50 protein-coding genes are annotated in these 52,046 nt (G+C 58.7%); 24 read left to right on the plus strand and 26 right to left on the minus strand.

The features are described 5' to 3' along the window. Positions 1-123: 123 nt before the first annotated feature. Positions 124-795: a Crp/Fnr family transcriptional regulator gene (locus PH547_RS14960; protein WP_260305042.1), complete on the plus strand. Its 672-nt coding sequence runs from the start codon at positions 124-126 to the stop codon at positions 793-795. 279 nt (positions 796-1,074) lie between these two features. Then, positions 1,075-1,842: a response regulator transcription factor gene (locus tag PH547_RS14965; protein ID WP_104826635.1), complete on the plus strand. Its 768-nt coding sequence runs from the start codon at positions 1,075-1,077 to the stop codon at positions 1,840-1,842. A gap of 63 nt (positions 1,843-1,905) precedes the next feature. Here the strand turns inward: PH547_RS14965 and PH547_RS14970 are convergent, their stop codons facing one another. Further along, on the minus strand, positions 1,906-2,832 hold the full coding sequence (locus PH547_RS14970; protein WP_260305041.1) for a GntR family transcriptional regulator: 927 nt from the start codon (positions 2,830-2,832) through the stop codon (positions 1,906-1,908). Between the two features lie 252 nt (positions 2,833-3,084). Between PH547_RS14970 and PH547_RS14975 the strand changes: the two genes are divergently transcribed. From PH547_RS14975 to PH547_RS14995, 5 genes are all read left to right on the plus strand, one after another. After that, on the plus strand, positions 3,085-4,590 hold the full coding sequence (locus PH547_RS14975) for a UxaA family hydrolase (RefSeq protein WP_260305040.1): 1,506 nt from the start codon (positions 3,085-3,087) through the stop codon (positions 4,588-4,590). Positions 4,591-4,623: 33 nt separating this feature from the next. Then, positions 4,624-5,643 carry an aldo/keto reductase gene (locus PH547_RS14980; RefSeq protein ID WP_285168715.1) on the plus strand — a complete coding sequence of 340 codons (1,020 nt, stop codon included), beginning with the start codon at positions 4,624-4,626 and terminating at the stop codon, positions 5,641-5,643. A gap of 214 nt (positions 5,644-5,857) precedes the next feature. Then, positions 5,858-6,847 carry an ABC transporter substrate-binding protein gene (locus PH547_RS14985; RefSeq protein WP_104826631.1) on the plus strand — a complete coding sequence of 330 codons (990 nt, stop codon included), beginning with the start codon at positions 5,858-5,860 and terminating at the stop codon, positions 6,845-6,847. A 102-nt stretch (positions 6,848-6,949) separates the two neighbouring features. After that, positions 6,950-8,500, plus strand: a complete 1,551-nt coding sequence (locus PH547_RS14990) for a sugar ABC transporter ATP-binding protein (RefSeq protein ID WP_260305038.1) — start codon at positions 6,950-6,952, stop codon at positions 8,498-8,500. 39 nt (positions 8,501-8,539) lie between these two features. Then, complete coding sequence (locus tag PH547_RS14995) at positions 8,540-9,511, plus strand: ABC transporter permease (protein ID WP_104826629.1); 972 nt, start codon at positions 8,540-8,542, stop codon at positions 9,509-9,511. A 212-nt stretch (positions 9,512-9,723) separates the two neighbouring features. Here PH547_RS14995 and PH547_RS15000 read toward each other — a convergent pair whose 3' ends face one another. The 4 genes from PH547_RS15000 to PH547_RS15015 all read right to left on the minus strand — a co-directional run bounded on the left by PH547_RS15000 (position 9,724) and on the right by PH547_RS15015 (position 14,060). Then, on the minus strand, positions 9,724-10,725 hold the full coding sequence (locus PH547_RS15000; RefSeq protein WP_260305037.1) for an acyltransferase family protein: 1,002 nt from the start codon (positions 10,723-10,725) through the stop codon (positions 9,724-9,726). Continuing rightward, entirely contained in the window at positions 10,722-12,014 is a 1,293-nt protein-coding gene (locus tag PH547_RS15005) for an O-antigen ligase family protein (RefSeq protein WP_260305036.1), read from the minus strand. The genes PH547_RS15000 and PH547_RS15005 overlap by 4 nt, the downstream gene beginning before the upstream one ends. Positions 12,015-12,023: 9 nt before the next feature. Next, on the minus strand, positions 12,024-13,298 hold the full coding sequence (locus PH547_RS15010) for a polysaccharide biosynthesis/export family protein (protein WP_445945031.1): 1,275 nt from the start codon (positions 13,296-13,298) through the stop codon (positions 12,024-12,026). A gap of 81 nt (positions 13,299-13,379) precedes the next feature. Beyond that, the gene (locus PH547_RS15015; protein ID WP_260305035.1) at positions 13,380-14,060 is read right to left on the minus strand and encodes a sugar transferase; all 681 of its coding nucleotides are present in this window, start codon (positions 14,058-14,060) and stop codon (positions 13,380-13,382) included. Between the two features lie 749 nt (positions 14,061-14,809). On the opposite strand from PH547_RS15015, the gene PH547_RS15020 reads away from it, so the two are divergent. Both PH547_RS15020 and PH547_RS15025 read left to right on the plus strand, forming a co-directional pair. Then, complete coding sequence (locus PH547_RS15020; protein WP_260305034.1) at positions 14,810-15,100, plus strand: exopolysaccharide production repressor protein; 291 nt, start codon at positions 14,810-14,812, stop codon at positions 15,098-15,100. 87 nt (positions 15,101-15,187) lie between these two features. Beyond that, positions 15,188-16,198 carry a glycosyltransferase family 2 protein gene (locus PH547_RS15025; protein ID WP_285168716.1) on the plus strand — a complete coding sequence of 337 codons (1,011 nt, stop codon included), beginning with the start codon at positions 15,188-15,190 and terminating at the stop codon, positions 16,196-16,198. Between the two features lie 12 nt (positions 16,199-16,210). Here PH547_RS15025 and PH547_RS15030 read toward each other — a convergent pair whose 3' ends face one another. Both PH547_RS15030 and PH547_RS15035 read right to left on the minus strand, forming a co-directional pair. After that, complete coding sequence (locus PH547_RS15030; RefSeq protein ID WP_260305032.1) at positions 16,211-17,155, minus strand: polysaccharide pyruvyl transferase family protein; 945 nt, start codon at positions 17,153-17,155, stop codon at positions 16,211-16,213. An 88-nt stretch (positions 17,156-17,243) separates the two neighbouring features. Then, complete coding sequence (locus tag PH547_RS15035) at positions 17,244-18,203, minus strand: glycosyltransferase family 2 protein (RefSeq protein ID WP_285168733.1); 960 nt, start codon at positions 18,201-18,203, stop codon at positions 17,244-17,246. 655 nt (positions 18,204-18,858) lie between these two features. Here PH547_RS15035 and PH547_RS15040 point away from each other — a divergent pair. The 8 genes from PH547_RS15040 (at position 18,859) to PH547_RS15075 (ending at position 28,416) form a co-directional block, all read left to right on the plus strand. Further along, positions 18,859-19,971: an acyltransferase family protein gene (locus tag PH547_RS15040; protein WP_260305031.1), complete on the plus strand. Its 1,113-nt coding sequence runs from the start codon at positions 18,859-18,861 to the stop codon at positions 19,969-19,971. A 9-nt stretch (positions 19,972-19,980) separates the two neighbouring features. Further along, a complete protein-coding gene (gene exoK, locus PH547_RS15045) occupies positions 19,981-20,784 on the plus strand; it encodes an endo-1,3-1,4-beta-glycanase ExoK (RefSeq protein ID WP_260305030.1) in 804 nt (267 codons plus the stop codon). A 107-nt stretch (positions 20,785-20,891) separates the two neighbouring features. Continuing rightward, positions 20,892-22,100 carry a glycosyl transferase family 1 gene (locus tag PH547_RS15050; protein ID WP_260305029.1) on the plus strand — a complete coding sequence of 403 codons (1,209 nt, stop codon included), beginning with the start codon at positions 20,892-20,894 and terminating at the stop codon, positions 22,098-22,100. Further along, complete coding sequence (locus tag PH547_RS15055) at positions 22,097-23,095, plus strand: glycosyltransferase family 2 protein (protein ID WP_260305028.1); 999 nt, start codon at positions 22,097-22,099, stop codon at positions 23,093-23,095. Before PH547_RS15050 ends, PH547_RS15055 begins: the two co-directional genes overlap by 4 nt. Next, positions 23,092-24,033, plus strand: coding sequence for a glycosyltransferase family 2 protein (locus PH547_RS15060; RefSeq protein ID WP_260305027.1), 942 nt, complete (start codon positions 23,092-23,094; stop codon positions 24,031-24,033). The genes PH547_RS15055 and PH547_RS15060 overlap by 4 nt, the downstream gene beginning before the upstream one ends. After that, positions 24,030-25,082, plus strand: coding sequence for a glycosyltransferase family 2 protein (locus tag PH547_RS15065; RefSeq protein WP_285168717.1), 1,053 nt, complete (start codon positions 24,030-24,032; stop codon positions 25,080-25,082). The genes PH547_RS15060 and PH547_RS15065 overlap by 4 nt, the downstream gene beginning before the upstream one ends. A gap of 4 nt (positions 25,083-25,086) precedes the next feature. Then, positions 25,087-25,992, plus strand: a complete 906-nt coding sequence (locus tag PH547_RS15070) for a UTP--glucose-1-phosphate uridylyltransferase (RefSeq protein ID WP_260305025.1) — start codon at positions 25,087-25,089, stop codon at positions 25,990-25,992. Between the two features lie 84 nt (positions 25,993-26,076). Next, positions 26,077-28,416 (plus strand): polysaccharide biosynthesis tyrosine autokinase, encoded by a 2,340-nt coding sequence (locus PH547_RS15075; protein WP_260305024.1) that lies wholly within the window; start codon positions 26,077-26,079, stop codon positions 28,414-28,416. A 100-nt stretch (positions 28,417-28,516) separates the two neighbouring features. Here PH547_RS15075 and PH547_RS15080 read toward each other — a convergent pair whose 3' ends face one another. The 4 genes from PH547_RS15080 to PH547_RS15095 all read right to left on the minus strand — a co-directional run bounded on the left by PH547_RS15080 (position 28,517) and on the right by PH547_RS15095 (position 31,660). Then, positions 28,517-29,404 carry a DMT family transporter gene (locus tag PH547_RS15080; protein WP_285168719.1) on the minus strand — a complete coding sequence of 296 codons (888 nt, stop codon included), beginning with the start codon at positions 29,402-29,404 and terminating at the stop codon, positions 28,517-28,519. Between the two features lie 129 nt (positions 29,405-29,533). After that, a complete protein-coding gene (locus PH547_RS15085) occupies positions 29,534-30,091 on the minus strand; it encodes an NADPH-dependent FMN reductase (protein WP_260305022.1) in 558 nt (185 codons plus the stop codon). A gap of 109 nt (positions 30,092-30,200) precedes the next feature. Beyond that, positions 30,201-30,515, minus strand: a complete 315-nt coding sequence (locus PH547_RS15090; protein WP_104826613.1) for a MocE family 2Fe-2S type ferredoxin — start codon at positions 30,513-30,515, stop codon at positions 30,201-30,203. Positions 30,516-30,574: 59 nt separating this feature from the next. Further along, on the minus strand, positions 30,575-31,660 hold the full coding sequence (locus PH547_RS15095; RefSeq protein ID WP_285168720.1) for a fatty acid desaturase family protein: 1,086 nt from the start codon (positions 31,658-31,660) through the stop codon (positions 30,575-30,577). 485 nt (positions 31,661-32,145) lie between these two features. Here PH547_RS15095 and PH547_RS15100 point away from each other — a divergent pair, with 485 nt between their 5' ends. The 3 genes from PH547_RS15100 to PH547_RS15110 all read left to right on the plus strand — a co-directional run bounded on the left by PH547_RS15100 (position 32,146) and on the right by PH547_RS15110 (position 33,766). Further along, the gene (locus tag PH547_RS15100) at positions 32,146-32,667 is read left to right on the plus strand and encodes a DUF4142 domain-containing protein (protein WP_104826611.1); all 522 of its coding nucleotides are present in this window, start codon (positions 32,146-32,148) and stop codon (positions 32,665-32,667) included. Between the two features lie 61 nt (positions 32,668-32,728). Beyond that, on the plus strand, positions 32,729-33,004 hold the full coding sequence (locus PH547_RS15105) for a cupredoxin domain-containing protein (RefSeq protein ID WP_457901159.1): 276 nt from the start codon (positions 32,729-32,731) through the stop codon (positions 33,002-33,004). An 18-nt stretch (positions 33,005-33,022) separates the two neighbouring features. Then, complete coding sequence (locus tag PH547_RS15110) at positions 33,023-33,766, plus strand: RNA polymerase sigma factor (protein ID WP_104826609.1); 744 nt, start codon at positions 33,023-33,025, stop codon at positions 33,764-33,766. A gap of 11 nt (positions 33,767-33,777) precedes the next feature. Here the strand turns inward: PH547_RS15110 and PH547_RS15115 are convergent, their stop codons facing one another. The 6 genes from PH547_RS15115 to PH547_RS15140 all read right to left on the minus strand — a co-directional run bounded on the left by PH547_RS15115 (position 33,778) and on the right by PH547_RS15140 (position 40,060). Next, the gene (locus PH547_RS15115; protein ID WP_104826608.1) at positions 33,778-34,053 is read right to left on the minus strand and encodes a DUF6522 family protein; all 276 of its coding nucleotides are present in this window, start codon (positions 34,051-34,053) and stop codon (positions 33,778-33,780) included. Between the two features lie 104 nt (positions 34,054-34,157). After that, on the minus strand, positions 34,158-35,267 hold the full coding sequence (locus tag PH547_RS15120; protein ID WP_285168721.1) for an acyltransferase family protein: 1,110 nt from the start codon (positions 35,265-35,267) through the stop codon (positions 34,158-34,160). A gap of 6 nt (positions 35,268-35,273) precedes the next feature. Continuing rightward, entirely contained in the window at positions 35,274-36,101 is an 828-nt protein-coding gene (locus tag PH547_RS15125; RefSeq protein ID WP_285168722.1) for a galactosyl transferase, read from the minus strand. Between the two features lie 95 nt (positions 36,102-36,196). After that, positions 36,197-37,702 (minus strand): lipopolysaccharide biosynthesis protein, encoded by a 1,506-nt coding sequence (locus PH547_RS15130; RefSeq protein ID WP_260305014.1) that lies wholly within the window; start codon positions 37,700-37,702, stop codon positions 36,197-36,199. A 281-nt stretch (positions 37,703-37,983) separates the two neighbouring features. Further along, complete coding sequence (locus PH547_RS15135; RefSeq protein WP_285168723.1) at positions 37,984-39,105, minus strand: HPP family protein; 1,122 nt, start codon at positions 39,103-39,105, stop codon at positions 37,984-37,986. A gap of 49 nt (positions 39,106-39,154) precedes the next feature. Continuing rightward, positions 39,155-40,060 carry a LysR substrate-binding domain-containing protein gene (locus PH547_RS15140; protein WP_260305012.1) on the minus strand — a complete coding sequence of 302 codons (906 nt, stop codon included), beginning with the start codon at positions 40,058-40,060 and terminating at the stop codon, positions 39,155-39,157. Between the two features lie 114 nt (positions 40,061-40,174). Between PH547_RS15140 and PH547_RS15145 the strand changes: the two genes are divergently transcribed. From PH547_RS15145 to PH547_RS15155, 3 genes are all read left to right on the plus strand, one after another. Then, a complete protein-coding gene (locus PH547_RS15145; protein WP_260305011.1) occupies positions 40,175-40,858 on the plus strand; it encodes a 5-formyltetrahydrofolate cyclo-ligase in 684 nt (227 codons plus the stop codon). A gap of 175 nt (positions 40,859-41,033) precedes the next feature. Beyond that, the gene (locus tag PH547_RS15150; RefSeq protein WP_260305010.1) at positions 41,034-41,348 is read left to right on the plus strand and encodes a hypothetical protein; all 315 of its coding nucleotides are present in this window, start codon (positions 41,034-41,036) and stop codon (positions 41,346-41,348) included. Positions 41,349-41,435: 87 nt separating this feature from the next. Continuing rightward, on the plus strand, positions 41,436-41,648 hold the full coding sequence (locus PH547_RS15155) for a hypervirulence associated TUDOR domain-containing protein (protein ID WP_260305009.1): 213 nt from the start codon (positions 41,436-41,438) through the stop codon (positions 41,646-41,648). A 138-nt stretch (positions 41,649-41,786) separates the two neighbouring features. Here the strand turns inward: PH547_RS15155 and PH547_RS15160 are convergent, their stop codons facing one another. Beyond that, the gene (locus PH547_RS15160; protein ID WP_260305008.1) at positions 41,787-42,422 is read right to left on the minus strand and encodes an outer membrane protein; all 636 of its coding nucleotides are present in this window, start codon (positions 42,420-42,422) and stop codon (positions 41,787-41,789) included. A 414-nt stretch (positions 42,423-42,836) separates the two neighbouring features. Here PH547_RS15160 and PH547_RS15165 point away from each other — a divergent pair, with 414 nt between their 5' ends. Beyond that, entirely contained in the window at positions 42,837-44,381 is a 1,545-nt protein-coding gene (locus PH547_RS15165; RefSeq protein ID WP_260305007.1) for an FAD-dependent monooxygenase, read from the plus strand. A 29-nt stretch (positions 44,382-44,410) separates the two neighbouring features. On the opposite strand, the gene PH547_RS15170 is transcribed toward PH547_RS15165, so the two are convergent. The 8 genes from PH547_RS15170 to PH547_RS15205 all read right to left on the minus strand — a co-directional run. Next, positions 44,411-45,427 carry a GlxA family transcriptional regulator gene (locus PH547_RS15170; protein ID WP_260305006.1) on the minus strand — a complete coding sequence of 339 codons (1,017 nt, stop codon included), beginning with the start codon at positions 45,425-45,427 and terminating at the stop codon, positions 44,411-44,413. 43 nt (positions 45,428-45,470) lie between these two features. Then, entirely contained in the window at positions 45,471-46,469 is a 999-nt protein-coding gene (locus PH547_RS15175) for a 4-hydroxyproline epimerase (RefSeq protein ID WP_260305005.1), read from the minus strand. A 17-nt stretch (positions 46,470-46,486) separates the two neighbouring features. Beyond that, positions 46,487-47,338: an ABC transporter permease gene (locus tag PH547_RS15180; RefSeq protein ID WP_260305004.1), complete on the minus strand. Its 852-nt coding sequence runs from the start codon at positions 47,336-47,338 to the stop codon at positions 46,487-46,489. Next, positions 47,335-48,183 carry an ABC transporter permease gene (locus PH547_RS15185; RefSeq protein WP_260305003.1) on the minus strand — a complete coding sequence of 283 codons (849 nt, stop codon included), beginning with the start codon at positions 48,181-48,183 and terminating at the stop codon, positions 47,335-47,337. The genes PH547_RS15180 and PH547_RS15185 overlap by 4 nt, the downstream gene beginning before the upstream one ends. A gap of 22 nt (positions 48,184-48,205) precedes the next feature. Beyond that, positions 48,206-49,294, minus strand: a complete 1,089-nt coding sequence (locus PH547_RS15190; RefSeq protein ID WP_260305002.1) for a quaternary amine ABC transporter ATP-binding protein — start codon at positions 49,292-49,294, stop codon at positions 48,206-48,208. An 86-nt stretch (positions 49,295-49,380) separates the two neighbouring features. Next, positions 49,381-50,232, minus strand: a complete 852-nt coding sequence (locus tag PH547_RS15195; protein WP_104826589.1) for a glycine betaine ABC transporter substrate-binding protein — start codon at positions 50,230-50,232, stop codon at positions 49,381-49,383. 79 nt (positions 50,233-50,311) lie between these two features. Then, the gene (locus PH547_RS15200) at positions 50,312-51,655 is read right to left on the minus strand and encodes an NAD(P)/FAD-dependent oxidoreductase (RefSeq protein ID WP_260305001.1); all 1,344 of its coding nucleotides are present in this window, start codon (positions 51,653-51,655) and stop codon (positions 50,312-50,314) included. After that, positions 51,652-52,046: aldehyde dehydrogenase family protein (locus tag PH547_RS15205; protein WP_285168724.1), on the minus strand; the 395-nt coding region annotated here is incomplete at its 5' end. The genes PH547_RS15205 and PH547_RS15200, both read right to left, overlap by 4 nt.

Raw genomic sequence — 52,046 nt, forward strand, 5'->3', positions numbered from 1 at the left:
TACTTGCCATACGTAACGTGATATACCTTCAAGGGACAGGTTATTGAGAACCTTCCCGATATGGTATTTGGTTCGGGGGCACGTATGACAACGCAGGTTTCCATAGGGCGTCTACAACAGGCCGTGAGTCCTGATCTATATCGTCAGAAATCAGAACTGACGGGCGGCATTCCGCGCACATATGCTCCCGGTGAAACCATCTACGATTATGACGACGATACGCCGCGTCTTCTTTTTCTCGTCAGCGGATGGGCGGTTTCCAGCAAGATGCTGCCAAACGGCACGCGCATCGTCATCGAGTTTGCGCTCCGTGGTGACATGATCTCCACTCCTTCGGTAGAACTGGCGCGCGAGACGGTACAGGCTCTCTCCAAAGTCACCGTCATGGAATTCCCGGATTTCACCTCCCATACAACCCTGGACGTTTCTTCGCGACTCTATCGCATCGTACTCACCGAGATGATGCGGCGGCAGGCGCGCATGTCCGAGCGGCTCGCCAATATCGGCCGCCGTGACGCTCTGGAGCGCACTGGCCACCTGCTGCTCGAGCTGGCGACCCGGCTTGGTCCGTCGCGGCTAAAGCCGAACTTCGATGGTTTCGAATGCCCGCTGACGCAAGCCGATATCGGCGATGCCGTCGGCCTGTCGACGGTACATATCAACCGCGTCCTCAGGGATATGAGGTTGGGCGGACTTTTGTCGTTCCGCAATGGCATCGTCGAATTTCTCGACCGCCACAAGCTCGCGGAACTCGTCGATTTCGACGAATCCTATTTCACGCCGCATATGATTTAAAGTCCGGCGCGAGCGCGCTCGCGTTATTTCAAGTCGATAACAATCGTGAGGCGAATATTTTTAGACTTTATTAACATATGTTAATGTCCGACTAAATAGAATCAGCGATTATCCTTCTTGTGATCAGGTAAGTTACATTTCAAGGACAGGAGGAATGCTATGAGTCAACACGAAATTTATCGGTTTGGTTCGGTATATCTATTCAGTTACTTTGAAATAATACCTACTCATATGGATTCTGAAGAATAGAGGCCAAGTGTGGAGTAAGGAGTAACGGCCATGGACAGGCAGTCTTTAGCGAATGAGAAATTTGGGACAGAAACAGCAACCCGTCTTATTTCAGTCCGCGCGTCGGATTCATTGCGGGCTTTCACCGCGGCAGGCGCGGTAAGCACCGACGAATGCGAGGACTATCTTCTCCTAATCGATGCCCGAGCTTTGGACAGGGAATGCCTGTCCCGGAGCCTGACGGAATATGACGAAAGCATGAATATCGTCACCGTCGGATCATTCGAGGAATGGCAGAAGCGCCGTATGCAGAGCGAACCGTCCGCAATTCTTTTCATGATCGGCGGACGCAAGGTTTCGGATGCAGACGTCTGCGATAAGATCTCCGCCCTTGCGGAGAGGTTCAAGGCAAGCCCCGTTATTGTCGGGGCTGAGAGCGACGAACTTGCGCAACTTCTCAAAGCGCTGGAATGCGGCGCTCGCGGTTACATCCCGACCAGCGTCGGAATCAATGTCGCCGCCGAAGCCGTAGCGCTCGCCCGTGCAGGCGGCGTGTTCGTGCCGGCCAGCAGCATTCTCGCTGCCAAGGAGGTCATCGCCTCTGTAACCAGCGGAACACGCTGCGCCGACAGTCTGTTTACGCCGCGTGAAGTCGTCGTCGCCGAAGCTCTTCGGCGCGGCAAGGCCAACAAGATCATCGCCTATGAAATGGACCTTTGCGAAAGCACGGTCAAAGTACATATCCGCAATATCATGAAGAAACTGAATGCGACGAACCGGACGGAAGTCGCCTACAAGATCAGGGAATTCGTGAGATAGTATCAGCTTCGTGCCAACAAGCTTCGCCGGTGCCGTTTAAACGCGGCGCTGGCGAAATACTTTTTAACCTCGAATATTCGGAACGCTTGAACCTGCAGCCTCGCTTGCATTCTGCGGAATGGATTGCAGCAGCGTCTGTCGCGCCGAGGCAAGATGGGTACGGCAAGCCCTGTCGATCCGCTCCGGATCGCGGGATTGCAACGCCTCGATATAATCGAGATGTTCGGTGATGGCGCGCGCATTGCGCTCTCGGGCGAAGGCCTTGTTCCACTGATAGTGATAGTGAAAAACGATGGCGATCGCGTCGTAGAAATCGGCGATGAAGCGGTTGTTCGAGGCGCGATGGATGAGAAGGTGAAAGCGCTCGTCGAGCTGCGAGAAATCGCGATAACGCGCCTCGAAATCCTCTTGCAAGTCATAGTGTTCCTGCTTGATGGCCGCCAGAGCGGCCCAGGCCGGATGCCCTGCCGGCAGGCGCCCGAACTCGGCAGCCGAATGCAGCTCGAACATTTCGCGCACCTCGGCAAGCTCCAGAGCGAATTCGCTGGTAAACCCCTTCAAGATCCAATGACTGTTCGGCCGCTTTTCGATCAGACCGAAGCGGCTGAAGCGGATGAGGAATTCGCGCACGACAGACGTTCCCGTGCCGATTTCGCGCGCCAGTTCCAATTCGTTGATCTGCATTCCGGGCTGCGCTTCGTCGGAGAGGATGCGCAGCATGAAGCTGCGTTCGATGATGTCGTGCAGCGAATTGGTCTCTTCTTCCGGAAAGAAATCGGCTTCGGTCGGCTGACGCAGCACGGTTTTTTGCCGCTTGTTCCAGCGGATGATGCCAGCGTCACTTAGACGCAGCAGAATGGCGCGCGCCGTGCTGCGGCTAATGCCAAGTTCGGCAGCGATTTCAGGCTCGGTCGGCAAGGCGGCGTCCAGCTTCAGTCCGGCGACATAGCGATTATACGCATCCTTGAAGAGCGTGTTTTGTCTCGCCATTTTCCCCCTCTTTTATAGTCGGCGGCCCCACGTCGACGACGATGTCAGACCCATGCTCGAGTGGCAGTCAAATTCGGGAATGCCGCCGGATGCGCCGCGATTGTGTCCTCTCCTGTCGCGCCCGACCTCCTCCCAGGTTGGTGAGCGATTTCCTCGTTGACACCAAAATGTTTATTGTAGATAAAAAACAAAATCAATCGGCAATGGTCCCCAAGCCAATGCCGAAAAACAAGATTGTTCAGGGAGAGGACATTGAACAGCCAACCTTGGATCCTTCTGTCGGAAGGCGACAATGTTGCGGTGGCGACGGCGGCGATTGCGGCTGGCGCTACGGTCGCCAATGGGATTTTGACACGCGACAAGATCGATCCCGGCCATAAGTTCGCCATTCAAGACATCGCCATCGGCATGCCCGTCGTGAAATACGGCCAGGCAATTGGCCGCACGACGGCCGAGGTCAAGGCTGGCGATCATGTCCATAGCCATAACCTGCACTTCGAAAATGATCGCCTTGCGGCGACCGCCAATGCGGCGCCGGAAGCAGCAACTGAGGCCGACAAGGCTCGGACGTTCATGGGCTTTCGCCGTGCCGACGGCCGGGCGGCAACGCGCAACTATATCGGCATCATTGCCAGCGTGAACTGTTCCACAACGGTTTGCCGCGCCATTTCAGAAGAGGCAAACCGGACACTCCTGCCCCATTATGACGGCATCGATGGTTTCGTGCCGATCGTCCACGACCAGGGTTGTGGCATGAGTTCGACCGGCGACGGCATGCAGACGCTGCATCGCACGCTTGCCGGCTACACCCGTCATGTGAATTTCGGCGGCGTGCTGATGATCGGCCTCGGCTGCGAGGTCAACCAGCTCACGCTTTATGGCCAGAGCGGCGCTGGCGCCAGCAAGCGGCATTTCAACATTCAGGATGCCGGCGGCTCGCGCCGCGCCGTGGCGCTTGCCATGGGTGTCCTGAAGGAGATCGCTGAGGAAGTCGGTCAGGCTCGCCGCGAGCCCATCTCGATCAGCGAGATCATCGTCGGCCTGCAATGCGGCGGCTCCGATGGTTTCTCTGGCATCACCGCCAATCCGGCGCTGGGTGCCGCGGCCGATTTGCTGGCGGCTGCGGGCGGCACGGCAATCCTGTCGGAGACCTCGGAAATCTACGGTGCGGAGCATTTGCTGCGCAGCCGCGCGGTCAGCGACGCGGTCGCCGCCAAACTCGATGCGAAAATCGACTGGTGGGAAAAATATGTCGCCATGCACGGCGCCTCGCTCGACAACAACCCCTCACCCGGCAACAAGCGCGGCGGGCTTACGACCATTCTGGAAAAGTCGCTCGGCGCTGTCGCCAAAGGCGGGCGCTCGCCGCTAACCGCCGTCTACAGCTACGCCGAACGGGTAACGGACCACGGGCTCGTCTTTATGGACACGCCCGGTTATGATCCAGTTTCGGCAACCGGCCAGGTGGCAGGCGGAGCGAATATGATCGCCTTCACGACAGGTCGCGGCAGTTGTTTTGGCTCTCGCCCAGCGCCTTCGTTCAAGCTGTCGAGCAATTCGGCGCTTTACCGATCTATGGAAGAGGACATGGATATCGATTGCGGTACCATAGCCACTGGCGAGGCGACGATATCGGGCAAAGGCCGCGAGATCTTCGAACTGATCATCGAGATTGCGTCGGGCAAGAAGACGAAAAGCGAAACCTTCGGCTATGGCGACAACGAGTTCGTTCCCTGGCACCTCGGAGCGACGCTTTAAATAGGTAATGCATGCCATCACAAGGGAGAGGTGATGAAGAGGAGAAGAATCGGCAGGACAAGCCTGGAGGTCACCGAATTCAGTTTCGGGGCCGCAGCGCTCGGCGGTCTTTACCGCACCTGCCCACGTGACCAGGCCATGAACACCCTGCAGGCGGCGTGGGATAGCGGTATCCGCTATTTCGATGTTGCGCCTTGGTACGGCTTCGGTCTCGGTGAACGCCGCGTCGGCGATTTCCTGCGCGACCAGCCGGAAGACAGCTATGTCCTTTCGACCAAGGTCGGACGGCTGATGCGGCCGGTTGCGAGCGACAAGGTGCCGAACTATGGCTATGTCGACCCCCTGCCCTTCGATGCGGATTACGATTATTCCTATGACGGTATCATGCGGTCGGTCGACTTCAGCTATGCCCGCCTCGGCCTCAACCGCATCGACATTCTCTACGTCCACGATATTGGCGGCTACACCCACGGCAAGGCGCTGAATGAACATCACCTCGGCCAGCTCCTGGGCTCTGGGCTGAAGGCATTGGAGGAGCTGAAGTCCTCGGGCGCGATCAAGGCTTATGGCCTCGGCGTCAATGAGGTACCGATCTGCCTCGACGTCATGCGTGAGGCGGACATCGACTGTATCCTGCTCGCTGGCCGCTATACCCTACTCGACCGTTCGGCGGTGGCTGAGCTGCTGCCGCTCTGCGAGAGGAAAGGCACGTCGCTTGTGGTTGGCGGCGTCTTCAATTCCGGCATTCTTGCGACCGGCCCCGTGCCCGGCGCGCATTTCGATTATCTTCCGGCGACAACGGACGTTTTGGCCCAGGTCAAGGCGATGGAAGATATCGCCCAGCGCCATGGCCTGCCGCTTGCCGCACCGGCAATCCAGTTTCCGCTTCGCCATCCGTCCGTGGCTTCGGTGCTGATCGGCACAGCGAAACCGGAAAGTCTCATCCGCAATATGCAGCTCGTGGCGCCTGAGCTTCCGGCCAGCCTCTATGCGGAATTCGAAGGATTGACCCTGGTCGCGCCACCCTTGGGAGACGAAGCTGTCCGGGTTTGAAAAAGAATAAGGAGCTATCGGGCCGCCGCGAGAGGCGGCTCCGAGGAGGAGGAAAGCCTGTTTTGGCGTGGATGGTACCGCGTGGTCCCGAAAAATATGAGGATTGCGCAACAAACATCTCCGCGATGCGTGAGCCCGTCAGGGCTCACGATACCGAGCCGCAAGCGTTCAACGGCCGGTGTGCAGGAGCAGAGCGCGTTGAGAGGAGAAATCAATGAACATCGCCAAATCCCTTCTGTCCCGCCGCACTTTTGCCGGTCTTGCCGGCGCGGCGATCATTGCCGTCGCCATGCCGGTGCAATCCTTTGCGGCCGATGTGACCATCCCGATCATCGTCAAGGATACGACATCCTTCTACTGGCAGATCGTTCTTGCCGGCGCTCGCCAGGCGGGCAAGGATCTTGGCGTCAAGGTGCCGGAACTCGGCGCCCAGTCGGAATCCGACATCAACGGTCAGATCAGCATTCTCGAAAACGCCGTTGCCGGCAAACCGGCCGCCGTCGTGATCGCGCCAACCGAACGCAAAGCACTCGGCAAGCCGGTGGATGAGGCCGCGAAGTCCGTGCCAGTGGTCGGTATCGACTCGGCGGCCGATTCCAAAGCCTTCGTATCCTTCCTGACCACCGACAATACGGCCGGCGGACGCATCGCCGCTGACGGTCTTGCCGCAGCGATCAAGGGTATGACCGGCAAGGAAGAAGGCGAAGTCGCCATCATCACCAGCTTGCCGGGTGTCGGCTCACTCGATCAGCGCCGCCAGGGCTTTCTGGACGAGATCAAGAGCAAGTATCCTGGCCTGAAGGTCGTCGCCGATAAATATGCCGACGGTCAGGCCACGACCGGCCTCAACATCATGACCGACCTGATCACGGCCAATCCGAAGCTTGTCGGCGTCTTCGCCTCGAACCTGATCATGGCGCAGGGCGTCGGCCAAGCGATTGCCGAAAACAAGCTCGGCGACAAGATCAAGGTCATCGGCTTCGACAATGACGACAAGACGGTCGGCTTCCTGAAGTCCGGCGTTCTCGCCGGCCTCGTCGTCCAGGACCCCTATCGCATGGGTTATGACGGTATCAAGACGGCGCTCGCCGCCTCCAAGAAGGAAAAGGTCGAGGCTAATGTCGACACCGGCGCAAACCTCGTGACCAAGGCGAATATGAGCGATCCAAAGATCGACGCCCTGATCAATCCGAAGGTCAAGTAACGAGCTGAGGGCCGCGCCTGGGAGGCCGGGCGCGGCCTGTTTTCATTCCAGCTTCGTTTGCGGAGACGAACGGAGCGAGTGATCGGTTAAGGGAGGAGAGCCATGACGAACCTCGAAGAGATCAGTCATCGACACGATGACAATATCCGGACGGAAGCAAACCGCGTTCCGGCGGGTTCGCCCATCCTCGAACTCAGGGGGCTGCAGAAGCGCTATGGCTATGTCGAGGCGCTGAAGCCCGCGACGATCACCTTTCTGGCGGGCGAAATCCACGCCATCGTCGGTGAAAACGGCGCCGGCAAGTCGACACTTATCAAACTCCTGACCGGTGTCATCACCAGGACGGCGGGTGAAATATTCTGGTGCGGTCATCCGGTCGGACTTTCCAATCCGAACGAGGCGATCGCCCGCGGCATCAATGCCGTGCATCAGGAGGTGGTGCTCTGCCCCCATCTGACCGTCGCGGCCAATCTTTTTCTCGGCGACGAGGTCAATCGCTTGGGGCTGATGCGCAAGAAGCAGATGGAGAAGCTGGCGCAGACCGTGCTTGACGATCTTGGCTTTGGCCTGCCGGCAGCCGCGCTGCTAAGCTCGCTCACCATCGGCCAGCAGCAGCTCGTAGCCACCGCCCGCGCCGCAATGCGCGGTACCCAATTCCTGATCTTCGACGAGCCGACGGCTTACCTCACCCGAAAAGAATCCGCGCAGCTCTTCAAGCTGATCCGCCGCCTGCAGGCCGAGGGCGTCACCATTGTCTATATCAGCCACCGCATGGAAGAGGTCTTCGAATTGGCAGACCGTGTCTCGGTCCTGCGTGACGGCACCCATGTCGGCACGCGCGCGGTCGGCGAGACCAACGAGGACGAATTGATCAAGCTGATGATCAACCGCTCGATCGAGCAGATCTATCATAAGGAAGAGATTCCGATCGGCGAGACCATCCTGGAAACCCGCGGTCTCTCCGGCCCCGGCTTTGAAAATGTCTCCCTGAGCGTCCGGGCCGGCGAGATCGTCGGGCTCTATGGCTTGATCGGCGCCGGCCGCAGCGAATTCGCGCTTGGGCTTTACGGCCGTCAGCCACTGTCTGCGGGCGAGATCTACTGGCAGGGCCGGAAGGTCGATATTCGCAGCGAGCGGGATGCCATGGACCTCGGCATTGCGCTCGCGCCGGAAAGCCGCCGCGATCAGGGGCTTTGCCTCAACCTGCCGATCGGACTCAACATCAACCTGCCGGTGTTTAAGCGACTGAGCCAGGGGCCAATCATCAACAATAGCAGCGAAGCGGCCAATGCCGATCGGCAGATACGCGATCTCAGCATCAAGACGCCGAGCCGGCGGGTTCTCGTTTCGGCCATGTCCGGCGGCAACCAGCAGAAGGTCGTCATTGGCAAGTGGCTCAGCCACGGCGCCAAGCTCTTCATTTTCGATGAGCCGACCGTGGGCGTCGATGTCGGCACCAAGGCGGAGATCTACCGGTTGTTCGCCAAGCTCTTGCGGGGTGGCGCGGGCATCATCGTCATCTCGTCCTACCTACCGGAAGTCTACGAGCTCGCCGACCAGCTCCACGTCTTCCGCCGCGGCCAGCTCGTCGCCAGCCATGATTTTCACGCTGCCACGCATGAGGAAGTCCTCGGCGAGGCAATCGGCGTCTGAACGACACATAAGATAAGGATAGAAAGAGGGAGAACAACAATGGCCGCAAATACTACAGAAGGCCCCACCGTCGCACCGCGGCGCAAGATGAATATCCTCTTCAGCTTGACGCTGATCCTTCTTCTACTTGCTCTTTGGGTCGTCCTGGGCTTTTGGACAGACAAATTCTGGACGCCGCTCAACATCACCAACCTGATGCGTCAGGGCTCGATGACGGCGATCCTGGCCCTCGGCCAGACCTTCGTCATCATCACGGCGGGCATCGACCTATCCGTCGGCGCCATTGTCGGCTTCTGCACCGTTATCATCGCCTGGCTGCTGCAGGCCGGATTTCCGGTTTCCGCCGCCATTCTCATTACGCTGGCTTTCGGCGTGCTGATCGGCGCATTCCACGCCTTCGGCATCGTGCGCATGGGCCTGCCGCCGTTCATCATCACGCTGGCGACATTGACGTCCCTGCGCGGCATCGGCCTGCTCATCACCAACGGCTCGACGATCAATATCGTCAACGACGATTTCACCAATTTCGCCGTCGCGGATTTCTTGGGGATTCCGAGCCTGTTCTGGATGGTGATCCTCGTGGCGATACCGGCTTTCATCTTCCTGCATCTCAGCCGCTGGGGCCGCTATCTCTTCGCCGTCGGTTCGAACCGCGAAGCCGCGCGTCTCTCCGGCGTCAACGTCACCTGGATGATCTACCTCGCCTATATTCTGTCAGGCACCTGCGCCGCTTTCGTCGGTGTCCTGCTCGCCTCGCGCATCGCCATCGGCAATGCGACGCAGGCGGATGGCTGGGAATTGCAGGCAATCGCCTCTTCGGTCATCGGCGGCACCAGCCTTTTCGGCGCCGTCGGCTCCGTCTACGGCCCACTGATCGGCGCCTTCATCCTCGCCACCATCAACAACGGCGCCAACCTGCTGAACCTGAATTCCTTCTGGCAGCGCATCATCACCGGCGTGCTGATTATCGTGATCGTCTATTTCGATCAGTTGCGGCGGCGGCGTCTCTAGGGACCATCGAAATCGAATGATGATGTCGGCGGGCCGAAATGGCTCGCCGATTTGCATGGCATCGTATGACCGACCGTTCCGAAGGAACAATGACTGGCCTCACCCGGGCGAGCAACGGATGGGCTGCAGCCTCTTCGGCCCCGCGACATCTAAGGATCTGCACCGCCAGCGAATGACATCCGGCATCAGATCGCAACCAAGGCTTGATGATGTCACGCCGGCGATGGGCGTGACCTTTGCCAGCTCAAGTTCCTCAACAGGTTGCGGAGCGGCTTTTCGACCGCTTCGTAGGCGCAGATGCCGAGTAAGGTACCCGAGATGACGCCGAGGAACGTCGCGACGTCGTAGGGCATCTGCGTGGACGCAACCATTTTGATGACCACCGAGATCGCCAGCGTGTGCCAGAGATAGATCGAATAGGAGCTGTTGCCGAGATAGGTGAGCAGCGGAATATTTGGCAGCTTACCGCTTCTCTCTAGCGATACCACGCCAAGCACGAGCGCCACGGCGAGCGGTGCGCAGGTCACTTCATTGAAGTCGAGGCCGATAAGCTCGATGGCGGCAAAACCCGACAAGGCGGCGATCGCCAAGGCAAGGCCAAGGCCGGCGCCGGGTGTTCTCCCCGCTAGCCACAGCCGCCCAAGGACTGCACCGGCGACGAACTCCAGGATGATTGGCTGCGTATAGGTGATAAACAGGGAGGATTGCGGATTGAAAATGTTGCCGGCGAGGAAGATGGCGAGGAAGATGGCGGCCATGCTGGCAAGCTGCAGACGGCGCGGCAACAGCAAGGTCGCGGCGAAGATGACGTAGAAGAACATCTCGAAATTCAACGTCCATCCCTGCACGAGAACCGGCCAGATCTCTCCATTGCTCGGCGAGCGCACGGGGATGAAGAACAGCGAGCCTAAGACATGCCCGGCCGTCAGCTTCATATTCGGAAACAGGCCGGCAAGCCCACCCGCGATCATGATGCTGGTGACGATCCAGTAAGACGGGGCGATGCGCTGCAAGCGATCGAGCAGGAAACGCAATGGCGTCACCGGCCGGCGCTCGCTCATCGTCCACATGATGAAACCGCTGATGACGAAAAAGACGTCGACGCCAGCCGCTCCAATGCGGAAATGGCTGCCGGTGCGCTCTGCGGCGTGGAACAGGACCACGGCGAGAGCGGCAAAGCCGCGCAGATATTGAATGCCGTAGAGGGTCTTCATCTGCTGATCCGCGGCTCCCAATTCATCGATGGCGTAAACTCCATCCGATCGTCGGGAATGAGCGGGGCGGCCTTCGGCGCCCGCGTCTTCATCGTCAGCTTGCCCGCGGTGAAGTAAAACAGGAATGAGCCGACATGGTATGGATTGAGAATGTCGATCTCGACGAAGGCGCGGATCAGAAGCAGCGTCGCAACGCCGAGCAGAACATAGGATTCATCATTTCTGATGTCGCTCAGGAACCGCTTGATATGGCCGATGACGGCGGTGAGCAGGATCGCGATGAGCAGGCAGACGCCGATCAGGCCGGTCTCTACGGTCGTTTCGATGAAGGTGTTGTGGAAATGGAAGCCAGCGCGAGAGGCGATGTAGAATTCGTCCCACAAGCGCTCCGGCTCTGAAAAGCCCTGTACCCAATAGGCTTGGTAGCCGACGCCGAAGAAGGGATGCTGCCAGATTGCTTCGATGCCCTGTTGCCACAAATAGGTGCGACCCGTCAGCGTCGAGTCCTTGCCGAAGGCACCGAGGACGAGGTCAACGCCACCGAAATTGACACCGGCTACAGCGACCGCCAAACCGGTTACGGCCAAAACGACAAAGAGCCTCTTCCGCTGCCGAGGCGACAGGAACAGGATGCCCCGCATGCCGATACTGAGCACGACGACCAAGCCTGTGGTCAAAACCGAGGTCGCCGATTGCGAGGCGAGCAGGCAATAGGCGGACAGCAGGCCGGCAATGCCACCGCCCAGCAGCCAGATGCGGCGCTCGCCGAGGATGAAGACGGCGGCGAAGGCGAAATAAATGCCGAGCGAGGCGTAGAAGCCGAGCTGGTTCTTCGAGTCGAAGGCGCCGACGAAGCTGTAGGTGCCGTCGAGCGGGTCATAGGCGTAATAGCCGAAGAGGATCGAATAGAGCAGCACGAGGCCCACGCCGGCAATCCCGCCGCGTGTGAGAGTGCGAATATCCAGCGTGCGCATGGCGATCAATGCGCAGATGATGTGCGTCATGTACTGGATCGCAGCGCGTGCCGTAATGGATGGCACGGCAGACCAGAAGATCGACAGGCAGGTAAACACGCCGAAGGCGAAGAGCCAGAGCTGCTTTTGATAGTTGCCGAGCGTGCTGCGATAGCCGATCAGGACCAGCGGAAACCAAAGGCCATAATAGGCAAGAATGGAGGCCTGCCCGAAGCGGGAGGAATAAGCGAAGACGAAGAAAGAGAGCGCAACCGCCACCATACCGTAGGTGGCGTTGCTCCCTGGACGAATAAAGGTCGATTTCGCGATCTGCATCGACCCTCCTTAACGCATGGCAAGACCGGCGCTAACCTTGATGAGGTCGCCAGGCAGGACCTGGGTGTTCTCATCAGCCGGAATTTCCTTCGGCTGCCCGTTATCATCCCGCACGATGGCATAGACGATATTGACGCTATGCCCGTTGGCATCGAGATTGCTGGCATCGGCCGATTGCGCGACCGCTTCCTGCATCAATGCCTGGCTGGTGGAGAGCTTGAGTTGCAGTGTTTCCAATTGGGTATCGGTGTCCTGCAAATCCTGCGCGAGCGAATTTTGCCAGTCGTTGCGCAGCGTATTTTCATCCTGGTCGGCCTTGCTGATGCTCTGCTTGGCATTCAGCGATGCCGTGTCGGTATCCAGCAGGTTGGTCTCCACGTCGGAGGCGCGCTGTTCGGCCGAAATCCTGCGGGAGGCAAGTTCCAACCCTCTTTCGGCCAGACTTTCGACCTTGTCGCGGTCCGCCTTGGCCAGGTCAAGCTGGCGGCTTAGCGTATCGGTCTTCTTCCCCAGCGCCTCGACTTCGCTTTGCAGCAGCACCTTCAAATCAGCCAGCGCCTGCAACTGCGTCTTCATGCGCTCGCCGCGTGTTTTCATGAGAGCTTCTTCGCTGGCGAGCAGGTCGGCCGATTGTGGTAATTTCTGCAGCTCCGGCGGAACATCGATCTGATCTTTGCCGGCGACTTCTGCCAGCAGACGCGCCTTGCGGATCAACAGGCGTCCACGCTCGGCCATGAGGACGACGGCATCGCCCTTGGCATTGATGTAGTCCCGGGCAAAGCGCTGGCCGGCATCAGCGCGGTGCAGGCCGCCGCCAAGACTGACCGCCTTAAGGACAGTGAGGTTGGGCACGAAAGGATATTGGCCCGGATTCTGAACCTCGCCGGTGAGATAGATGGGCCGGAACTGCGAAAGCTCTACGGAAGCCGAGGGGCGATCGCGCAGGCCGAATTGTTTTTGCAGCCCGACGCCGATCGCTTCGGCGATTTCGTCCGTCGTCTTGCCGCTGGCCGGCATATCACCGATGAAGGGGATGGAAACCGAGCCGGAGGGGCCGACGGTGTAATCACCCGATATCATCGACCAATCGCGGACCGAGCCCTCCGCCGTCTGCCATTCGGCAACACGAATGTGCAGCTTGTCCATGACTCCCAGGTGATATCCGGGAAGATTATCGGCACTGGCATTACCCGACAGCATGCAGAGGCTGAGAAGCATAAGAGCTGTGCAACGAAAAGGTGTAGCCGTGCCAACGGACTTACCAGGAGACTGAATTTCAATCATGCAGGATCTTTCCTGTTATTGGATGCAGCCCGCACTTGCGGGAAAACCGCAGGCGCTTCCCTGCGGTATCTGCGTTCGCCATCAGTAGCTGCCACGCGATAGGCAGACCGCGGGAATGGTTTTGGCGATGATGACCACGTCGCTGCTCAGAGACCAGTTCTTGACGTAGTGGGTGTCGAAGGCAACACGGCTGGCATAGGACACGTCGTTACGACCGCTCACCTGCCAGAGGCCTGTCAGGCCCGGGCGGGATTGGAGGTAGTAGATCGCTGCGTGTTCGTAGAGCTCCAGTTCGTCTTCGACGACAGGACGCGGGCCGACGACGCTCATTTCACCGCGAATGATATTGATAAGCTGCGGCAGCTCGTCGAGGCTGAGTTTGCGAAGCACCGCGCCGACAAGGGTGACGCGGGGGTCGTCCTGCAGTTTGCGTGTTGCACGCCATTCTTCCATTGCTCTGGGATTGGCCTGCAGATAGGCCTTCAGAACCTTGTCGCCATCGACGACCATGGTACGGAACTTCAGGCAACGGAAGGTCTTGCCGTTGTGTCCGATGCGGCGATGTCCGTAAAAAACGGGACCCCGATCCGAAAGCTTTACCAGGAGCATAAGCATAAGGAAGATGGGGCTGATGAAAATCAGCGCCGTTAATGCAGTGGTGACGTCGAACGTCCTCTTCAAGAATCCACCTGTTGGCGGAAAGACGTCACGTTCCGGAGCGCTGAAAAAAGCCGATGTGGCCGATCTCGTCGCAGACTTCATAGAGATGACTCCATTCATGTTGGCGAATTGGTCGGAAATGTCTCGGTCGCCTAGTTAGGGCTATGCAGTGAGGAGTGTAGGTGGCGATTATGATTTTTTAAGCCAAATTTTTGTGGCAACGCGGAATCGGGGTCGGGTTTTACCCCCGATGCATTAGATTTCTTAAGTTTAGACATTCCTTATATAATATTTATACTAAAGAATGTATTGTATAGACGGCTAAAAAATGCGCATCTTACGTTACGGATGGCGATGGGAGAGAATGTTAACGGCTATAGCGCGGATTTGTTCATCCGGTCTTGTTGGAATAGGCTTTGCTCACTCTTGAGCGTTCATGCGCAATCTTGATTTTTCACCGAAAATATTGCGTTGCAACACCATATTGCGGCGCACATATTGCCGGTCGCGACGGCCGAACTTTGTAATAAAAGTTGATTGAATTGATTAAATTCTGGCTCGGCCGCGTCCGATCACTAAGGTCATTAAAATTGTATATATTTACAAACTGGACAACTTTAATAAGAAATATGGAGAAAGAGAAAACATATGGGCTGCAATTGCACGTATTATGGAGGAGTAGTTTTAACAGGTGATGCGCTAAAGTCGTATTCGTTCAAAATCGTAAACGGACCGCAGTCATTTAGTTGAATCTAAAAGATTCATTAAATATATTTGGCTTGTGGGTCTTATTAAGGGAGGCAAGGCCTTGATCGCTCTTTTCCTGATGACTGTGTGCGCGAGGTAACGCCATGTATGCGCCACGCGTTTTCATCAGCATGCTCGGCGCCCTGGCGGTATTTGCCATCGCGACCTACTTCCTGACGCATTCTTTTTCGACCACGTTGGTCGAAACGGTAATTTGCGCCGTGCTACTGCAGATCGGTTACTTTATTGGCATCCTCTTCCTCGTATGGAAGGAGCGGACTGCGCGACAGGCATTGCTGCGTCAAAACACGGCTGCCACATCGTTGCGTGATGACGAAAAGGTCACCGGCCTACACGCTTCAAATCTCAATCGCTCCGAACGCTTCAACCCCTGAGGTCGCCGCCAGCGCATCTTTTGACGGTGACGTGCTTGCCTATGGCTGATGTCGTCCTAAGTCTCCCGCGGAATAATGGAGGCTGATGTGACTGACAGTGCCGAAAACAATGTCTGTGTAATTATTGCCGCGAAGAATGCCAGCGACACCATTGGCCTTGCCGTCGCTTCTGCACTTCGCGAGCCCGAAGTGGCAGAAGTCGTTGTTATCGACGATGGCTCGATAGATGGCACCGCCGCCTCCGCCGGCCTCGCTGACGACGGCAGCGGGCGTCTGATCATCCATGAATTCGAGAAAAATCGCGGCCCAGCGGCAGCACGCAACCATGCGATCGAGGTTTCGCGCGCTCCCCTGATCAGCATCCTCGATGCCGACGATTTCTTTTTTCCAGGGCGGTTCAAGCCGTTGCTCGCAAACGACGATTGGGATTTCGTCGCCGACAACATCGCTTTCGTCAATGCCGATACGGTTCCCGATGCGATTACAATGCTCGATCATTTCGATCCGAAGCCGCGTTTTCTCGATCTGGTCGCCTTTGTCGAAGGCAACATTTCCAAGCGCGGCGTCCGGCGCGGCGAGATCGGCTTCCTGAAGCCGTTGATGCGCCGATCGTTTTTGGATGCTCATGGCCTGCGCTACAACGAAGCCCTGCGTCTCGGTGAGGACTACGATCTCTATGTACGGGCGCTTGCAAAGGCTGCACGCTACAAGGTCATCCATAGCTGCGGCTATGGCGCAGTGGTGCGCAGCAACTCCCTGAGCGGCCAGCATCGCACCGAGGATCTGCATCGGCTTTACCAAGCCGATCGGGCGATCCTGTCAGCCGGCGGGCTTTCCCCGGCCGACGCAGCCGCCATCCGCCGCCATGAGCAGCATGTTCGCAGCCGCTATGAGCTGCGGCGCTTTCTCGATATCAAGGGACAATCGGGCCTGGCAGCGGCCGCCTCTTACGCATTGGGCAAGCCCACCGCCATTCCGGCCATTGCCGGCGGCATTCTTGCCGACAAAACGGAACGTTTCCGGAAGGGCGGCGGGGTGCCGATCGCGCATTCGGGAACGAACGGCCTGCGCTATCTGCTGCAGGCCGCTCCTGAATAATGCTTCTCGCTATCAGAAGTAGTCGCGGCGCACGCCTTCGATAACGTCGAAGAGGCGTTGCTTTCGGCTGGCAAGGGCGGAGTCGGCGCTCAATTGCGGCTTCGCCTTGCTGGCCTGCCAAAGCGCGAGCGCCGAGGGCACAGCAAGTGCCTGCTTCGCCATCACTCTGAGGCGGGTCTGTTCGGGATCGGCAAGGACCACCGTTCCCCCATGCCGGTGCTTCTCCAGCTCTTCGGTGGCGTGCTCGTCCCGTTCGAAACCGACGCCCCAGAACCGGGCACCCTTGGCAATCGCTTCCGCGCGGGTGGAAACCGGAATGTGTTTTGGCGCATATGTGACGCCGAGCGAGCGAGCCCAGTCGTTCCACTTGAAGCTATTGATCGCCCGTGACGTACTGACGGCGATCCACGGTACCCGGAAGGCATCGGCCAGGATCGCGCCATGCATGGACTCGGCGACAATCAGCTCGGAGGTCGCAATCTCGCGGATCACGGCCTTGGCCTCGCCGCGGGGGTCGAGATAGGAGAGGCCGACGGTCTTGCAGATCTCCGGCCATAGGCCCGCTGCCGCCGACTCCCAATGCGGGACGAAGGTGCGGCGATTGCTTTTCGGCAGGTTTTTGAATTCCGGCATTTCGGTCACCATCACAGCGGGATCGATGACGCCCATGTCCTGCGGAAGGCCTACCTTTTCCGCCGTCAGCGGGCCGCGAACGCTGCGGATATCCCACTTGGTCCTGTCGCTCATGTCGGGAAGCGAGCCGTAGCCGAAGCCGCTGCCAATCACGAGCTTGTGGCCGTCGAGCGGCAGGATCAGGGTGTTGAGTACGGTTCCGACACCGACCAGCAGTGTTTCTTTATGAACGTCGCGCAGGCCGGGAAGCAGGAAATCCCAGAGCCAGAGATTGAGATCGTCACCGAAATTACCATGGGTGGATTCCCAGTGGAACGGCTTCATGCAGGTCTCCTTGGTGATTTAGATAATAGCTGAACATACGTTGGCTCTTCAGTAACAGGTATGGACAGCTTTGCTGCAGGTGCGAAAACTAGGGCGCCAACTTGCCCGCGGCAAGCTGCACCGCACTTTGCAATATTGCCGGGTCTTTCCACGCCCATTGCGCCAGTAGCCCAAGTTGCGGCAAACGCTTGCGCCGCAACTGCCGCGCCTGGCTCCACAGCGCCTGTTTGCGGGCGCGGTTTTTATAGGCGCGAATGGCCGCTATATCCTGCGGCCGGCGCAAGAACCGCTGTTCCAGCGTATTAAGCGCGGTCCAGGTGTTGAATTGCTGCCGGAGGAATTGCGGTGAATCATTATCAATGCTGTGAAAGATATTCATGCCTTCGCCACGCAGCGCGCCGGTATCTTCACACAACAACACGCGTTTGGCCGCAAGGATGCAGTCGCAGAAGAACAACACATCCTCTGCCGCCAGCCGCAATGCGGCCTCGAAACGGATTTTCTCGAACAGTGGTCGGCCGATCACCATGCAGGAGAGATGCAGAAAGCTCCAATCTTTCAGCATGACGCTGGCGATATCAGGAACTTCGATAAGCGACGGCGTTTGGGAGAGACGGGTGGCATTCACTGATTTTGCCAGTTCCGCCATGCTGAAATGGTAGGAGAATTCCTCGCCGCCATGGATCGAGTCCCAATAACAATCAGCATCGTACCGCGTCAGGGCCTCGAAGGCGTTGCTGAGATGTTGCGGCGCCCATTCGTCGTCGGAATCCAGGAAGGCGACAAAACGGCTTGAAGCCGGCACGTTGTCGAGGCCGGTATTGCGTGCGCCACCCGGTCCCGCATTGGCCTGACGGATAACCGTAATTCGCGCCCGCTCTTCTTCGCTAAGCGCCTGAAGCTCATTTTCTGCCGGAAGCGGCGATTCATCGTCGACAATGAGGATATCGAAATCCTGAAACACCTGCTTGGATATCGATGTCAATGCACGCTGCAAAATACCTGTCTGCCTCTGGTAGAAGGGGATAACAATCGTGATCGACGCCATTTTCGAGCCTTTACGGTTTTCAATAAAGAGTTTGTGGCCCCTTTTCACAGGGACCGCCATGCGCTTTTCGACACTCTCCATCGCTGAATTTTCAGCCGGTCCCGAAAGACAGGATGTCGCCGTGGCCTCAACAGTTAGTGCCCGATCTGTTCCGAACAATGACGGAGAGTGCGTTTTATCGAGAACGAGAGCATTTGCCATCGTCGACATCGTAACCTTCGTCGGCTCAAGCAGAAGGTCGAAAACGAAATCGCAACCCATAAGTGAGTGATCTTATTCGCATTTTCTCAATAAGCTTGCATCATCGCCCTATTTTGATCACGATTGATCGTGCGATCTGCGGCAATGCAAAAAAAATCCTCGGCCGGTGGAAAAAAATTTGGTGCTGCCGCAGCGTGTAATTCCACGCTATCGCGTTAACATTATACCACTCTTAAAATCGTTTTAAACCAACCACTTCCATAGGTATTAATCCGATTGAATTAGATGTTTCTTCATCTCTTTCATCGCGCCAGGACACGTCTGCGAGGCCATATATCCCGGTTTTTTGCTGCAGTGCCATATTTCCTTTCGCCAGATCGCCCTAGCTTACGTCTGCGGGCTCTAGTCTGCTCTGGTTGAAACGGCTGCAAGGGGGGAGCGGTCCGAAAAAGGGGTGACAGCTATCGTGAATGTGACTGCCAACGTGTCTTCGCGGATCAATCTCATGCGCATCGTGCTCATCTCGGGCATCGTATTTGTACATATCCCGTTTGATACGGATTCCAGCCCATTCAACGGCGCCTATGGCCTCTTTGATTGGCTTCGGGTCTTCCTGCGCGACAGCCTGTTTCGCGTGGGCGTTCCCTGCTTGAGCGCCATTTCCGGCTATCTGCTTTTCCGCCACGGCGCGGCCTCGCTGGACTACGGCAAGACCGTCCGCCGCAAGACAAGGACCGTTCTCCTGCCATTTCTGCTATGGAACAGCGCCTTTTTTCTTTTTGTGCTGATCCTGCAGGCCAGCGGTATCGGCGATGGCTATCTGCCGGATCTGACGAATGCCAGCCCGCGCACCCTCGCTACACTTCTGTTTGCCACCGAAGGCGCGCCGATTGATTTGCCCCTCTATTTTCTGCGCGATCTCTTCGTTTGCATCCTGCTCTCGCCGTTGCTGGCGATGCTGATCCGCCACTACCCGCTGCCGACGCTGGTATTTCTGCTGATGCTTGCGGCGTTGCCGGTACCGCTTGGCATCGTGCTCAGGAACTCCATCCTCTTCAGCTTCAGTTTCGGCATCTATCTCAGCCTTTATCGCATCGATCTAACCATCATCGACCGATACGCGGCCCCCATCGGCGCAGCCTTTCTCGCACTCGCGATTTTGTGGGCGACAGTGGCTTATTTGACCGCGCCGGAACCGCCAGTGTGGCTGGAATTCAGCCGGGATATGATGGTGCTCGCCGGTATTCCAGGCTTCTGGGCGCTGTCGGCAATCCTGATCAAGAGCAAGGTTGGTCAGCAATTGGCGGAAACCGGCGGCTTGAGCTTCTGGATCTTCTGCGCCCATCACCCGCTGCTGTTGAGCCTCTGGATTCTGTGGAACCGAACCGGCGTGGATCTCTATCCCGTCTTCTACCTGCTGGCCGCCGCCATCACCCTGACGGTGCTGCCTTTGACCAACGGCATGGCGCGCAACGCCCTGCCCTCTTTCTACAATCTACTGACCGGCAGCCGCATGCGGCCGCGTGTCGAAGCCCTGGCCGATGGCCGGCGGGCAACCTCCGAGTAAAGGTGACACATGACGAAACCGATCTTCCATTCCCGGGGACTTAACCTTGTTGCATTCGCAGTCTTGAGCGTCGGTCTCATCCCTTGCGCAGTTTCCGCGCAGGAGGATCAGCCGAACGGCAAGTCTTTCGTCGACAATTTCGACCGGATCGACAGCGGCCGGTGGTTCGTTTCGGATGGCTGGAACAACGGCCCGCACCAGAACTGCACCTGGTCCAAGAAGGAGGTCAGTGTCGAGGGCGGCATGCTGCAGCTTCAATTCACGCAGGCCAAGACCGGCCAACGGGACTATGCCTGCGGCGAGATCCAGACGACCAAGACCTATGGCTACGGCACCTATGAGGCGCGTTATCGCACCGCGACCGGCTCCGGCCTTAATTCGGCTTTCTTCACCTATATAGGTCCGACCGACAAGAAACCGCACGACGAGATCGATTTCGAAGTGCTCGGCAAGAACCTCGGACAGGTTCAGGTCAATCAATATATTGGCGCCAAAGGCGGCAATGAGAAACTCGTCCCGGTCGCCGGCGGCGCCGATCAAGGCTTCAACGATTACGCCTTCGTCTGGGAAAAGGATCGGCTCCGCTACTACCTGAACGGCAAGCTCGTCCAGGAGGTAACCGATCCGTCGAAGATCCCAACGCATGCGCAGAAGATCTTCTTCAGCCTTTGGGGCACAGACACGTTGAGCGGCTGGATGGGCAAGTTCGCCTATGGCGGTGGGCCGGCGACCATGCAGATCGATCGCGTTGCCTTCACGGCAGCGGGCGATAAGTGCCAGTTCCCGGAATCGGTCGCCTGCAAGATCAACTGAAACATTCCGGCTGCGAAGCGGATTTCGCAGCCGGAGCAATGAACGTGGTGCAACACGAACGAAACGAGGCGCCTGGCATCCGGCCGGGTACGAGAGCGGAAGTTTTCATGCTGCATATTCTCTATTTCGTCCACGATCTCGCCGATCCCGCCGTCCGCAGGCGGGTGCTGATGCTGCAGGCGGGTGGGGCGAAAGTAACGCTGGCAGGCTTTCGGCGCGATGACAACGCGTTGGCTGCCGTGCACGGTGTCGAACCGATCGAACTCGGGCGGACGCGTGATGCGCAGTTCGCACAGCGTATCGCTGCCGTTGCCAAGTCTGCTCTGCAACTGCGCGGATTGCTGCGTTCGATTGAAAAGCCAGACGTGATCATCGGCCGCAATCTTGAAATGCTGGCCGTGGCCAATCGCGCCAAGTCGATCTTCGGCGGCGATATGCCCGTTGTCTACGAGTGCCTCGATATTCACCGGCTGCTGCTGCGCAAGGACGTCTTTGGCGGCGCCCTTCGTGGCATCGAGCGCCATTTCGGCGCGGATGCGGCGCTGCTGCTGACCAGTTCGCCGGCCTTTGTCGAGCATTATTTCCGCTCTCGCTCGGGCCTCGACCTGCCGATCCTCCTTCTCGAGAACAAAGTCCTGGCGATCGAGGGTATCGGGGCTGAAATTACCGTTGCGCCGCGATTGCCAGCCGCCAACGAGCCCTGGAAGATCGGCTGGTTCGGTGCGCTTCGGTGTCGCAAATCACTGGAAATGCTTGCTGAATTTTCACGTCAGATGGAAGGCCGCTTCGAGATCGTCTTGCGTGGCCGGCCGGCCTATTCCGAGTTCAGTGATTTCGATGGCTTCGTGCGCGATGCGCCCTTCATGCGCTTCGGTGGCCCATACAAAAATCCCGAGGATCTCGCGGCGATCTATGGCGAGGTGCAATTCTCCTGGGCTATCGACTTCTTCGAAGAAGGACTGAATTCCAGTTGGCTATTGCCGAACCGTCTCTATGAAGGCGGCCTGCATGGCGCCGTGCCGATCGCCTTCAATGGCACTGAAACCGCACGGTTCCTGGCAAACCGAAAAATTGGGCTGACGCTCGAAAAGGCGGATGCTGCGCACCTTGTCGCCCTCCTGGGCGACATAAATAAGGAGCGCTACCTCGCCGCTTTCAACGCCTTGGCCGCGCAGGACCGCAGGCAATGGATGACCGACCGCGCCGAATGCCAAGGATTGGTGCAGCGGCTGGCCTCCCTTACCCGCGCCAGTGGCCAAACCGCCGAATTAAAAGCCCTCCCACAAATGCATCGCAATAGAGGTGGATTGCAATGAAGACCGGAATTCCCATGGATATGCGTTGCTTAATCGTTATTCCCTGCCTCAATGAGGAGAAGCATATCGAGCCGCTGATTGCCAAGCTCGGTAGTGCTCTGGACGAACTTGATGCCCGGATCGTGGTTGCCGATGGTGGTAGCACGGATAGAACGCGCGACATCGTCAAGGAGATCGCCGCGACCGATCCGCGCATTCTCCTGCTCGACAACCCGAAGCGGCTGCAAAGTGCTGCGATCAATCTCGCCATCGAAACCTTTGGCCGCGACTACGACTATTTCATTCGCATCGACGCCCATGGCGATTATCCCAGCGACTACTGCCAGATCCTCGCGCAGGAGGCGCAGGCGACTGGGGCGGATTCGGTTGTCGTCGCCATGCGTACCATGGGCTTTAGCGCTTTCCAGAAGGCGACGGCGGTGGCGCAGAATTCCAAGCTCGGCAATGGCGGCTCCAAGCACCGCGAAGGCGCCAAGGGGCATTGGGCCGATCACGGTCACCATGCGCTGATGCGCATCTCTGCCTTCCGCGCCGTCGGCGGCTATGACGAAGCCTTCAGCCACAATGAGGATGCCGAGCTCGACTATCGCCTACGGAAGGCCGGTTATCGCATCTGGCTCACCGACAAGACGGCAATGACCTATTATCCGCGCTCCAGCGTTCCGACGCTTTTCCGACAGTATCTCGGCTATGGCCGCGGCCGTGCGCGCAATATCCTCAAGCATCGCAGCATGCCGAGCGTCCGCCAGATGCTGCCGCTGGCCGTGGTGCCGATCTTCGTCGGCGCGTTTCTGGCGATCCTCAGTTGGATTGCGGTCGTTCCCATCAGCCTTTGGGCTTTTGCATGCGTAGCCTATGGCTTCTGGATCGCGCTCGGCGAGCGCAATCCGTACGGACCTCTCGCCGCCGTCTCGGCCATGGTCATGCATTTTGCCTGGTCGATGGGTTTCTGGATGGAAGTCTTCAGCTTCCGTGCACGCAAGGTGGTGTCATGACGCGGAACCCGGAGCGCCGATCCGTGAGGATCGATATCGCTGTCTGCACCTATCGCCGCGCCGAACTGGACCAGACGCTGTTGTCGCTGGCGGTCTTGACCGTTCCTGTGGACGTTACTGTCCGTATCATCGTTGCCGACAATGACGTGATGCCAAGTGCGCGCGACCGCGTCGAAGCCATGCGTTCGGCGGTGCCTTTCGAGATTGCCTATGTGCATTGCCCCGCTTCGAACATTTCGATCGCCCGCAACGCCTGCCTCGAGCATGCGACCGGCGATTTCGTGGCCTTCATCGACGACGACGAGACCGCATCAGAGGATTGGCTGGCTGAATTACTGGTGACCGCGGATACCACCGGAGCCGACGCGGTGCTCGGCCCCGTCAGCGCCGTCTATCCGAACGGTGCGCCGGGCTGGATGCGGCGCGGCGATTTCCATTCGACATTGCCGGTCTGGGTCTCCGGCGATATCCGCACGGGCTATACCTGCAATGTCCTGCTGCGGCGCAACGCGCCGTCGCTTGCCGGCCGCCGCTTCAACATCGCGCTGGGGCGCAGCGGTGGCGAGGATACGGAATATTTCGCCCACATGCACAGGGCGGGCGGAAAGATCGCCTTTGCAGAGGACGCCATGGTCTACGAACCCGTGCCGAACGGGCGGGCGACGGTTGCCTGGCTCACGAAGCGGCGGTTCCGTATGGGGCAGACGCATGGGCGGATGCTGCTGGAGACGTCGGCCGGCCTTGGCCGGTGGAAGGCAATTGCGATGGCCGGCGCCAAATCCGGCTATTGCTTTGCCGTCGCCGCGCTTCTCGCCGCTTTTCCCGTGCAGCGCCACCGCTACGGCCTGCGCGGTATCATGCACGCAGGCGTCGTCAGCGGCCTGTTCGGTGTCCGCGAAATCGAACAATACGGAAATTTGGAGAAAGCACCGCAATGACGGATTTCATCCCTGATGTCAGTTTCGTCATCGCAGCCTACAACGCCGAGGACACCCTGGAGCGCGCCATTGACAGCGCGTTGGCGCAGGGTGCCGTCAGCATGGAGGTGATCGTCGTCGACGATTGTTCCAGCGACAATACCCCGACGATTGCCGGCAACCACCCCGATCCGCGCGTTCGGCTCGTTGCCATGCCCCGTAACGGCGGTCCCGCCGCGGCACGCAATGCCGGCCTTGACGCCGCTCGCGGCCGTTGGGTTGCCGTGCTTGATTCCGACGATGCGCTACGCCCGGACCGCATGGCACGGCTGATTGCACGGGCCGAAAAGGCCGAGGCCCAGATCGTCGTCGACAATCTCGATGTTATCAGGGGAGCGGATGAGGCGGCGGGCACGATGTTTCCGGAAGCCGTACTCGCGCGTCTGCCGGTTCTGACGCTGCAGAAATTCATCATGTCGAACATGATTTTCCGCTCCGAGCATAATTTCGGCTACATGAAGCCCGTCTTCGAGCGCGCCTTTCTCGAGAAGCACCACCTGCGCTTCGACGAGGCCCTCAGGATCGGCGAGGACTATATTTTTCTCGCCTCCGCATTGGCTAAAGGCGGCGTCTGCGCTGTCGAACCGACGGCCGGTTATCTCTATTACATTCGCGAAGGTTCGATCTCGCGCGTGCTGAAGCGGCAAGATGTCGAGGCGATGATTGCCGCCGACCAGAAGTTTTTCTCTACACATCCTTTCGGTGCCGCCGCTCTGGCCGCCCAACGGCGACGGACGCGCAACCTGAAAGAAACACTATCCTTCCTAATGCTTGTCGACAGCATCAAGGACGGTTCCTTACCGAACGCGCTGAAAATTGCCTGCTGCAATCCGGGCGCGGTTCGTCATTTGCGCATGCCGATCGCGGCCCGTCTTCGTCGTCTTGCCGCCCTTCTTCGGGGCAACGGCGAGACAACCGTCCTGCAGGGCGGCGGCGAAGTCGCGTCGGCGTCCCCGATCTCCCCCTCCCTCCCCAGTTTGGGCGCAGGCCCTCACTCTAACAAAGGATAGAGCTATGGACCCTAAGCATCGTGTGAGAAAAGCAATCATCCCAGTTGCTGGCAACGGAACCCGTTTCCTGCCGGCCACCAAGGCGATGCCCAAGGAAATGTTGACAATTGTCGATCGTCCGGTGGTGCAATATGCCGTCGACGAGGCCATCGAGGCCGGCATAGAGCACATCGTCTTCGTCACCAGCCGCAACAAATCGGCAATCGAGGATCATTTCGACGATACGCCGGAGCTGATCTCCTCGCTGCATAGAGCGGGCAAGACAAAGCAGGTTTCCGAACTGGAGCGTCTTCTGCCGCGGGCCGGCTCGGTCAGCTTTACCCGCCAGCAGGCGCCGCTCGGCCTCGGCCATGCCGTATGGTGCGCTCGGGACCTGATCGGCAATGAGCCGTTTGCGCTGCTGCTGCCCGATATGGTCTGCCATGGCCTGCGCGGCTGCATGGCCGGGCTGATGGAACTCTATGACGAAGTCGGCGGCAATATCGTCGCGGTCGAGGAATGTGCGCCGGAAGAGACCTCGAAATACGGCATTATCGGCCGTGGAGCGCCGGTTCGCCACGGCTTCGGTGTGACCAAAATGGTTGAGAAACCGCATCCGTCGGAGGCGCCTTCTAACTTTTACCTCAATGGGCGCTATATTCTCCAGCCTGAGATCTTCGACATCCTGGCGCGGCAGGAACGCGGCGCTGGCAACGAGATCCAGCTAACCGACGGCATGCTGCGCCTGTCTCAAACACAGGACTTCCATGCCCAGGCTTATAGCGGACGGACTTTCGATTGCGGATCGAAGCAAGGCTTTATCGAGGCGAACGTCGCCTTCGCGCTGGCACGCGCGGACATCGGCGGTCTCGTTTACGACTCGATCCGAAGCTTGGTTCTCTCGCACGAAGCGCAGATGACCGCAGCTTAAGCCGCTTCACACTTTCGCCTGCGGCCTCGATGGCCGCAGGCCATTGCCGCTATTCATTTAGGCTTCTCCGACAAGGTGGTCGCCATGCATCAGAAGAATTTCACCTTCCACAGCGCTCTTCCAAAGGAGGAGCAGGATGGTTTCATTGACCTAGACCGGCTGATGGCGGTCATCACCCGTCGCATCCGCACCATCCTCGCCGGTGTGGTCATCTTCGTCGCACTGGCGGTCGCTTATCTGCTGACCGCACCTTCGACCTATACGTCAGCGACACAGATATTGCTCGACGAAACCATGACCAAATATGCGGAGGACCAGCCGCCGCAGGCCAGCAGCCAGCAGGCCGATATGGAGATCGCCAGCGCTGTCGAAATCCTGAAATCCAACGAGATGGCCTTGCGCGTCGTCGATGCGGCAGGCCTCGTCAACAATGACGCGATCCTCAATCCGCCGCAGTCGCCGGTAGCGCTGATCAAATCCGGCGTGAAGCTGATTGCCAGCGCCTTTAAACCGGCGAAGCCGCCGCTAACTGCCGAAGAGGCGCGCGAGGCGCAACGTCAGCAAATCGCCGCGACATTGCAGGACGCTCTCAAGGTGGAGCGCGTCACCCGCAGTTCCGTCGTCTCCGTATCCTTCGGCTCGACCGATCAGCAATTGGCCGCCAAGGTCACTGCGGCCTATGCCGACGCCTATCTGACGGATCAGCTCAACGCCAATTTCGATGCAACCGAGCGGGCATCCGTCTGGCTGCAGGAGCGGCTGAACGACCTGCGCGAGCGTTCGCAACAGGCTTCGCTCGATGTCGAAAAATATAAGGCCGAGAACGGTCTGACCTCGACCGGCGGCGAACTGATGTCGGAACAGCAGATTTCCGATCTCAACAAGCAACTGATCATCGCTCAGGCCGATACCGCCAGCGCCTCGGCGCGCTATTATCAATATAAATCGATCATCGATCAGGGACCGGACAATGCGGTGAAAAACGCGACGATCTCGTCCAGTCAGACCGACAATAGCGTATTGCAGGATCTGAAGACGCGTTATCTCAATGTGCAGAAGCGCGAGCAGGACGTGACGCAGAATTTCGGCGCCAGTCATCCCCAAGCCGTGGCGCTGAAGGCGGAGCGCGAAGACATCACGCGGCAGATTTACCAGGAACTGCAGCAACTGACGGCGAGCTACAAGAATGAATTCGACGTAGCACAATCGCGTGCGGTGTCGCTGCGCAACAGCATCGAAGGCGTGGTCGGCAAGAACTCCGAGGCCAATAAATCCCTCGTGCAATTGAATGCGCTGAACCAGAAAGCGACAGCGCTGAAGACGCTCTACGAATCCTATCTCAGCCGTTATGAGGAGGCATCGCAGCAACGCTCCTTCCCGATCGCCAAGGCCCGCGTCATCTCCGCCGCCGGTGTGCCATCCGCGCCGTCAAGCCCGAAAAAGACGCTCGTCCTGGCACTTTCGATCGTGCTCGGCTTGATGGCCGGCGGTGCCTTTGCCGCGCTGCAGGAATTCCGCGACCGGTACTTCCGGGTCGAAGCCGATGTGCGCGCAGCGCTCGGCCTCAAATTCCTGGGCTATTTGCCGCTGCTCGGCCAACAGACATTCGACAAGAAGAAAAAGAAGGGTCGCAGGCTCAAAGTCGGGCCGGCAACGGCCGAGGATGCCGAGACCGGTGTCGCTTTCGAACGGATCATGCGTGTCTCGGTCGAGGCCCCGCGCTCGATATTCGCCGAAACCCTGCGCAACGCCAAGCTTGCCAGCGATGTCATGCTGCAAGGACGGGCTGACCGCGTGATCGGCGTTGTCTCGGCATTGCCCGGCGAAGGCAAGTCGACGACGGCCGCCAATTTTGCCGCGCTGCTCGCGAGCAGCGGCAAACGCACGCTGCTGATCGATGCCGACTTGCGCAATCCCGGTTTGAGCCGGATGCTGAAATCACCGCCGCAGACCGGCCTCATCGAGGCGGCTCTCGGCGAAATTCCCTGGGCAAGTGCCGTCAGGGTCGATCCACGCACCAAGCTTGCTATTCTGCCGGTGGTTCTACGCGATCATCTGCTGCATACCAGCGAGCTCCTGTCTTCTCAGGGCATGCTGAACCTGATGGAAAGCGCGCGGAAGATGTTCGACTACATCGTCGTCGACCTTGCGCCGCTGGGCCCGGTCATCGACGCCAAGGCATTCGCGCCGCAGGTGGACGCCTTCCTCTTTGTTGCCGAGTGGGGCGCGACGCCGACCAATCTCGTCAGGGATTTGCTGGAACAGGAGCCGCAGATCAATTCGCGTGTTCTCGGCGTCATCCTCAACAAGACGGATATGTCGGAACTGTCTCGCTATAGCGACTTCGGTGGCACGGAGCGCTACCGGCAGAAATACACCAGCTACTACACCGAGGAACAACCGAAGGCAGAAATCGACGCCTAGAGCAATTCTAGGAATTGTGCGAACCGGTTTTCCGTCCGGAATGCGTAAAAACAAAGTGACAAAGTGAAGGCGATTCCGTGAAACGCTGAACCGTTCTCCCCTACGCTTTCAACGTCCTGGCACCGGCGCGTGCCAGGACGTGTTCGCGCCAAATCGTGAAGATGCCCGCGGCCACGACGATGATGGCGCCAACGATCGTACTGGTATTGAGAGTTTCCCCGAAGATCGATACGGCGATGATCGCCGAGAAGACGAGCTGCAGATAAGTGAGCGGCTGGATCACCACCGCGTCGAGAAGGTCATAGGCGCGAATGAGAAAATAGTGGCTCGACATGCCCGTGAGGCAGAGCACACCCAGGAAAGCCCAGTCATACGGCACAACCGGTGCCCAGAAGAACGGTCCGATGCAGCTCATGGCAACGGCGCCGACGACGCCGGTGTAAAGAAAGCTCGTCATCGCGGAATCGTCCCGGCTGACATAGCGGGTGAGAACGACATACAGCGAAAACAACAGGGCACCGGCAAGCGGCAGCAGGAAACGAATGTCGAAAAAGCCGCTTTCCGGCTTCAGGATCAGCAGCACGCCGACGAAGCCGATGCAGATTGCCAGCCAGCGCCGCCAACCGACCCTTTCGCCAAGGATCGGCACGGACAATAACGCGACCATCAATGGTCCGGACGAGAAGATCGCCTGCGAACGGGCAAGGCCGACGATGACGAAGGACGAGATGGCGACCACGATCTGCGCGGCTAGCAGCAGCCCTCGGGTGATCTGCAGGCGCGGCCGTTTGGTGCGGATGGCGACACGCAATCCGCCGGGTGAGCGCGATGCCAACGCCACGGCAAAAAGCATGAAGGCCCAGTAGCGGATCATCGCCACGAAGAGCGGCGGATAGGCACTCACCAGATGTTTTGAGATGCCGTCCTGTATGGCGAATATGCTGATCGCCAACAGCGTGAAGACATAACCGGCAGTATTGGATTTCATTTCGGCTCGAAGGAAGGATGGTATGCGGCCCCGGAAGCGCCGGCCAAACCGACGCTGCCGATCACAATAGGCCATTCGATCCTTCGATCATAGGCTCCCGCATCTGCCTTACTACACGAAATGTGTCGATCAGCTTTTTTGCGTGCTTTCGACAAAGGCGGCGAAACCCTCGACGAAGGCGGCGAGGTTCTGCTTCACTTTCTCGTCGACGATTTGACCTTCCGCATCGAACACGCTGCCGGCGCGAGACACCATCAGCCGACCGCCGAACCAGGGATTGGCGCCGAGCGTGCGCAGAACGGGCAGCCAGGCAGTCTGGCTAAGGATCGTGCCGAAATTGCCGGGCGAGGCGCCGAGAACGGCGACGGGTTTTGCCCGGAAGACGCGGGGAATATCGCTGGGCGGCCTGCTCATCCAGTCGATCGCGTTCTTGAAAACGCCGGGAAGCGAATTGTTGTATTCCGGCGTGAACAGGATCAGGCCGTCGGAGGCTGCGGCCAGCTCCTTGAGCTCGCTCACCTTTTCCGGAATACCTTCGGCCTCGACATCGGCGTCATAAAGCGGAATGCCATGGATCGTCCCGGCGATGAGTTCAACGCCCGGCGGCGCGAGCGCGACAGCGGCGTGCAGCAGTGCCGTATTGAATGAGCCCTTGCGAAGGCTGCCCGATATGCCGAGAATTTTCATCGTGTCCCCCATAAGAATTGGATGGGGAGAGATTTATAGCTCGATACCATTCGTCAAGGACCGATGGTCATGTGAATGCGGATAGCCCAAGTCGAATATCGCCTGCCCCTCATATATCGATGAAAACGGCACCGTTTTCGACCTTGACGGGATAGGTTTTGAGGTTGACGCAGACGGGGGCGCCCTTGGCCTCGCCGGTGCGGTAGTCGAAGCGGCCGTTGTGCTTGGGACATTCGATGATGTTGTCCATCACCAGCCCGTCGGCAAGATGGACCTGCTCGTGCGTGCACAGGCCGTCGGTGGCAAAATAGTCGTCTTCCGGGCTGCGATAGATCGCGAAGGTTTTGCCGCCATGGTCGAAGCGCATGACGTCCTCCTCGTCGATCGCATCCGCCGCGCAGACCTTAATCCAGTTGCCGCTCATTCCTGCCTCCCTGTATGTGCCGTTGTATATGCCGTTCTGGCTGCGGTTGTTGCCTGCGGTTATTGTGCCGCTTCGGCCAGCCCGGTGTGGAATTCCTCGCGATAGGGCCGCGCCGTCGGCGGCAGGTCGCGCTTCAGGAAATAATCCTCGTTGCGCAACTGCCGCAGGAAGGCCGGGATCATCTCGCGGTAGCCCGACCAGATCGACGGATTGGGCCGCGGCAGATCGTGTTTGATCATCGCATGCAGCTTCGGCAGCGCATGATAGGGCACCATCGGGAACATGTGGTGTTCGACATGATAGTTCATGTTCCAATAGATGAAGCGGCTTACCGGGTTCATCAGCACCGTGCGGCTGTTCAGCCGGTGGTCGATGACATTGTCGGCCAAGCCGCCATGCTGCAACAGGCCGGTCAGCACATGATGCCAGGCGCCGTAGAGCCGCGGCAGGCCGATCAGCACCAGCGGCAGGACAGAGCCCATGGCAATAGCGGCGGCGATGGTGGCGATATAGATGAGGCTCCAGATGCGGGCGATGCGGATCGCCTTCGGCTGCTCCATCTCGGGAATGAAGGTTTTCTCCGTGGCGCTGATGATGCCGCAGGCATTGCGGACCATGTCGAGCATCGCATAGAAGACATCGACGATGCCGAAGAAGTTCAGGACCAGGCGCACGAGATCCGGCGGCCGCATGACGGCGATCTCCGGATCGCGGCCGACGATGACGGTGTCGGTGTGATGGCGGGTATGGCTCCAGCGCCAGGTCACCGGATTGCGCATGATCATGAAGCAGGCGATCTCATAGACCGCATCGTTCATCCAGCGGGTCTTGAACGCCGTGCCATGGCCGCATTCGTGCCAGCGGCTATCAGAGGCCGAACCGTAAAGCACGCCGTAAGCCAGGAAGAAGGGTACACAAAGCCAGGAACCCCAGAAAAAGATGCCGAGGCCGGCGAGGATCGCCATGCTGCCGAGCCAGATGATCGTGTCGCGGATGGCGGCTGCATCGGAGCGCTGCATCAGCGCCTTCATCTCCTTGCGGGCAATCTCGGTATGATACCACTCCGCCGCCGCCAATCCGGTTTCGACCGCCTGCCGGCCGCTTGGGCCAAGCAGGCTGTAATCACGCTTTCCTGTCTCGCTCATTCCTGCCTCCCGCGTCGCAAACCAGCGCGCCGCACCTGATGACGGGAATGATAGGTCGAGTTTTTGCTTGCCTCAATGCAACGATGATGGAATCTATCATATTCCATCAATCCTCCATCTCATTCATGATGGAATACATCAGGACCATCCATGCGCAGACCAACCATCGCTGATCTCGCTAGAGCGTGATGGAGAGCGGCTGCGCCCAATGAGCAGCGGATCAGACATTTTTCCTTTTGAGGCCTCCTACTTGGGAAATATTCGAATGATAGAATTCTATCATTCAGACCGAAAATTCTTCCACGAAGAAGAACCAAAGCGCTCCTTCGCCCAAAAATCACCTGACCCCAAAAAGTCCGCGATTTTTTTGGGAACCTTTTTCTCTCAACTCTATCCAATGGCTAGTTCCGACACGAGACCAACGGACGAAGGACGGCACTGTGTCCAATGTCCGCTCCGGATTAACAACGAACGGGAGACAAATCATGTTCAAGCACATTCTGACCGCGACATTCCTGGTCGGCTTCGCCAGCACCGCAGCAATCGCCGCAGATGCGAAAATCTCCGATCCACAAATCGCCCATATCGCCTACACCGCCGGACAGATCGACGTCACGGCTGCCGAGCAGGCGGTGAAAAAAAGCAAGAATCCGGAGGTGGTCGAATTCGCCAAGACTATGGAGCGCGACCACAAATCCGTTAACGAGCAGGCGCTGGCGCTGGTCAAGAAACTCAAGGTCACGCCTGAGGACAATGACGTCAGCAAGTCGCTGAGTGCCCAAGCCAGCAAGGAACTGGCCAAGCTCGGCAAGTTGGACGGCAAGGCCTTCGACAAGGCCTATATCGACAATGAAGTGGCCTATCACAAGGCGGTCAACGACGCGCTTTCCAAGCAACTGATCCCATCGGCAAAGAATGCCGAACTCAAGTCACTGTTGGAGACCGGCCTTACACTCTTCCAGGAACATCAAACGCATGCGGAACATCTTGCCGCGGCGATGAAATGAACCGGCGATGGGCGCGATGAATACAAAGCGTCTATCGGTGATTGTCGTGGGGTTGCTGCTCATGACGGTCAGCACGGTGACGAAGTCGGCCGAATATCAAATCGCCATCGCGAATATGAAATTCGGCCTGCCGCCGGCCACGTTGCACGTCGGCGACGTGATCGTCTGGCGTAACGATGATATATTCCGCCACACGGCCACCGCGCGCGATGCCAGCTTCGACATCGACCTGCCGGCCAAGTCGCAAAAGAAAATGACCATCGAACGCACCGGCGACGTGAAATTTTACTGCCGCTTTCATCCGATGATGATCGGGGAACTGAATGTACAGCCGTAGGGAGAGAGAGGAGCCACGATGACTGCCGTCTCCGCCGCAGCCAAGCGACAACGGCCGGATCCTTCCACCTATTCGGAAGCCGAACTCATCGCTCGCGCCAAGGCTGGCGATGAGGATGCCATCCGGATCATTGTCCAGCGCAACAACCAGCGCTTGTTTCGAACGGCGCGCGCCATCGTCGGCAACGATGCGGAAGCGGAGGATGTTGTCCAGGCAACCTATGTGCAAGCGTTTATCAACCTCGCCGCCTTCCGCGGCAGTTCCAGCCTATCGACCTGGCTGACGAGGATTGCGCTCAACGAAGCATTCGCTCGCGTGCAGCGACGACGCGACTTTACCGGGCTTGAGGAGATCGACATGCAGAACAAGGCGTCAGGCGGCGGTTTGTTGCACTTCCCCTCCTCGCTCGCGCCAGCCGATCCCGAGGCTGAATTGGCGCGAAATCAGACGAGGCGTCTGCTGGAACATGCGGTGGATGCCCTGCCCGCCGAGTTCCGCACCGTCTTCATTCTGCGCGACGTGGAAGGCTTCAGCACGGAGGAAACGGCGTTCCTCCTCAACATCAAACCGGAGACCACCAAGACCCGGCTGCACCGTGCCCGCAAGATGATGCGGCTTTCGATAGAAAAGCAGTTTTCCGGAGCATTTTCCGCCCTCTTTCCCTTCGATGGTGCCCGCTGCGCCGATATGGCCGACCGGGTGATTACAGCGCTGCGCACAATACACGCGGGGAAAAGGGATTCCTCGATACCATCGCAGTAGAAGGGGTCGTATCAGGACTTGGGTGTCGCATGCTGCCTGCCGAGAAATGTCATTTCCTCGTGCTTCACCCTGTTCTCGTCATCGAGAATCGCACGCCACATGCGGTTGCCTAGTCGCAAGGAAAGGCGCTTCGTTCCCGCGTGATCTTCCGTGCCCACCTCCACGGAAGAGGTGACGGAGCCGCGCTGCATGTAGCGGCGAAATTCTGCAAGCGAGAGACCAAACCGAGCGGCGATTTCCGAAGAATCGACAATAAAATCCCCATTTTGCGCGCGCTCGACGAACATTGCTTCACCCCTTCCGCAGATATACACGCTCATATATCAAACCAAAATGGAGAACGACCACCGGCGGGAGAATCGTTCCCGCCTCCGATCAAACGCTTTGGCGTCTACGGCGTTCGCACCTTTGCGGAAAACGCAAATCTCGGCACGATGGAGACAAGCTGGGCCGACAAAAGCGATATCACCGAAATCAGCACCAAAAAGCCTCCGATGTAGATCCACGGCGACATGTGATCGCTGTGGACGAAGTGCTCATATATTTCGGTAAAGCCCCTGTGACACATATAGATCGGATAGGAGAGATAGCCGAGAAATATGCCAATCGGCTGAATCTTCTCCGGAATTTCCAGATATGTGCCGGCAAGGACGATAAGCGGCGAAATGACGATGCAGAAGAGCAGAGCGAATTTCAGCGAATAGGTCGGCAGAAACAGCAGAGCGAAAATCGAGACGATCGGCAGAAGCGCAAAATAGGTTGTGACGGGACGCCTGTCTTTCTGAAGCCTGAATATGATCATGCCGACGACGAAGGAGAAAAACACGCGAGCCAGTCCACCGTCGACCGATCGCCATTCCCAGCCAAGGTCGAGGGAGCGGTGCAAGGCGACGGATGCGAGCAGACAGCCAAGTGATGCCGCCGCGACAATAGCTAGATGTTTCGTTCTCATCCTGAAAAGCATCAGGGCAAATACCAGATTGACGAGCAGCTCCCAGAACAGCGACCACGCAGGCCCGTTCAAAGGGTATAACGGCCACAAATCCGTTGCGGATCTCGTCAGAAAGCTCGGAGACGGCAGCATGAATGCGGTCGAAATCAAGCTTGCGAGCAAATCGCCGACACTGTCGGTCGACCAATTCCAATGGGCCAGCAATTGCACAAGTCCATAGAAGGTTCCGAGTATGAACAACGGATAGAGGCGCGCGTAGCGGGCTTTCATAAAGGCCGCCAGCGGCATACCGCTGGCGAGCTTTTCGCTATATGCCCTTGCAATGACGAAGCCGCTCAGAACGAAAAAGAAGTCGACCGCGACATAGGCCAAAGGCGCATAAGGTCGTTGAAGGTGATAGACAACGACCGCAAATGCCGCGAGCCCCCGCATCGCGTCGAGCGATGCATATCGATGGCTTGTCCGACCCGCCTGAAGCGAGCGTCCCTGCGGTGGGAGAGGGATCGACCTAAGGTCTTCTCCCGTCGCTGAACTATCGGATGCTTTCACAACTGATCACCATTTCACGTTGTTGGCGCTGGCAGCACCGAAAAATTCGTTGCGCAGGCCGCGATCGAGCGGACGAACCCGCGTGAGATTGCGAAGAAGTTGGCGAGGGCGCCGAAGCGCGCGGGTATTGAAAAAATAGGTCGACAGCAGACTGGCGGACTTGCTGTGCGCACCGCTATGCCCAACCCGGTAAATGGCGCCGCGAAACGGCAGCGCCTCGAGGGGCGTGCCGCGCTCGGCCAATATGTTTGCGATACGCACATGACTGCCCAGCATCGACTTCACATAGTCGATATCGGCAACCTCAAGTGTCGCCGGAAGGTCGTAGAGACGCGATTGCACGATCAACGATGTGCCGCAGTAATTCGCGAAATCATCGTAATGCATGATCAACCGGCCGCCTTCGTTCCAGAGGTAGCCCTTGTCGATCTTCCAGCCGTTCGTATCCGGGTGCTGCGCAACGTAGCTGACGATATTGGTGCTGACGAAATCGTCATCGTCTACGATCATGAAAAACCGCGAATCCCGGGCTGAAAGCATACCGCTCAGCACGCGGCGGCCCTTGTCCAGGCGGAACGCGTCGTAGACCCTTTCTCTATCCGCGCTATCCAAATCGTGGAGCTGGTTCGGGGGAAACGTAACGCGTTCGACTGAAAATTGCGGCGGCAGATCGGGAAGGTCCGCACCCTCATTCGCGACGATAACGGCGCTCCAATCGGGGTTCGATTGACCGGCAATCGACGCCACGGTTTGGGACAACCGTTCTTTCAGCGCCGGCCAATCCTTGGCATTGTCCTGGTGTCGAACCGGAATGATGAACGTAACGAGTGACATAATTCCCTCTTTTGCGATCGCATCGGCCCTGCATCCGACAGGGACATTGGAATAAACAATCGATTTCGATGCTCGGCCGCTGAGCCGAACGAAAGTTAGCGCCGCCGGAGCATTGTCTTTGCCAGGAAAAGAGCTCTCTCCCGGCAAAGGATGAAGATCAGGCTCGTATAGACGATCGCGCCGACGGATATTTCGATCGCCAGGCGCGAGGCCGGGCTCCAGTCCTGCAGCAATGCCGAAGCGCCGAGCACGGCGGCAAGCATTCCGACATAGGCAGCTATCGGCCTAACGAACTGGGCGAAATAAGCTCCGACGCTGAGTGCAATCAAGCGCGAAACCATCCAGAGCGTTACCGGCCAAAGAAGCAGCACTTCGAGCATCAGCGCGAAGACGATGGTGGTCACGCCATATGGGTAAAGCAGCAGCACGGTGATGATCGTGACGATGTTTCGCACGAGCTGGTAGTAGAACCACCAGTCCGACTTGCCCTGGCTGGTAATCAAGGATGCCTGGACAACGCCGATGCCGCTCATCAATCCGATGACGCAGAAAAACCGCACCGGCCAGATCGCAGCCGCCCAGTGTTGCCCGAAGATCAACGGAATGGCGTCGTCGGCCACGGCGGCAAGACCCATGAAGGCCGGAAATGACACCAGCGAGCAGCCAAACGTTGCCATGAGGAATGCCTCACGGACCTTATTCTGATCATGCTGCAGCGACGACAGGAGAACGTGCGTGACCGAGGTCAGGCCGCCGGCAACGACATTGTTGATCATTTCGAAAAGCCGCCGGGCGAAATTATAGATGCCGAGCGCGGCCGGACTGACGAGCGTGCCTATGATGAGCTGATCGAGGCTCATGGACTGGAGGAAGCGATTGCCGGACGCAAAGACGCCGTAATGCAGGAGCTCGCGAAGACTGCTCCACTTGATCCGCACACCCGGCAGCCATCCCGCGCCCCAGAAGGCGGCTATGCATCCGGCGGCAGGTGCGGCGATCTGCGCGATCGCCAGTGCCCAGAGGCCGAAGCCGGCGAAAATCAAGGCCAGGCATACGAGGCCCGATACGACCGTGGCGATCGCCGTGCGGACGGCGGCGAGATGAAAGGACATCGTGCGGCCGATAAGGGCATTGGGAACGATGATCATCATGTCGAAGAAAATCTTCAAGCCGATAATCATCAGCAAGCCGACGATTTCGTCATGCCCCAGGGCATGGGCAATGTAGGAGGATCCCGCGAAAAGCACGAGGTAAAGGATCGCCGCCGACGCGAACGACAGCCAGAACACGGTATCGAGGTGGCTTTGGCGAATGGTCTTCTGCTGGATCAACGCTTCGCCGAACGCGGTCGGCCCAAGGCCGGCGGCAAAGCTCACGATGCTGAAGGCAAGCGCCACAAGACCAAAGTCCTGCGGCAGCAGATATCTCGACGTGACAATGAAAACGAGGCTGTTCAGCGCCGTCGGTATCAGCGTATCCAACGCCGACCAGAACGCCCCTTTCAGCGCCGCGCCGGATCGGTTCTCGCTCAAGTGTTCGAAGACGATCTCGTCCGACTCGAGAATCGCGCTTCCCGTTTCCCAGGAAGGCGGCGACCTCAAGCTTTCATCCGATTCATTAGCGATGTTACAACTCCATCTGGTTCCCGCCGAAGCAGCCGTGCAAGGTCACGAAATCGAAGGCTGGGGCTCAAATGGCGCCGAAATCGAAATGGTCAAGCGCCCGTCTTGCGCAGCGCAATGCATTTCATATCTTTTTTGCTGCAGCGCACAGTTAGTGACGGCGCTGAGCAATGATATTGCCCTCACGTTTCGTTATTGGCTGATCGCTTGGACATAAATGTGACGGCTATACCCAGAGGCATTGGCAGCCATGACGTGCCTCAAGCGTCGGCCAGCGCCGCCGCGTTGTTGTTTGACAAAAGCCGCGCCATGGCACTCAGAAGATCCGTCTGCGATATCAGGCCAAGGACACGGCGGTCGGTGTCCACGATAATCACCGCATGCGTGCGCCCGTCGGTCAGAACAGGCAACAGCGATAGTGCAGGATCGGCTGCGTCCGCCACGGCCGGCTTCGATATCGCGCCCGCGATGCTATCGATGCTGTCAGACAATTCACGCAGGCCAATCGTACCGATCAAGCGGCCTTCCCGATCCTTTACCGGCAGTGTGCGGATGTTGTGCTTCAACAGAAGATGCCGGGCATGATCCGGCTCGGTGCCCTCGCTGATGGCGATGACGTCGCGTGACATGATGTCGGCGCAGCTTATGTTGCCGTGCGACCGCACCGCTGCCTGCAATTCGACTTGCCGCAGCAGGCGGCTAAGATCGGCCCGATCGATATCGAAGGTCTCATCGAGCGCGGCCAGAGCGGCATCGACGTCTTCTTCGCGGAAGCCTACACGCAGGACCGACGGCAGGTCACGCGTCTGATGGGTGTTCTCCGCCGGCATTGCGACAACATGCGGATAGTTGCGCTTGGAAAACCTGTGAAACAGCAGGCCGAGGCCGACCAGTATGCAGGAATTCAGGGCCACGGGGATGAACGGAAAGAAGAAACCCCAACTTGCAACGACCGGGCCGCCGAGAACGGCGGTCAGAGCTGCCGCGCCGCCGGGTGGATGGAGGCATCGGGTGAAAGACATCGCGCCGATCGCAAGTGAGACGCCGACCCCGATTGCGATAATCGGATCATGAATGAAATAGCCTGCAATGATGCCCATCATGGCGGAAATGGTGTTGCCGCCGATAATCGACCAGGGCTGGGCAAGCGGACTGGACGGGACCGCGAAAAGAAGCACCGCCGATGCGCCCATCGGTGCGACGATGAGCGGTAGATGGGGTCCTTGCCCGAAGAGATAGCCGCTGATGACGCCGGTAAGGCCGATACCGATCAAGGCCCCAAGGCAAGCCATCAATCGTTCATGCAGGGTTGCCCCAGCGAGGATTGGCGAAAACAAGCGGAAACGGCTCGGCCCCACCTTGGGGGAGTCTGGATGCTGCATGATGAAACCAGTTTAGGAAAGATTGTTTGTGAGTGGGTGGAGGCGCCGTTTAGTTTGTTACCAGCCGCGGATCCCGGCTCTTGGCCGCGCTGAGGACTTCGTGAAACGCTTTGAAGGCGGTTGGCCGATCATTCCTGCGATAGATGAGGATCGTGTCGATGGCTCCCAGTTGATGAGTTGGGGAACTCGTCGGCCAGTGCATGAGATCGAGAACCGATTTCGGCATGACACCTGCCGCGCTCCCGGTTGCCACGCTTGCCAGGATCGCGTGGTAGGAGCCAAGCTCTCTCGTCTGCAAGCCACTCGATTTTCGCGCCCAGCTTTCGGCAATCCTTCGATAGGTGCATCCAGGTTCGAGAGCAGCAAGCGATCCGACCCGCAAGTCGGCGGCGGATTGAATGGGCGGATGCCCGGACGGCAATACGAGCAATAGATCCTCGACAAAGACAGGTTCTACTTCAAGGCTCTCAAGCTCGGCATCAAAATCCGCATCTTCGTCAAGCATCGTTTTCGGCGGGCGGGCGATCAGCGCACAGTCCAATACGTCACCAAGAACGTCCCGGGTGAGATCGCGCGATGCACCCAATGTCAGATGAAGCGACACATCGGGCCACATCCGGTTGAATTGGGTCAGCGCTGCCGGCAACCGGCTTGCCGCCGTGCTTTCCATCGTTCCGACACGCAGCGTGCCGGAAGGCTGCAGGGGCCTGACGGCCTGTCTCGCTTCCAGCGCCAAGGCGGCGAGGCGATTGGCATAGACCAGAAATGTCTCGCCTTCTCGCGTCAAAGTCATCTTTTTGCCGTCGCGGCTGAAGAGCAGGACGCCGAGATCATCCTCCAACTGCTGAATTCGGGTCGTCACATTCGACGGCGCGCGGCCGACGGCTTTGGCCGCCTTGGTCACGCTGCGGTCGCAAGCGACGGCGAGGAATATCTCGATCGATGAAAGGTCCAAAAAGATCTCGATTCAGGAATTAAATTACCATATCGTTCCCTATATAAAAATCATTGCCGCTGCTCAAGCGGGTTTTCGCCTCGAACCGTCAAGCGGGAGAGATTCAAAGAGCGGATGACAAAATCAGATCGATCGGAGATGGACGAGGAAACCCATGAATACGCGTCGCCTGCGTGTATGCTGCACGAAGTCGATCCCGCCTATAGTGGTATTTCGCCCGCCTTTGCCACGGACTCAGAGGTCTTTGCCTGGCGAAAGCCGGAACGGCAGAAGTTGATCGATGAGCGCAAGGCCTTACCGGTGGCGCAGCGCAAGGACTATACGCGCGCCATCGCGAGCCATCTTGACCGGATTGTCACTAAGGTCTCCGGTAAACACATAAGCCTGTTTTGGCCGTTCCTCGGAGAACCCGATCTCCGAGGATGGATGGCCGCCTTGACTGCCCGTGGCGCCATTTGCCTGCTGCCCGTGGTCGTCGCCAAAGCCGAACCATTGATATTCCGGTCGTGGAAAATGGGTGACCGGCTTGAACGTGGCGTTTGGAATATCCCGGTGCCTGAGGAAGGTGCGCAAGCCGTTCCGGACATCGTCATAGCGCCCCTCGTCGGCTTCGATGCTGAATGCTTCCGGCTTGGTTATGGCGGCGGCTTTTTCGACAGAACACTGGCTAGTTTCGACCGCAAGCCCTTTACCATCGGCGTCGGCTTCGAGTCCCAGAAGATCGCCACCATTCATCCCCTTGCTCACGACATTCCCATGGATGTGGTCGTCACGCAAACCGAGTTGCGATACCGCTGAGCTCTCAGGCCTTAGCCGCAATGTCCAACTTGAATGCCGAAGAGAACGGCAAATCGACTTCCAAACAGGCAGCCAACCTTGTCGGCGTCCCGACTTGCCCTTGCGAAATCGCAGTTTCTCACCTTTGGCACATGGATTGCTTCTCTATGATCGACATCAGAAGAGACGATATTTCATGTGGCATGTTCTCCCCTCCTTGCTTCTAAGCATTTCTCTCGGGCTGAGCTGGAACAGGTTCCTGCTCACCTTCACAAGCCGAAGCGAGCCTCTTCAAAACCAGATGCCGGTAACGATGGTCGCCGCGGCCGTCTGCCTGTCCGCCCTCGCACTGTCCGTTGCCGACAAAGGGTTGCTGCTAGGGGGAATGATCGTTCTGCTCGGCCTGGCCCTTGCGACCATCAGCAAGGGCCTCGCCCATCCCGTCATCATTGTGGGACTTTCGGCCGCCAGCCTTGCCGCCTATCTGCAGTTCACGGTTCACGCTCTTTAGCGGCCGCCAGTGCTTTCGCGCTGAATGAACAAAGAGCATGAGCTCGCGTTAATGGCGTAAGAGAGTCCGGTACGGAAGCAAAGCGCCGTGGGAAAAACATTCAAAGTTGGCGATCATGTGAGCTGGAACTCCGAAGCGGGCCATGTCAGCGGCACGATCACCAAAATTCACACCCGCGATTTCGATTATAAAGGCCATACGCATCGCGCTTCGGCCGACGATCCGCAGTACGAAATCAAGAGCGACAAGACCGCCCATATTGCAGCGCATAAGGGGAGCGCGCTTCAGAAGATCCAATGAGCCAGCGGAGCTCGCGCCAGCATGGCTTCCTCGTCAGCCTAGAGACCGTGCTGACGTCCCGCTGCCATAAGGCTGAGGATCGTCTTCCGATGCGGCCGCGGTGACTTGCGAGGCGCCTGACGTTATCTGCTGAAGCAATCACCAGAATTTCACGCCGATACCGACGACAACGGCGTTCTGCTTCAGATCGACGTTCACGCCGTTGATATCCTTATCGCCGAAGTCGGTGTAGCGGTATTCCAAGCGTCCGAAGACCCGATTGGTGAAGGCATAATCAACGCCGGCGCCAACCGTCCAGCCGTTGAAGGTTTTGGTGTCTTTGCTGCCCGTGTCGACAAACCCACGCGTCGCTTCCCAGCCGCCTGTCGCATAGATCAGAGCGCGATCGAAAGCATAGCCGAGGCGGGCGCGGACCGAACCATCAATGTCCGTCCCAACATCGATGCCGGGTGCGATAGTATCTTTGTTCCAGTTATAATTGAGGTCGCCTTCGAGGCCGAGCACAACATTATTCTCAAATTGCCAATTGTAGCCGATGAAGCCACCGACGAGGCCGCCGCTCAGATCTTCAGACGCGCGTGCGCCGGGAATGCTGAAATCTCCATTGACCCAATTGCCGCCGCCGCGAATACCGGCATATGCACCCGCCCAAGTGAAACCTGCCGGAGTTTCGACGACAGGCGCTTCCGGCGCCTGGGTTACAACATCCGCGGCCGACGCCGCACTGAATCCAACGATACTGGCAATCGCGGTGGAGATGAGCAGCTTATGCATCGGTGTATCCTCGGTTGTTGTTATGGGTCGGGATATAGGTCGGCACCGTTCAAAGGCTGTCGTAAAACTATCACGTTTTGACCTGGAAGCCTATTTTCGCTTCAGGATTTGACGGATCGCGTCCATTACGAGCGCTCTTCCGCACTGTCCTTTCGGCTTTGCCGCGCCTGTTCATGAAGAGAAGCCAAGCTCCCGTTGCAGCCCAGTCGCCAATCCGTTATACAGCCGACGTCGGAAAAGGCAGACTTGGTCTGGTAAGCCCAAGTCCTTTCGGTAACGAAAGCTCTGGTCTTTGGCTTCGTGCACGAGATCCCCACGACGAACATCGGACGCCGCCCGGGCGCCCAATCGTTCGTCCGTGTGGTACTCAAAATCGAGGAACGCTCCGGTCGAACATCGACACAGGAGTACTTCATGCCCAGCCACCACCCGATCCCCTATGATGTTGTGATTGCCGGAGCCGGCCCTGTCGGCTTGTTCCTCGCCTGCGAGTTGCGGTTGTTCGATCTTTCAGTGCTGGTGCTGGAGCAGGCCGAGGATCCACGCTCCCCCTTGAAGCGCCTGCCGTTCGGCATGCGCGGCCTTTCGGCCCCCATCATCGAAGGCTTCCACCGTCGCGGCCTTTTGGACGCCGTCGTCGCGGCGCAGCGCGAGAACGATATCTTGGGCGCAACGCGATCAGCCGCCCACTGGATGCAACAGCCGCGCCGGCCGGCCGGCCATTTCGCCGGCATCCAGTTCTACTATGACAACATCGACACATCGCAGTGGCCATATCGTCTGCTGAGCCCTGCCGGGACCAGCATGATGGTGGACACGGAGTCGCTCGAAAATGTCCTCGCCGCTCGGGCCGGCGCGATGGGTGTCGAGATCCGGCGCGGCTTCGGCGTCGAGACGTTCGATCAAGTGGACGAAGACGTGACCGTCCGCGCCGGCGGCGAGACCATCCTCGGACGCTGGCTTGTTGGATGTGATGGCGGCCGCAGCACTGTGCGCAAAGCTGGCGGCTTCGACTTTGTCGGTACGGATCCCGAGTTCACCGGCTATTCGGCCGAAGTCGAGTTGGCTGATCCGGACAAGCTTCGACCGGGCCGTACCTACACGCCAACGGGCATGTATAACTACGCGCCGCCAGGAACGATCGCGATGGTCGATTTCGACGGTGGCGCTTTCCATCGAACCCAGCCGATCACGCTTGACCATGTGCAGGCGGTATTGCGCCGTGTCTCCGGCGCCGAGGTCACAGTGACGGCCCTCGGGCTCGCTACGACCTGGACGGACCGCGCCTATCAAGCGACCACCTATCGAAAAGGACGAGTGCTGCTCGCCGGCGACGCCGCGCACATCCACTCGCCATTGGGTGGCCAAGGGCTCAATCTCGGGCTTGGCGACGCGATGAACCTTGGCTGGAAACTTGCTGCCATCATCCGCGGCGATGCCCCGACCGATCTGCTTGACAGCTACTGGCGTGAACGGCATCCAGTCGGAGCTCAGGTCCTCGACTGGTCGCGCGCCCAGGTCGCGCTCATGCGGCCGACCCAGAGTTCGCGCGCGCTCGAAGCCATCATCCGCGACCTCATCGACACGCACGACGGCGCGACATACTTCGCCGAGCGGGTGTGGGGCGTTTCACTCCGCTACGACCTTGCAAGCCTCCACCCGCTGATCGGCCGCAGCGTACCCGATTTCGAGTTGACCGACGGGACAACGCTCGGAGAACTTCTCAGGAAGGGGCAAGGCATCCTGCTGGACTTTGACCTGCGCTCTCCCCTGCGCGCGCTTGCAAGCCGCTGGCGTGGGCGGATAACTTATATCGCAAGTGATGTCAGGGATCGGCTGGGGTTAAGCGCTGTGCTCGTGCGCCCGGACGGCGTCGTCGCCTGGGCGGCTGACGCTGCCCCTAACCTTGAGCAGGCTGCTGAGGCCGCGTCGCGGTGGTTCAGCGAAGTCTCCTCATAGGTACCGCATTAAGTCCGTGATCGTATCAATCAAACGGAGCGGGCGCTCAAAACCGCCGCGCGATGTTGCGACGGCGTCTGCCCAAATGTGCGCTTGAATGTCCTCGTGAACTGCGACGTGTTTTCAAATCCGACATCCAGCGCGATCTCGATGAGAGGCGCCTTCGACCGGGCAAGAATCGACTTCGCCCGCTCCATGCGAACCCGGTTGTATGCCTTGGCAGGAGACATTCCCGTCTTTTCGATGAAAATTCTCTCCAGTTGCCGCCGTGACAGTCCAACCTTGGCAGCCAACTTGGGAATCGGCAGGCTGCCATCGACGAACTGTTCCATTGCGATCATTGCCGCCTTCACGCGGGCATCGTCATAGTCTTCGTACAGCGGACGACGGGGCTGGATGTCCGCGGTGGTTCGGGCCTTCTCGATCTGCAGGACCTCCAGCGCATTTCGCTCCGCGTCACGGCTGATGTATTTCCTGACCAGCAATGCCGCCAAGTCGGCGGCGCTGCTGCCGCCTGCGCACGATCCTCGCTGGCGATCGAGATTGAACAGTCGGTCGGAGCGGACCTTGAGCTCGGGGAAGCGCTCTCGAAACTTCTCGTAATGCAGCCAGCTTACACAGGATTCGTGCCGTTTCATGAGGCCCGCCGCAGCAAGAATGAATGACCCGGTGCACACGCCGATCAGTGGCACCTTCTTGGCGTCCGCCTGCTTGAGATATGCAATTGTCTCCTGGTCGACGGGGTTTTCGACGGTCAGAAGGCCGCCGACGACCGCGATGTAGTCGAACCGCGAGGGATCAACGAGATCCGACGTCGGAGCGACCTGGACGCCACAGCTCGAGGCTATGAGGTGCCTCGTGCTTCCAATCACCTGCCAGTCCGCAAGAACCCTTCCGGAACGATCCTGTTTGTCGCTTGCAAGCCGCAACGTATCCACGAAGAGCGCGAAGGCGGACAAAGTGAACGACCGCGCCAAGATGAACCCCACCTTGAGACGGCTGGCGGACGTGACGACGTCATCTTCCGGCCGATATTTCTCAAGCATCTCTTTATCTCCCTGCCGCTTCCAAAGACCGCAAAGACCTATTTTATCGGATCTGGAAGCCGTGCGCGAGTGGATCGCGTTCATCGACAAAAATCGTGTTGTGGCCGATGACGCGTGCCCAGCCTCCGATGCTCGGAAGGATGCCTTTATAAGCTCCGATACTAACCTCGGCTTCGAGCCGGCCTTCGAAGATGGTTCCGATCAAGCTTTCATGACGGTATGTCGATCCGACAGCCAGACGTCCCTTTGCATGCAATTGCGCCATCCGCGCTGATGTGCCGGTGCCGCCCGGCGACCGATCGATGGCCTTTTCACCATAAAACACCGCGCAACGGCCATCGGAGGCATCGTTGACCGGACGATCGCACCATATCGCATGGTGAACGCCACGAATGCGGGCATCATCCGGATGGATCGGATCACATATGCCGGCGAGAGCGGTCCTGAGCTTCTGACTGCAACCGACGATATCGGCCGCAGTCATGCCGTCGAGACCGCTCCAGTTTTCTTGCGGCTCCACCACCGCGTAGTAGTTGCCGCCATAGGCAATATCGACACGCAGACGTCCCATGCCAGGCACATTCACCTCAACATCCGCTGCGTGGAGATAACTCGGCACATTGAAGAGCCGGACGGAATCGACATGATCTCCGCTCGTCTCGAACGTGACATCCACCCTTCCAGCGGGGGTTTCTATCGAGAGCTTCCCGGGCTCGCGCGGCTGAACCAGACCTTCCTCGATCGCAGCGGTAACAAGCCCGATGGTGCCTGCCCCGCACATCGGCAGGCAACCGCTGACCTCGATGAACAGGACCGCTATGTCGCAATCATCGCGGTAGGCCGGATATATGATCGCGCCGGACATGATGTCGTGCCCCCTCGGCTCGAACATCAGCGCCTTGCGAACCCAATCATGATCCCGAAGAAATATCTCTCGCCGCTCGCCCATCGGTGCGTGCGGCAGAAGCGGACCGCCGCCTGCGACCAGCCGCACGGGATTTCCGCAGGTGTGCGCATCGATGCAGAAAAAGCTGTTTCTCATCGTGGGTGTCCTTGATGTCATTTCGACACTGGAAGCTTGTCACGGTCCAGCAGACCGCGGGACAGCCTGTCGAGGAGCAGCGCGACCGCCACGATTGCCAAACCAGCCCTGAGACCCAGACCCATCTCCATGCGTGTCAGACCGCGCGTGACCTCCGCGCCGAGGCCACCTGCGCCGACCAGACCGGCCAAGACCACCATCGCCAGAGAGAGAAGAATGCACTGATTGAGGCCGACCAGAAGGGTCCGCTTTGCCAAAGGAATTTCAATCTTCCAAAGGATGGCACGGGGATGCGCACCGATGGCACTGCCGAGCTCCTTGAACTCCCTCGGCACCTGGTTGAATGCGAGCGTGGTCAACCGGAGCATCGGCGGAATGCCATAGACAATGGTGGCTATGATTGCCGGCACCCGCCCAAGGCTGAAGATCATCACGGCCGGAATGAGGTAGACCCACGGCGGAACGGTCTGCATCACGTCCAGTATCGGTCGCACCGTCGCTTGCAGGGCCTTATAGCGGGAGCAGAGAACACCGATCGGAAACGCGATGAGAACGGATATCAGGACGGCGACTGTCACCAAGGCAACGGTCTGCATGGACGCCGTCCAGAGTCCGACGAGAAGGCAAAACCCAAGGCAAAGGCCCGACAGGATCGCGGCGCGGAGCCCCACGGCCACAAATGCCAGAACGACAACGATCGCGATCAGCGCATAGGACGGCACGAAGAGCAGAGCCGCCTCGATCCCTGAAAGGACTGCCTCGATGATAGTGCTGATCGCCGCGAACAGCGGATGAAGGTTGGTGTTCAGCCAGTCGACCGCCGGGGCAAGGAAGGCGCCTGGTGAAAACTGCAGGATCGAAGGGCTCATGGCTTCCTCCCCGTACCGAAGCTTGCGGCGCTCTGGGTGATCCGGTCAATCACCATCGTCAGAACCACGATGGCAATCGCACCGTTAATGGATGTTGCGATATCGAGCGTGCGGATCGCACCGTAGATCGTCTCCCCCAGCCCGCCGGAGCCGACGATACCCGCGATGACGACCATCCCGAATGCCATCATAAGGCTCTGGTTGATACCGGCCATGATGCTCGGAAGAGCAAACGGCAAGCGGATCTTGAAGAACATCTGGCTCGGCCTGATGCCGCTCGCCTCGCCGAGTTCGATGAACTCCTTCGGCGTCATCCGGATACCCAGCGACGTCAGTCTGATGGCCGGCGGCATCGCAACTACGATCGTGGCGATCAGCGCCGTCGCCGGCCCGTAGCCGAGCAGCGCGATCGCCGGCAGCAGGTAGATATATGGCGGAAGCGTCTGGATCAAATCGAGGCCGGGCTCCATGAAGCGATCCAGCGCGGTGAAGAACCCGGCGGCGATGCCGATCGGAATTCCAAGCGCTAGCGCGAGTACGGTCGCGGTGAGCACCAGAGCCAGAGTGCTCATCGTTTCCGGCCAAAGCCCCATGGAAAAGCAGAGGGCAAGCGCAACGCCGCTGAGCACGGCAAACCAGATATTGACCAGCCGCCAGCCGATAAGGGCGACGACAAGAGCAACCACATAGAATGGTGGGAGCTCGAGAAGCCATAGGATTGCACCGTAGAGCCCTTCGAGAACCCATCGAACATTGTCGAAAAGGGACTCGCCATTGTCGCTCACCCAGCCGAGGGCGGAGTCCGTCCATTCGTCAAAAACATCGGTAAAGCCTGAACTTTCCATGTCGCTGAACTCCAGTTAGGTGTCACGCCGCGGCGAGATTGCTGGTGGACGTTCCCTTGACGCCCATCAACAAGCTTCGCGGTGTGACGACGCCGATCACCTGACCATTGTCCACGACAGCAATGGCGTCGCGGTTCGACTGCATCGTCAATGTGATGAGCTCGTCGATATCGGCGTCCGGTGTCGTGCGTGCCAACGAAGAAATGTCGGAATTCGGCTGACTCTGCTGGAACTCGGCGACGCTGCGCATGACGGAATGCGCCTTGATCAGATGAAGGCGCGATATCCCGGCAACGAATTCTGCGACGTAGTCGTCAGCGGGATTGAGGATGATCTCCTCGGCGGTGCCGGTCTGGATGATCACGCCATCCTTCATGATTGCGATGCGGTCGCCGATCCGGATGGCCTCGTCGAGATCGTGGGTAATGAAGACAGCGGACTTCCCGAGAGCTTTGGTAAGCTGCCGGAATTCGTCCTGAAGCTGCCGCCGGATCAGAGGATCCAGCGCGCTGAACGGCTCGTCCATGAGAATGATTTCCGGATCGGCAGCTAGCGCGCGAGCAAGGCCGACGCGTTGCTGCATGCCGCCGGAAAGTTCCTGAGGATAGCGGTTCGTCCAATCAGCAAGGCCGACCTTCTCCAAGGCCGCGCGTGCCGTCTCGTTTCGCTCGGACTTTGGAATTCCCTGCACCTCGAGGCCGAAGGCCGCATTCTCCAGGACCGTCTTGTGCGGCAAGAGTGCGACGCTCTGAAAGACCATTCCGATATGCCGGGCGCGCATCTGCCGCAGATCGACGGGAGATAAGGCGGCTAGGTCGCGTCCCTTGACCAGAACCTTTCCGGCGCTGGGCGTGATCAGCTTGTTGAGGAGACGGATCAGCGTCGACTTACCGCTGCCCGACAGGCCCATGATGCAGAAGATTTCGCCGCGCCGAACCTCGATGCTCGCATCGGACACGCCGACGACACAGTTGAACTCCTGCAGGACCTGCTTTTTCCCGAGACCGCGCTCTCCGATGGACTTCATCGCGGCGGCGGACTTGTCTCCGAAGACTTTCCAGACGGATTGGCAGTCAATCAGAACTTCATTGGTATCGACATTTGTTTTCATAGCGATCCCCTTTGAGCCAATTGGTGCTGGCTTCTCTCGTTGGGCTTCAGGATGGCCGCCCGGCGAGCCGGACGGCCAGGATACGATTAGTTTTTCTTGATGTTTTCCCAGCGCTTGATCAGGTCGGCATGGGCCCCGATCCAATCCTGGACGGCCTGATCCATGGTCTTGCCATCGCTGACGGCGCCGTTCATCGCCGTGATATCAGCAAGCGGAACATAGACGCTGGCGATGACTTCGCGAGCATGTGGATTGTCAGCCGAAAAACCCTTCTTGCCGATCCAGTAGTAGCTCTGCGGAGGCGGGAACACGCCCTTCGGATCCTTGAGGAACTTGACCGGATACTTCTGCATCATCCAAGACGGTTCCCAGATCGTAACGGCAATCCATTCCTTGCGATCAATGGCCGATTTCAGAGCAGCGGTCATAGCTGCCGTGCTGCCTTCCACGAGTTGCAGCTTAAGACCGTATTCTTTGACGGCATTGGCCGCGTCACGCATCAGGCCCGAGCCCGGCTCGATGCCGACGATCTTGCCGCCGAACTTGTCGGCATTGTCGTTCAGCTGGTCCGTAGAGTCGATCGGAACGTAGTTGGGGACGGCGATGGCTTGGTAAAGGCCGTGGGAAACCGGCGAGATTTTCTCCAGACGGTTCTTGTTCTTGTCCCAATAGTCCTGAGCAACATAATCGGTCTGAGATGCAAGGATCTGAATGTCACCCTTGCTCAAGGCAGCGTAGGCGATACCCCATTCCGAAAAGGGCAGAACCTTGACCGTATAGCCCGAATCTTCGAGGACCTTTTTGGTGATGCCCGTGATAGGGGTCAGATCCTCCCAGGACATGGTGCCGATGGTGATGGTCTTTTCTTCAGCATGAGCAGGAAACATGCTCATTCCGATCATCGCAGCGGCGCAAAGCGCCTTCCACAAAGCCTTCATTGTTTTTACTCCTAGTTCTCGTTCCCATTCTTCTGAAGATCTGCGCTTGGCTCGATCCTCATTATTGCGCGGCGAGGGATCATCCCTCGCGGCCTGCACGCAACTCCTGCAGCCGGATGACCGAGTTCACGCCGAGCCACGCGATCGGCTCGGGCGGCAACTTGCTCGGCTCCGGTTGATTTCTGTATTGTTCGAGTTCAGGGCTACCCGCCCCTGTCGCCAGATCGGCAGCCATCATCCCCGCGAGTGTGCTCTTGACGGTGCCGAGGCCATTTTCGCAGCAGGCAGAAAAGAGCCCTTCTTCGACCTCACCAAATGCTGGCACATGGTTCCGGCTGAGGCACAGCGCACCGGCCCAGCTATATTCCAGGGGCAAGCCTTTCAGTCCGGGGAAACGGGCATCGAATGACCGGCGCTGCTCGGCAGCTATGCCGGCGACACGCCTATCCGACACCTGGAGGCTTGGATCGTATGTGAACCTCGTCCTTATGACGATACGGGACAGGCCGTTTGTGGTGATCTTGCGTACGGTCGCGCCCATGGGATCTGCGGGCAGAAGCGCCCAGCGGTCCGCTCCGGTAACACCGCCATATTCGTTCTGTGAGAAGGCGGTTGTCATCGATGCGTAGGTAAAGATGTGCATCAAGCGGCGGCGAAAGTGGCCGAAGCTTTCGATGTGGCCGTTCACACCCAGAATGACCTTCGGCGCAGACACGGATCCGCGGTTTGACTTGGCCTTCCAGAACCTGCCTTCGCGCGAAAGCTCCAGCACCGGTGAATGCTCGTAAAGATCGATTTTTGATCGCAGTCCGCGCGCCAAGCCGCGGATATATTCCGCCGGCTGGATCAGCACGGCCCCTGGGGTATAGAGCCCTCCTCGATAATAGTGCGAGCCGGTCATTTCCCGCATCTGATCGGCATCGAGAACGCGATAACCTTCGCCGATCTTCTCGAGGGACTTTCTGTAATTCTCGTTGAGCCCCAGCCCCCTGTCCGACGCAGCGGCGTTCGTCTTGCCCGATGGATCGAATGTTTCCTTGGACAGGCCATACTCGGCCGCAACATCCGCGGCGAACGCGATTGCCAAGCGGTTCTGTCTGATCTCGTCCTTGGTGGACTGCTCGTCGGCAACCGAGTACTCGCCGGACGAGAGATTATGCGGCACATCGATCATGAAGCCGGAATTTCGTCCGGCCGGTCCTTTTGCGAGTTCACGAGCCTCAAGAATGACGATCTTGTCCTGCGGCCGCGATTGCGAGAGGCGCCGGGCCGCGGATAGCCCGGCGAATCCTGCGCCGATGATCAGCCAGTCCGCAGTAATGTCGTGGTCAAGCGCCGTCACGGGATAGGCGCGTTCGCTAATCGCCTCCCATCCCGAAACGCCGGTATCAATCGGTAGGCGCTTGATCACATGCCGGGTCATCGGATGGTCTCGTCGACGGAGCGATCGGAGATGTCGATCCAGATGGTCTTGAGTTCGCAATAGTTGTCGTGTGCGAAGATCGACTTGTCGCGGCCGCCGAAGCCGGATTCCTTGTAGCCGCCGAACGGGGTCGTCGCGTCGCCTTCGCCGAAGCAGTTGACCGTGACGAGGCCGGCCCGGATGTCGCGCGACAGGCGGATCGCATGCTTCAGGCTGCCGGTATAGACCGATGCCGTCAGGCCATAATTGGTGTCGTTGGCAAGGGCGACCGCCTCGGCCAGCGTGTTGAAGGTCGTCACCGACAGGATCGGCCCGAAGATTTCTTCCTTGAACAGCCGGCTGGAGGAGGTGACGCCGTCGACCACCGTCGGCTCGACGAAGATGCCGCCAT

Source organism: Rhizobium cerradonense (assembly GCF_030182455.1).
Classification (GTDB): Bacteria; Pseudomonadota; Alphaproteobacteria; order Rhizobiales; family Rhizobiaceae; genus Rhizobium.

What these genes read in the sequence shown, in the direction of transcription:
- PH547_RS14965 (WP_104826635.1), top strand. Translation starts at nt 1,075, where the DNA reads ATGGACAGGCAGTCTTTAGCGAATGAGAAATTTGGGACAGAAACAGCA.
- PH547_RS14970 (WP_260305041.1), bottom strand. Translation starts at nt 2,832, where the DNA reads ATGGCGAGACAAAACACGCTCTTCAAGGATGCGTATAATCGCTATGTC.
- PH547_RS14980 (WP_285168715.1), top strand. Translation starts at nt 4,624, where the DNA reads ATGAAGAGGAGAAGAATCGGCAGGACAAGCCTGGAGGTCACCGAATTC.
- PH547_RS14985 (WP_104826631.1), top strand. Translation starts at nt 5,858, where the DNA reads ATGAACATCGCCAAATCCCTTCTGTCCCGCCGCACTTTTGCCGGTCTT.
- PH547_RS14990 (WP_260305038.1), top strand. Translation starts at nt 6,950, where the DNA reads ATGACGAACCTCGAAGAGATCAGTCATCGACACGATGACAATATCCGG.
- PH547_RS14995 (WP_104826629.1), top strand. Translation starts at nt 8,540, where the DNA reads ATGGCCGCAAATACTACAGAAGGCCCCACCGTCGCACCGCGGCGCAAG.
- PH547_RS15000 (WP_260305037.1), bottom strand. Translation starts at nt 10,725, where the DNA reads ATGAAGACCCTCTACGGCATTCAATATCTGCGCGGCTTTGCCGCTCTC.
- PH547_RS15005 (WP_260305036.1), bottom strand. Translation starts at nt 12,014, where the DNA reads ATGCAGATCGCGAAATCGACCTTTATTCGTCCAGGGAGCAACGCCACC.
- PH547_RS15010 (WP_445945031.1), bottom strand. Translation starts at nt 13,298, where the DNA reads ATGATTGAAATTCAGTCTCCTGGTAAGTCCGTTGGCACGGCTACACCT.
- PH547_RS15015 (WP_260305035.1), bottom strand. Translation starts at nt 14,060, where the DNA reads ATGAAGTCTGCGACGAGATCGGCCACATCGGCTTTTTTCAGCGCTCCG.
- PH547_RS15020 (WP_260305034.1), top strand. Translation starts at nt 14,810, where the DNA reads ATGTATGCGCCACGCGTTTTCATCAGCATGCTCGGCGCCCTGGCGGTA.
- PH547_RS15030 (WP_260305032.1), bottom strand. Translation starts at nt 17,155, where the DNA reads ATGAAGCCGTTCCACTGGGAATCCACCCATGGTAATTTCGGTGACGAT.
- PH547_RS15035 (WP_285168733.1), bottom strand. Translation starts at nt 18,203, where the DNA reads ATGGCGTCGATCACGATTGTTATCCCCTTCTACCAGAGGCAGACAGGT.
- exoK (WP_260305030.1), top strand. Translation starts at nt 19,981, where the DNA reads ATGACGAAACCGATCTTCCATTCCCGGGGACTTAACCTTGTTGCATTC.
- PH547_RS15050 (WP_260305029.1), top strand. Translation starts at nt 20,892, where the DNA reads ATGCTGCATATTCTCTATTTCGTCCACGATCTCGCCGATCCCGCCGTC.
- PH547_RS15055 (WP_260305028.1), top strand. Translation starts at nt 22,097, where the DNA reads ATGAAGACCGGAATTCCCATGGATATGCGTTGCTTAATCGTTATTCCC.
- PH547_RS15060 (WP_260305027.1), top strand. Translation starts at nt 23,092, where the DNA reads ATGACGCGGAACCCGGAGCGCCGATCCGTGAGGATCGATATCGCTGTC.
- PH547_RS15065 (WP_285168717.1), top strand. Translation starts at nt 24,030, where the DNA reads ATGACGGATTTCATCCCTGATGTCAGTTTCGTCATCGCAGCCTACAAC.
- PH547_RS15070 (WP_260305025.1), top strand. Translation starts at nt 25,087, where the DNA reads ATGGACCCTAAGCATCGTGTGAGAAAAGCAATCATCCCAGTTGCTGGC.
- PH547_RS15075 (WP_260305024.1), top strand. Translation starts at nt 26,077, where the DNA reads ATGCATCAGAAGAATTTCACCTTCCACAGCGCTCTTCCAAAGGAGGAG.
- PH547_RS15080 (WP_285168719.1), bottom strand. Translation starts at nt 29,404, where the DNA reads ATGAAATCCAATACTGCCGGTTATGTCTTCACGCTGTTGGCGATCAGC.
- PH547_RS15085 (WP_260305022.1), bottom strand. Translation starts at nt 30,091, where the DNA reads ATGAAAATTCTCGGCATATCGGGCAGCCTTCGCAAGGGCTCATTCAAT.
- PH547_RS15090 (WP_104826613.1), bottom strand. Translation starts at nt 30,515, where the DNA reads ATGAGCGGCAACTGGATTAAGGTCTGCGCGGCGGATGCGATCGACGAG.
- PH547_RS15095 (WP_285168720.1), bottom strand. Translation starts at nt 31,660, where the DNA reads ATGAGCGAGACAGGAAAGCGTGATTACAGCCTGCTTGGCCCAAGCGGC.
- PH547_RS15100 (WP_104826611.1), top strand. Translation starts at nt 32,146, where the DNA reads ATGTTCAAGCACATTCTGACCGCGACATTCCTGGTCGGCTTCGCCAGC.
- PH547_RS15105 (WP_457901159.1), top strand. Translation starts at nt 32,729, where the DNA reads ATGACGGTCAGCACGGTGACGAAGTCGGCCGAATATCAAATCGCCATC.
- PH547_RS15110 (WP_104826609.1), top strand. Translation starts at nt 33,023, where the DNA reads ATGACTGCCGTCTCCGCCGCAGCCAAGCGACAACGGCCGGATCCTTCC.
- PH547_RS15115 (WP_104826608.1), bottom strand. Translation starts at nt 34,053, where the DNA reads ATGTTCGTCGAGCGCGCGCAAAATGGGGATTTTATTGTCGATTCTTCG.
- PH547_RS15125 (WP_285168722.1), bottom strand. Translation starts at nt 36,101, where the DNA reads ATGTCACTCGTTACGTTCATCATTCCGGTTCGACACCAGGACAATGCC.
- PH547_RS15135 (WP_285168723.1), bottom strand. Translation starts at nt 39,105, where the DNA reads ATGCAGCATCCAGACTCCCCCAAGGTGGGGCCGAGCCGTTTCCGCTTG.
- PH547_RS15145 (WP_260305011.1), top strand. Translation starts at nt 40,175, where the DNA reads ATGACAAAATCAGATCGATCGGAGATGGACGAGGAAACCCATGAATAC.
- PH547_RS15150 (WP_260305010.1), top strand. Translation starts at nt 41,034, where the DNA reads ATGTGGCATGTTCTCCCCTCCTTGCTTCTAAGCATTTCTCTCGGGCTG.
- PH547_RS15160 (WP_260305008.1), bottom strand. Translation starts at nt 42,422, where the DNA reads ATGCATAAGCTGCTCATCTCCACCGCGATTGCCAGTATCGTTGGATTC.
- PH547_RS15165 (WP_260305007.1), top strand. Translation starts at nt 42,837, where the DNA reads ATGCCCAGCCACCACCCGATCCCCTATGATGTTGTGATTGCCGGAGCC.
- PH547_RS15170 (WP_260305006.1), bottom strand. Translation starts at nt 45,427, where the DNA reads ATGCTTGAGAAATATCGGCCGGAAGATGACGTCGTCACGTCCGCCAGC.
- PH547_RS15175 (WP_260305005.1), bottom strand. Translation starts at nt 46,469, where the DNA reads ATGAGAAACAGCTTTTTCTGCATCGATGCGCACACCTGCGGAAATCCC.
- PH547_RS15180 (WP_260305004.1), bottom strand. Translation starts at nt 47,338, where the DNA reads ATGAGCCCTTCGATCCTGCAGTTTTCACCAGGCGCCTTCCTTGCCCCG.
- PH547_RS15185 (WP_260305003.1), bottom strand. Translation starts at nt 48,183, where the DNA reads ATGGAAAGTTCAGGCTTTACCGATGTTTTTGACGAATGGACGGACTCC.
- PH547_RS15190 (WP_260305002.1), bottom strand. Translation starts at nt 49,294, where the DNA reads ATGAAAACAAATGTCGATACCAATGAAGTTCTGATTGACTGCCAATCC.
- PH547_RS15195 (WP_104826589.1), bottom strand. Translation starts at nt 50,232, where the DNA reads ATGAAGGCTTTGTGGAAGGCGCTTTGCGCCGCTGCGATGATCGGAATG.
- PH547_RS15200 (WP_260305001.1), bottom strand. Translation starts at nt 51,655, where the DNA reads ATGACCCGGCATGTGATCAAGCGCCTACCGATTGATACCGGCGTTTCG.